This is a genomic window from Vibrio sp. S9_S30, from assembly GCF_014694455.1.
GTDB lineage: Bacteria > Pseudomonadota > Gammaproteobacteria > Enterobacterales > Vibrionaceae > Vibrio.
Genome location: NZ_JAAUWT010000006.1, coordinates 57,672 through 115,342, shown reverse-complemented (window position 1 = coordinate 115,342; position 57,671 = coordinate 57,672). Strand labels below are relative to the sequence as shown.

The 57,671-nt window shown below is 45.3% G+C and carries 53 protein-coding genes (2 of these 53 cut by a window edge); 23 read left to right on the top strand and 30 right to left on the bottom strand.

What is annotated here, in order from left to right; translation table 11 throughout:
- Positions 1-390: the 3' end of a DMT family transporter gene (locus HC752_RS09035; RefSeq protein WP_190334815.1), read on the top strand. The gene continues 480 nt to the left of window position 1, outside the view; 390 of the gene's 870 nt are visible here — the last part of the coding sequence; its start codon lies beyond the left edge, outside the window; it ends in the stop codon at positions 388-390.
- A gap of 164 nt (positions 391-554) precedes the next feature.
- Here the strand turns inward: HC752_RS09035 and ppnP are convergent, their stop codons facing one another.
- The 3 genes from ppnP to HC752_RS09020 all read right to left on the bottom strand — a co-directional run bounded on the left by ppnP (position 555) and on the right by HC752_RS09020 (position 2,538).
- Positions 555-836, bottom strand: coding sequence for a pyrimidine/purine nucleoside phosphorylase (ppnP, locus tag HC752_RS09030; protein ID WP_190334814.1), 282 nt, complete (start codon positions 834-836; stop codon positions 555-557).
- A gap of 65 nt (positions 837-901) precedes the next feature.
- The gene (locus HC752_RS09025; protein WP_190334813.1) at positions 902-1,750 is read right to left on the bottom strand and encodes an alpha/beta fold hydrolase; all 849 of its coding nucleotides are present in this window, start codon (positions 1,748-1,750) and stop codon (positions 902-904) included.
- Positions 1,751-1,950: 200 nt separating this feature from the next.
- A complete protein-coding gene (locus tag HC752_RS09020) occupies positions 1,951-2,538 on the bottom strand; it encodes a TetR/AcrR family transcriptional regulator (protein WP_190334812.1) in 588 nt (195 codons plus the stop codon).
- Positions 2,539-2,806: 268 nt separating this feature from the next.
- Here HC752_RS09020 and HC752_RS09015 point away from each other — a divergent pair, with 268 nt between their 5' ends.
- Complete coding sequence (locus HC752_RS09015) at positions 2,807-3,754, top strand: AEC family transporter (RefSeq protein WP_194717322.1); 948 nt, start codon at positions 2,807-2,809, stop codon at positions 3,752-3,754.
- A gap of 435 nt (positions 3,755-4,189) precedes the next feature.
- Here HC752_RS09015 and HC752_RS09010 read toward each other — a convergent pair whose 3' ends face one another.
- Both HC752_RS09010 and HC752_RS09005 read right to left on the bottom strand, forming a co-directional pair.
- Positions 4,190-5,197, bottom strand: coding sequence for an ABC transporter permease (locus HC752_RS09010; RefSeq protein WP_190334811.1), 1,008 nt, complete (start codon positions 5,195-5,197; stop codon positions 4,190-4,192).
- The gene (locus HC752_RS09005; RefSeq protein ID WP_190334810.1) at positions 5,190-6,089 is read right to left on the bottom strand and encodes an ABC transporter ATP-binding protein; all 900 of its coding nucleotides are present in this window, start codon (positions 6,087-6,089) and stop codon (positions 5,190-5,192) included. Before HC752_RS09005 ends, HC752_RS09010 begins: the two co-directional genes overlap by 8 nt.
- Before the next feature lie 686 nt (positions 6,090-6,775).
- Here HC752_RS09005 and HC752_RS09000 point away from each other — a divergent pair.
- Entirely contained in the window at positions 6,776-8,734 is a 1,959-nt protein-coding gene (locus HC752_RS09000) for a methyl-accepting chemotaxis protein (protein WP_190334809.1), read from the top strand.
- 194 nt (positions 8,735-8,928) lie between these two features.
- On the opposite strand, the gene glgB is transcribed toward HC752_RS09000, so the two are convergent.
- From glgB to HC752_RS08985, 3 genes are all read right to left on the bottom strand, one after another.
- The gene (gene glgB / locus HC752_RS08995) at positions 8,929-11,142 is read right to left on the bottom strand and encodes a 1,4-alpha-glucan branching protein GlgB (RefSeq protein WP_190334808.1); all 2,214 of its coding nucleotides are present in this window, start codon (positions 11,140-11,142) and stop codon (positions 8,929-8,931) included.
- A 224-nt stretch (positions 11,143-11,366) separates the two neighbouring features.
- Entirely contained in the window at positions 11,367-13,556 is a 2,190-nt protein-coding gene (gene malQ, locus HC752_RS08990) for a 4-alpha-glucanotransferase (protein WP_190334807.1), read from the bottom strand.
- Between the two features lie 143 nt (positions 13,557-13,699).
- A complete protein-coding gene (locus HC752_RS08985) occupies positions 13,700-16,177 on the bottom strand; it encodes a glycogen/starch/alpha-glucan phosphorylase (RefSeq protein WP_190334806.1) in 2,478 nt (825 codons plus the stop codon).
- Between the two features lie 786 nt (positions 16,178-16,963).
- Here HC752_RS08985 and malT point away from each other — a divergent pair.
- The 8 genes from malT to rsgA all read left to right on the top strand — a co-directional run bounded on the left by malT (position 16,964) and on the right by rsgA (position 25,567).
- Positions 16,964-19,675: an HTH-type transcriptional regulator MalT gene (gene malT / locus HC752_RS08980; protein ID WP_190334805.1), complete on the top strand. Its 2,712-nt coding sequence runs from the start codon at positions 16,964-16,966 to the stop codon at positions 19,673-19,675.
- A 223-nt stretch (positions 19,676-19,898) separates the two neighbouring features.
- Positions 19,899-20,498, top strand: a complete 600-nt coding sequence (locus HC752_RS08975; RefSeq protein ID WP_238930481.1) for a hypothetical protein — start codon at positions 19,899-19,901, stop codon at positions 20,496-20,498.
- Positions 20,499-21,274: 776 nt separating this feature from the next.
- The gene (locus HC752_RS08970; RefSeq protein ID WP_190334803.1) at positions 21,275-22,195 is read left to right on the top strand and encodes a DUF368 domain-containing protein; all 921 of its coding nucleotides are present in this window, start codon (positions 21,275-21,277) and stop codon (positions 22,193-22,195) included.
- A gap of 58 nt (positions 22,196-22,253) precedes the next feature.
- The gene (locus HC752_RS25420) at positions 22,254-22,391 is read left to right on the top strand and encodes a GEVED domain-containing protein (RefSeq protein WP_446751430.1); all 138 of its coding nucleotides are present in this window, start codon (positions 22,254-22,256) and stop codon (positions 22,389-22,391) included.
- Positions 22,392-22,674: 283 nt separating this feature from the next.
- Complete coding sequence (locus tag HC752_RS08965) at positions 22,675-23,115, top strand: hypothetical protein (RefSeq protein WP_190334802.1); 441 nt, start codon at positions 22,675-22,677, stop codon at positions 23,113-23,115.
- Positions 23,108-23,716 carry an SCO family protein gene (locus HC752_RS08960; protein WP_190334801.1) on the top strand — a complete coding sequence of 203 codons (609 nt, stop codon included), beginning with the start codon at positions 23,108-23,110 and terminating at the stop codon, positions 23,714-23,716. Before HC752_RS08965 ends, HC752_RS08960 begins: the two co-directional genes overlap by 8 nt.
- 4 nt (positions 23,717-23,720) lie before the next feature.
- Positions 23,721-24,179 (top strand): copper chaperone PCu(A)C, encoded by a 459-nt coding sequence (locus tag HC752_RS08955; RefSeq protein ID WP_190334800.1) that lies wholly within the window; start codon positions 23,721-23,723, stop codon positions 24,177-24,179.
- Between the two features lie 344 nt (positions 24,180-24,523).
- Positions 24,524-25,567: a ribosome small subunit-dependent GTPase A gene (gene rsgA / locus HC752_RS08950; RefSeq protein ID WP_190334799.1), complete on the top strand. Its 1,044-nt coding sequence runs from the start codon at positions 24,524-24,526 to the stop codon at positions 25,565-25,567.
- 140 nt (positions 25,568-25,707) lie between these two features.
- On the opposite strand, the gene map is transcribed toward rsgA, so the two are convergent.
- The 10 genes from map to HC752_RS08900 form a co-directional block, all read right to left on the bottom strand.
- A complete protein-coding gene (gene map, locus HC752_RS08945; RefSeq protein WP_190334798.1) occupies positions 25,708-26,493 on the bottom strand; it encodes a type I methionyl aminopeptidase in 786 nt (261 codons plus the stop codon).
- The gene (locus HC752_RS08940; protein ID WP_190334797.1) at positions 26,486-26,692 is read right to left on the bottom strand and encodes a ParD-like family protein; all 207 of its coding nucleotides are present in this window, start codon (positions 26,690-26,692) and stop codon (positions 26,486-26,488) included. Before HC752_RS08940 ends, map begins: the two co-directional genes overlap by 8 nt.
- Positions 26,693-26,832: 140 nt before the next feature.
- Complete coding sequence (locus tag HC752_RS08935; protein WP_190334796.1) at positions 26,833-27,273, bottom strand: bifunctional diaminohydroxyphosphoribosylaminopyrimidine deaminase/5-amino-6-(5-phosphoribosylamino)uracil reductase RibD; 441 nt, start codon at positions 27,271-27,273, stop codon at positions 26,833-26,835.
- On the bottom strand, positions 27,270-27,680 hold the full coding sequence (locus HC752_RS08930; protein ID WP_190334795.1) for a GNAT family N-acetyltransferase: 411 nt from the start codon (positions 27,678-27,680) through the stop codon (positions 27,270-27,272). Before HC752_RS08930 ends, HC752_RS08935 begins: the two co-directional genes overlap by 4 nt.
- Before the next feature lie 72 nt (positions 27,681-27,752).
- Entirely contained in the window at positions 27,753-28,631 is an 879-nt protein-coding gene (locus HC752_RS08925; protein WP_190334794.1) for a DMT family transporter, read from the bottom strand.
- On the bottom strand, positions 28,628-29,911 hold the full coding sequence (locus tag HC752_RS08920; protein WP_190334793.1) for an opine metallophore biosynthesis dehydrogenase: 1,284 nt from the start codon (positions 29,909-29,911) through the stop codon (positions 28,628-28,630). Before HC752_RS08920 ends, HC752_RS08925 begins: the two co-directional genes overlap by 4 nt.
- 3 nt (positions 29,912-29,914) lie before the next feature.
- Positions 29,915-30,700 carry a nicotianamine synthase family protein gene (locus HC752_RS08915; protein WP_190334792.1) on the bottom strand — a complete coding sequence of 262 codons (786 nt, stop codon included), beginning with the start codon at positions 30,698-30,700 and terminating at the stop codon, positions 29,915-29,917.
- Positions 30,701-30,731: 31 nt separating this feature from the next.
- Entirely contained in the window at positions 30,732-31,490 is a 759-nt protein-coding gene (locus HC752_RS08910) for an ABC transporter ATP-binding protein (RefSeq protein WP_190334791.1), read from the bottom strand.
- Positions 31,490-32,560 carry a FecCD family ABC transporter permease gene (locus HC752_RS08905; protein ID WP_190334790.1) on the bottom strand — a complete coding sequence of 357 codons (1,071 nt, stop codon included), beginning with the start codon at positions 32,558-32,560 and terminating at the stop codon, positions 31,490-31,492. Before HC752_RS08905 ends, HC752_RS08910 begins: the two co-directional genes overlap by 1 nt.
- Positions 32,561-32,564: 4 nt before the next feature.
- Positions 32,565-33,650 carry an ABC transporter substrate-binding protein gene (locus HC752_RS08900; RefSeq protein WP_190334959.1) on the bottom strand — a complete coding sequence of 362 codons (1,086 nt, stop codon included), beginning with the start codon at positions 33,648-33,650 and terminating at the stop codon, positions 32,565-32,567.
- A gap of 1,042 nt (positions 33,651-34,692) precedes the next feature.
- Between HC752_RS08900 and HC752_RS08895 the strand changes: the two genes are divergently transcribed.
- Positions 34,693-35,373: a Crp/Fnr family transcriptional regulator gene (locus HC752_RS08895; RefSeq protein ID WP_190334789.1), complete on the top strand. Its 681-nt coding sequence runs from the start codon at positions 34,693-34,695 to the stop codon at positions 35,371-35,373.
- A gap of 22 nt (positions 35,374-35,395) precedes the next feature.
- Here HC752_RS08895 and HC752_RS08890 read toward each other — a convergent pair whose 3' ends face one another.
- From HC752_RS08890 to HC752_RS08865, 6 genes are all read right to left on the bottom strand, one after another.
- A complete protein-coding gene (locus HC752_RS08890) occupies positions 35,396-36,019 on the bottom strand; it encodes a hypothetical protein (RefSeq protein WP_190334788.1) in 624 nt (207 codons plus the stop codon).
- Positions 36,020-36,195: 176 nt separating this feature from the next.
- Positions 36,196-36,969 (bottom strand): ferredoxin--NADP reductase, encoded by a 774-nt coding sequence (locus HC752_RS08885; RefSeq protein WP_190334787.1) that lies wholly within the window; start codon positions 36,967-36,969, stop codon positions 36,196-36,198.
- 199 nt (positions 36,970-37,168) lie between these two features.
- On the bottom strand, positions 37,169-37,633 hold the full coding sequence (locus HC752_RS08880; RefSeq protein ID WP_190334786.1) for a MarR family winged helix-turn-helix transcriptional regulator: 465 nt from the start codon (positions 37,631-37,633) through the stop codon (positions 37,169-37,171).
- 60 nt (positions 37,634-37,693) lie between these two features.
- The gene (locus tag HC752_RS08875) at positions 37,694-39,001 is read right to left on the bottom strand and encodes a TRAP transporter large permease (protein ID WP_190334785.1); all 1,308 of its coding nucleotides are present in this window, start codon (positions 38,999-39,001) and stop codon (positions 37,694-37,696) included.
- The gene (locus tag HC752_RS08870) at positions 38,998-39,516 is read right to left on the bottom strand and encodes a TRAP transporter small permease (protein ID WP_190334784.1); all 519 of its coding nucleotides are present in this window, start codon (positions 39,514-39,516) and stop codon (positions 38,998-39,000) included. Before HC752_RS08870 ends, HC752_RS08875 begins: the two co-directional genes overlap by 4 nt.
- The gene (locus HC752_RS08865; RefSeq protein ID WP_190334783.1) at positions 39,516-40,556 is read right to left on the bottom strand and encodes a TRAP transporter substrate-binding protein; all 1,041 of its coding nucleotides are present in this window, start codon (positions 40,554-40,556) and stop codon (positions 39,516-39,518) included. The genes HC752_RS08870 and HC752_RS08865 overlap by 1 nt, the downstream gene beginning before the upstream one ends.
- A gap of 270 nt (positions 40,557-40,826) precedes the next feature.
- On the opposite strand from HC752_RS08865, the gene HC752_RS08860 reads away from it, so the two are divergent.
- From HC752_RS08860 to HC752_RS08845, 4 genes are all read left to right on the top strand, one after another.
- Entirely contained in the window at positions 40,827-41,960 is a 1,134-nt protein-coding gene (locus HC752_RS08860) for a homogentisate 1,2-dioxygenase (RefSeq protein WP_190334782.1), read from the top strand.
- A 76-nt stretch (positions 41,961-42,036) separates the two neighbouring features.
- Complete coding sequence (locus tag HC752_RS08855) at positions 42,037-43,023, top strand: fumarylacetoacetate hydrolase family protein (RefSeq protein ID WP_190334781.1); 987 nt, start codon at positions 42,037-42,039, stop codon at positions 43,021-43,023.
- Between the two features lie 31 nt (positions 43,024-43,054).
- The gene (gene maiA, locus HC752_RS08850; RefSeq protein ID WP_190334780.1) at positions 43,055-43,669 is read left to right on the top strand and encodes a maleylacetoacetate isomerase; all 615 of its coding nucleotides are present in this window, start codon (positions 43,055-43,057) and stop codon (positions 43,667-43,669) included.
- Between the two features lie 235 nt (positions 43,670-43,904).
- Positions 43,905-44,192: a hypothetical protein gene (locus HC752_RS08845; protein ID WP_190334779.1), complete on the top strand. Its 288-nt coding sequence runs from the start codon at positions 43,905-43,907 to the stop codon at positions 44,190-44,192.
- Here the strand turns inward: HC752_RS08845 and HC752_RS08840 are convergent.
- Positions 44,150-45,319, bottom strand: a complete 1,170-nt coding sequence (locus HC752_RS08840) for an MFS transporter (protein WP_238930471.1) — start codon at positions 45,317-45,319, stop codon at positions 44,150-44,152. The two genes, HC752_RS08845 and HC752_RS08840, sit on opposite strands and share 43 nt — an antisense overlap.
- 266 nt (positions 45,320-45,585) lie before the next feature.
- Here HC752_RS08840 and HC752_RS08835 point away from each other — a divergent pair, with 266 nt between their 5' ends.
- Positions 45,586-46,467, top strand: a complete 882-nt coding sequence (locus HC752_RS08835) for a LysR family transcriptional regulator (protein WP_190334777.1) — start codon at positions 45,586-45,588, stop codon at positions 46,465-46,467.
- 21 nt (positions 46,468-46,488) lie between these two features.
- On the opposite strand, the gene HC752_RS08830 is transcribed toward HC752_RS08835, so the two are convergent.
- Entirely contained in the window at positions 46,489-47,640 is a 1,152-nt protein-coding gene (locus HC752_RS08830; RefSeq protein WP_190334776.1) for a winged helix-turn-helix domain-containing protein, read from the bottom strand.
- A gap of 223 nt (positions 47,641-47,863) precedes the next feature.
- Here HC752_RS08830 and HC752_RS08825 point away from each other — a divergent pair, with 223 nt between their 5' ends.
- The 4 genes from HC752_RS08825 to HC752_RS08810 all read left to right on the top strand — a co-directional run bounded on the left by HC752_RS08825 (position 47,864) and on the right by HC752_RS08810 (position 51,448).
- Entirely contained in the window at positions 47,864-49,075 is a 1,212-nt protein-coding gene (locus HC752_RS08825; RefSeq protein ID WP_190334775.1) for an acetyl-CoA C-acetyltransferase, read from the top strand.
- Positions 49,076-49,101: 26 nt separating this feature from the next.
- Positions 49,102-49,761 (top strand): CoA transferase subunit A, encoded by a 660-nt coding sequence (locus HC752_RS08820; protein WP_190334958.1) that lies wholly within the window; start codon positions 49,102-49,104, stop codon positions 49,759-49,761.
- Positions 49,758-50,429: a 3-oxoacid CoA-transferase subunit B gene (locus HC752_RS08815; protein WP_190334774.1), complete on the top strand. Its 672-nt coding sequence runs from the start codon at positions 49,758-49,760 to the stop codon at positions 50,427-50,429. The genes HC752_RS08820 and HC752_RS08815 overlap by 4 nt, the downstream gene beginning before the upstream one ends.
- Positions 50,430-51,082: 653 nt before the next feature.
- Positions 51,083-51,448: a nuclear transport factor 2 family protein gene (locus HC752_RS08810; protein ID WP_190334773.1), complete on the top strand. Its 366-nt coding sequence runs from the start codon at positions 51,083-51,085 to the stop codon at positions 51,446-51,448.
- Between the two features lie 43 nt (positions 51,449-51,491).
- On the opposite strand, the gene HC752_RS08805 is transcribed toward HC752_RS08810, so the two are convergent.
- Both HC752_RS08805 and HC752_RS08800 read right to left on the bottom strand, forming a co-directional pair.
- Complete coding sequence (locus HC752_RS08805; protein ID WP_190334772.1) at positions 51,492-52,013, bottom strand: YeeE/YedE family protein; 522 nt, start codon at positions 52,011-52,013, stop codon at positions 51,492-51,494.
- Positions 52,014-52,049: 36 nt separating this feature from the next.
- Entirely contained in the window at positions 52,050-52,472 is a 423-nt protein-coding gene (locus HC752_RS08800) for a YeeE/YedE family protein (protein WP_190334771.1), read from the bottom strand.
- Positions 52,473-52,636: 164 nt separating this feature from the next.
- On the opposite strand from HC752_RS08800, the gene HC752_RS08795 reads away from it, so the two are divergent.
- Both HC752_RS08795 and HC752_RS08790 read left to right on the top strand, forming a co-directional pair.
- Positions 52,637-52,831: a YgaP family membrane protein gene (locus HC752_RS08795; RefSeq protein WP_190334957.1), complete on the top strand. Its 195-nt coding sequence runs from the start codon at positions 52,637-52,639 to the stop codon at positions 52,829-52,831.
- A gap of 277 nt (positions 52,832-53,108) precedes the next feature.
- Positions 53,109-54,812: an FAD-dependent oxidoreductase gene (locus tag HC752_RS08790; RefSeq protein WP_190334770.1), complete on the top strand. Its 1,704-nt coding sequence runs from the start codon at positions 53,109-53,111 to the stop codon at positions 54,810-54,812.
- A 54-nt stretch (positions 54,813-54,866) separates the two neighbouring features.
- On the opposite strand, the gene HC752_RS08785 is transcribed toward HC752_RS08790, so the two are convergent.
- Both HC752_RS08785 and HC752_RS08780 read right to left on the bottom strand, forming a co-directional pair.
- Positions 54,867-55,259, bottom strand: a complete 393-nt coding sequence (locus HC752_RS08785) for a hypothetical protein (protein WP_190334769.1) — start codon at positions 55,257-55,259, stop codon at positions 54,867-54,869.
- A gap of 293 nt (positions 55,260-55,552) precedes the next feature.
- Positions 55,553-57,671, bottom strand: partial view of a glycoside hydrolase family 88 protein gene (locus tag HC752_RS08780; RefSeq protein WP_190334768.1) — the 3' portion only. The gene runs 206 nt beyond the window's last position; the window shows 2,119 of its 2,325 coding nt (coding positions 207-2,325); its start codon lies beyond the right edge, outside the window; the stop codon is at positions 55,553-55,555.

Below are 57,671 nucleotides of genomic sequence, written 5' to 3'. Positions count from 1 at the left end.
TGTACGAAGTACTTGGCGAAAACCGAGCCGCCTTTAGTGATCATTTTCTTGATGTGCTTAATTCAACTGCCAATAGGGTTCGCTTTGTCTTATCAAGATTGGCAATTACCAACAGGGATAGAATGGTTGTATTTGTTCGTCGTGGGGGTATGTGGATTAACCGCTCATTTCTGTATCGCTAGGGCCATGCTCCACGCCGATGCTGGTGTGGTGGTATCGCTCGATTTTTTCCGCTTGCCTATTATCGCTGTGGTCGGTATGTGGCTTTATAACGAAGCATTGGATTGGTGGGTACTGCTGGGTGGAATTTTGATGCTCATAGGCAACATCATTAATGTAAATGCACAAAGAAAATCTTCCCAACGCCCTACTATTACTGAAAGTGATTAAACCAATTACTGAAAAAGATTAAACCAGTAAAAAAACCTGATCCATTTCGCGATGGCGAACGTATCAGGTCTCGATCTTTTTTGTTTTTTGCCACGTGGACTCGTTTGTGTATCCCACCAGTCTATGTGGCATTTTTTATGCGATTAATTTCTTTAAGCGATTAACTATAAATATTCACACAAGTAAGCCGTCATTTGCTCCACTTTCACATCAAAATGTGAATGACCGGGAACGTTAAAAGACTCACCAGAGGCGTAAGTTTCCCAATTTTCCTCCCCTTTAAGCCTAATGGTTAAATCACCTTTTACCACTGTCATCTTCTCGGGGGCATTCGTACCAAATGTGTATTCGCCTACTGCCATCACGCCTACGCTCACTTGTTGTTCTGATTGAACGAATGCTAAAGACTTAACCCCACCTTCAAAATAGGTATTTTCGGTAATCATTTTTCTTCCTTGTGATTGAATTACCTTTTGTTTTTACTCCGTTCCGTAAAAATGTGCAAGCCCCATTACTGCGAGAGTTTATCGAACGCTCCCATGACCGAAGACGACTTCATTACCCGACCATGACCTTGTCCTTCAGTGGTAACCAGCTCGACGTTATCGCCCTCTTTACCCGCTTTTTCAGAAACCGAATAAGGCGTAAACTTGTCGTCCTTATCATGGACAATGATGCACTTTGACTGTCGTTCCATTAACCGGCGATAAGGATCAACCGATTTCAACGGGAAACCGTGTTGTCTTTCGACTTCCCCAACAACTTCTCTAAATAGTTTCATAGAGTACCCAGAACGACGAATACTCGAGAGCAAGTTTTCGATGTAATTCAGTACAGGTGCAATCAAGATGATTGGACAGTTTTCGGCTTTTTGATGTCGGCTTTCTAACACTGAAGCCGTCCCCATACTATGACCCACAATACCCGCCAAGTCGTCGATACTGTCTAAAACCGCATCTAAACCTTCCACAAATGCGGGCATATGCCCCACATCGCCATCGCTCTCTCCGTGAGCTGGGTGGTCATAAGCTAGAGCACGGTAGCCCTTAGAAGCAATATGCGCCATTAGCGGGTAAAACTGGTTTGAGCTACCCGACCAGCCGTGAGTCAGAACCCAAACCGGTCCTGACCCTAATGAGAAGGTAGAAAGAGCCCCATAACTTGTTTGCACAACGCCTTTCACCAAGCCCGCTGGTGCCGTATTTTTGGGTGTTAAACGGGCGGGTGTCAGCAGTATTCTTCTTGCCGTCTTCACAGCGTGTTTGGGGGCTAGAGTATGATGCAAGCGTGTAGTGCAATTCACAAAGCTGCGTTTCAAACTGAACTTATTCGATGCATTAAAATAAATCTTCTCACTCATGATTTTACCTCCCACAAATAGAACGATCGTGCTATTTAATTTTAAAAATTGAGCCGATAAGACGTACTCATCAGCTTTATAGTGTTATCTCGCGTTGGTCTCGGACCGCTATACGATGAATGACTTAACCCGCACAGTTTATCTTCAAGGCATTCTAGAAACTACGCTCACTACCCGTCTTCGGCTGCTTGACTTTATCGTTAACGCCAATGTTGGAAAAGAAAATCAATGCTCTTCCAAAACCTTTCTCGGCTTTCGTGTTCACCATCAATGGCGTAGAACAGTTGGCTACTGAGATAAACACCGTAAATCTGATACACCGCTTGCTTGGTATCTAAGTTCATCGAAAAAACCCCCGTATGCTTGGCTTTCTCTATCTGGATTTCCATATATCGAATCCAGTTATTGCTCCCTTTTATCAAGCTCTGTTGCACGGTATTGTTTTCATCGGTATCACTGCGCCACGCATCAAGAAACATACAACTGCCTTGAAATGAGTGGTTCCAGTTTAACCAATTTTCTAATAACAACCTGATTTTGGATTCCAGATCATGAGAAAATTGATCACGTGCTGGCTGCAATACTCGTTCAATGAATTTCAGATTGGCGTATTCAACAACCATAACTTGAAGGTTTTCCTTCGAGTTAAAATGGGCATAAAGTCCACTTTTCGATAAACCGCAATGTTTTGCTAACACCCCAAATGTCAGGCTTTCAAGCCCATTCTGGCTTGCCACATTAAAAGCCGTTTTCAAAATATTTTCTTTTGTTGCCTTGCCTTTGTTCATTAAACTCTCGGTGTAGCCAAAATTCTTTGACCGTTATTTAAGTTGAATCTTGTTCACTCTGCAACGTGCAATACATTAATAGCACAGTCGTTCTTTTTTGCAATGTCTGACGTTGTATTCTTAAGGAATGTCGCCTCAAGCAAGGAAGATGGTGAGATGAATGCGACTGTCTGATAGCAAAGGCAATTTGGTGTAAAGTTATTGATGCATTATAGATTTCCATGCCACCATGTTTGTACCATCCTCCACCAATGACATAGGTTTCTCCATGCTCGATCAGCTCGCGTTTTCCGTTAGTGTTACAGGACCTATCTGTTTGATGCTGGGGTTAGGTGTATTTTTAAAACGAATGCATATACTCAACGAAGGCTTTATTGATACTGGCTCAAAACTCGTGTTTAAAGTGACATTGCCAGCCTTGCTGTTTCTAAGCATCATTCAATCTGAGTATGATTTAGCAAACAACCTTCCATTTGTTATGTACGGGCTTGCTGCCAATTTCGCTTTCTTCATAATAACGGTGATTTCTACCAAAATATTTTTTCCATCTTCAAACGATCAAGGTGTCATTATTCAAGGTGGATTCCGCGCGAATACCTCGATCATAGGGCTAGCCTATGCCGCAAACCTATATGGGGAGCAAGGTGTCGCCAGTGCTGCCCTCTATGTCGCCGCCACTACGGTGCTTTATAACATTCTCGCCGTGATAGCATTAAGCCCAACGCAGCAATCGTCACAGTTAAAAGTCCTGACTATGATCGGTAAAACCATCACCAAAAACCCCTTAATTATTGCCATATCACTTGGGTTTATTTTCTATGGTCTATCCGTACCTATCCCCCAAATTGTTGCTCATGCTGGGAAATATTTCGCGGATATGACGCTACCGCTCGCCCTTTTATGTACCGGCGCTTCACTCAACCTACGCTCCTTACAACAGGAAAAAAACAGCGCTTGGTTTGCCACTACGTTAAAACTCGTTTTTTGCCCACTTGTGATTGTAGGAGGTGGTTTTTTAATGGGGTATCGAGGTTTAGAGCTTGGGTTATTGTTCACTATGACGGCCTCCCCCACAGCAGCTGCGAGTTATGTTATGGCTCGCTCCATGGGTGGAAACCCAACACTGGCAGCAAACGTTATTGCGCTCACTACCGTCGTGTCGCTGTTAACAGGTTCACTTGGTATTGCCTTTCTTTCTAGTTTTCACCTTATTTAACCCGTAACCATCGACCAAAAGTCTCTTAAAGCAGAGTAAAAACACTTCTTCTTACCCTGAAGAATTCATGATATGTCTCACCGTCACATACGGAAGAAAAAATAAACCACCGTCTTGAATTGGTATTCTTCGTGAGCCCAACATACCTTAAATCCTGCCAATAACGTCGCCAGCTTGGCGTGATATTTCCTACCAACGCCGTGTAATGGGTATCCGTTTTTAACAGAAAGTTACGTGGTGGAAAGAGGTGACGGCGAGACAAGATGCTTTGCTATCCATAACGAAGGTTGGAGAGTGGTATCCTTAGAATCGTTACCAGACAGCCTCAGGACGAAATGTGCGCCAATACAATGTACTGGCGCACAACGAAACGGGTATTCATGTATTCAGTGCAGGCTTTTGCGCTCACCAAGTTTTAAACAAGCTCCAAACACGCTATCGAGCTTCACCTTGCCACTTAAAGAAATAGGAACCCGCAAGTAAGAAAATAATGGTCATTAAAGCAAGCGTAACCAAGTGCCCCCAGATATCGGCTAGTCCAGCGCCATCCAGCATAACGGCCCGGGCAGACTCCAACATATGGGTTAATGGAAATACTTGGGTCAGTTGCTGAATAAATTCGGGGCTGCCTTCCAGCGAAAACCAAACTCCAGACAACATCATCATCGGCCAGGAAATCAGATTTAGCATACCGCCGATAAACTCTTCCGATTCAGATCGACACGCAATCAACAGCGCCAAAGAAATGATAGAAGATGTCCCAAGGAACGCCACCAGCAATAGGGTGAAATAATTACCCAACATATAAAAGTCAAACACAAAGTCGCAGGCTACAAAGATCCCAGAGCTAATGATCATGACAATCACCAAACGGGACAACACTTGAGCCGACAAAAACTCGATCGCCCTAAGTGGCGTGGCATTTAGCCTTTTTAAGACTGAGTTTTTACGATAGCGTACGATGACATAACCAACACCAAATAAGCAGGAAAACATCATGTTGACACCCAGTATCCCAGGAACAACCCAATCTAAATATCGAATAGCCTTTCCGTCAGTGGTAAATTTCACAAAGTCAGGCTGTTGCCCAAGAAGCAACTTTTCAACAATGTAACCGCTAGAAGACGATTGATTCACCCAGTAAGATTTCGCTGCAAAGTCGACTAGGATATCAATCTTATGTTGCTGCAATTTAAGCTTCGCAGTCTCCATGTCAGCGTATTCGACAAACTCAAGGTGGCGTAAATCCTGAAACGGTTGGCTCACCTCTTGGTCAGTGTTCATCACACCTACTTTATAAAGCACTTTATTGTCATCGGAAAAAACAACAGCAAACCCAATCACCATTAAAATAGGAAACACGAGATTCCAAGCCAATGCACTTCTGTCTCTCATGAACTCATAATTTCTTGCAACTAAAACGACCAAAAATCGACTATACATTTTGATTTTCCTCTTCTATCAAAGCATGCCCAGTCAATTTCAAAAACAGATCATCGAGATTGGCGGATTTAACCTGAAGCCCTTCCAAGGAAATATGAGATGCCATTAAGTTAGTCAATGTTTTTTCTACGTTTTCAGATTGAATAAAGCAACGTCCCTCAGAATAGTGGACGACTTCTCCATGGAGGTGAACATTATTTATTTGCGTTTCTGGTAAACTGATTAATGCGCCAGAAAAATGCTCATCCAATAGATGAGAAGGCGTATTCTGAGCAATAATATTGCCTTTATTCATGATCGCGATTTCATCGCATAAATATTCCGCTTCATCCATGTAATGTGTTGTTAATAAAATCGTTTTTCCATTGGCTTTAATAGTATTGACCAAATCCCAGAACAACCGACGACTGTGAGGATCAAGCCCTGTGGTTGGCTCATCAAGAAAAATGAGTTCAGGATCGTTTATTAACGCTAACGCCAATAATAAACGCTGTTTTTGACCACCAGACAATTTACGATGATCTTGGTCGAGAAAATCGCCAAGCTGGCATAACGTCACCAACTCCTCATAAGGCATCGGGTGGCTATAAAACGATTGAAACATCTTAAGCGTTTCTTTGGCGGTAAGAAAATCTTGTAAAGCCGTATTTTGAAACTGTATCCCTAGCCGATGATAAACTTCTTTCGTTATGGGTTGATCTTTATACAAGATATACCCACTTGTCGGTTCCATAATGCCTTCCAGCATCTCTAGTGTCGTGGTTTTTCCGGCTCCATTTGGTCCGAGTAATCCAAAACAGGTTCCTTGCTTGACCCCGAAACTCACCTCATCAACAGCAACAACGGATTTAAAGCGTTTATGCAGTGAAACCGCTTCTAATTGGAATTCCATATTTTCTATTTACCCTTATCATCCTATCCAATCAAACCATTATACCTAAGTCGGCTTAATATAAGGATTTAGAAATATGAGGAATCGGAGCTCTGTCTTCTGTTTCAGTACAAGAAAAACACACAGCGGAATGACCAACGTATTTCAGACATTTTTATAATCAAAGTGAAAAACACATAGAAGATCACACAGCAGTCTTAACTGGATCGAACCATTTTAAAGTAGGAATCGTTTTATTAGGTATCATTTATATTCCCCCTCTTTTTTATTGATTGTTTTATAAATTAATCGCGTGAAATTAAAGGCCCACATAAACATCAATCCTAGTGGTATCTACCATCATCATATGAATAAATCCACAGATAAACCCACGTTAATTGAATTATTTATGCATGCTATTTCTAACAAACACTCCTAATAAAAAGCCTCCATTCTGTTCATAATTTTACATATTATTAAATCTCGATTTTTTCCCATAAGTGAATCCGACAGCAGATTATTTAGTGATTTTTCAAAACAATGAAATTATGTGAATATAAACGATACGATAAGTCAATGATATGCGGGCGCTTATTCCATAAACAAATAATTATTTAACGTATTTCCTGTTTCCCCTTTCATTCTTTGCTACTTTAGTTAATATAAAAAATAAAAAATATGGCTTTACCTTTTATGGAGACAAGACAATGGGTTTGGACAATATTTCTATTTCTAAAAAATTATCTATATCGCCTGCCGTTCTGGTGGTCATCTTAATCTCTGTTGCAGTGGTGAGCTCGAATTTGCTAAACACATTAGCAAAAGATATGAATTCCATTTCTTTTGATTTGGCACCGGATACTGAGCTAGCAGCAGATGTTACCGATACTGTTTATGGACTGCGATTAACCGTTAAGAACTTTATTAAAACAGGTGATTCTGAGTACGTTGAAAAATTCAATCAGCAAGCTGCTCTTTGGACTAAATACATGACTCGCGCTTACAACGAAATCCAAAAGCCTGAACGAGTGAAAATTTTAAAATCTCTTGACGAGATGAAGTCTGTTTACCTATCCACATTTACTGGTGTGGTTGTAGCAAACATGAACAAACGAAACGATCTGGTAAACGGGACGTTAAATAAAAATGGTCCGCTCATTGAACGTAAGCTCACAGAAGTTATGAGTACGGCAAAACGTGATGGGGATGTGATTGCCGCATACCATGCCGGTAAGGCGATACGCGCACTTTTACTGTCACGCCTTTACGTTTCAAAGTTCTTGGTTGAAAACCAAAGGGATCAAGCCGATCGCTTTAATAAAGAGTTCGAAACGTCAGAAAAAGAAATGGACACACTGTTAGACACGTTAGAAAACCCAGAACGTCGCAAGTTAGCATCTGAAGCAAAACAATTGCTCGGTCAATATGAGATTGCCGCAAATAACGTCGTAACAGTGATCATTGATCGAAATGCTGCCATAGATAAACTGGATACGGTTGGTCCACAAATTGCTGAAGCGATTGCAAGTTTACGCTCTTCGATAAGCAACTCAATGCAAACTGCCGCCAATCATGCGCAAAACAATACCCATACGTCTACGAACATCTTATTCATAGTGGTAGGCATATCGATTCTCATCGGTATTCTTGTCTCTATCTTCGTAACAAAAGCCATCACCAGAAAAATTCAATCCACGAATGATGTCTTGAGAGACATTGCTCAGGGTGAAGGCGATTTAACCATTCGAATTCCTGTTACGGGGTCTGATGAACTCGCTGATCTGGCCACGAACTACAACACCTTTGCAGACAAGCTTCAAAAAACGGTTGGTCACTTAAACACGGCTTCATCGAGTATGTTGACTTCGGCTCAAGAACTCACGGTTAAAGCAAGTGGAACCCAGCAAGAAGTCCGTGAACAACAGTCTCAGGCTCAACTTGCCGCTTCCGCGATGACTGAAATGTCTGCCAGTGCTCAAGAAGTGAGTAACAGTGCACAACAAGCAGCAGAATTATCTCAATCAACAGCCAATGCTGCCACACAAGCTACTCAAGTTGTTGTTAGTGCTGCAACGGCAATGCAAAGCTTATCTCAGCAGATATCTGATGCGAGTGACACCGTCGAGCAAGTGCGCTCTGACAGTGAGCAAATCGGTACGGTATTGGATGTGATTCGTAGCATCGCAGAGCAAACAAACTTACTGGCGCTGAACGCCGCAATTGAGGCAGCACGTGCCGGTGAGCAAGGACGCGGATTTGCGGTCGTTGCAGATGAAGTTCGCTCATTGGCATCCAGAACTCAAGAATCAACAGAGGAAATTCAAAACATCATTGTTAGCTTGCAGCAACGCTCGGAAAGCGCTAGCCAAGCAATGACGAAGAGCCGCTCAAATGCTGAGGAAACCGCAGCGCAGGTACAGTCAGCTGAAGAAGCTTTAAAATCAATTGATGGATTCATTGCCCAAATCAATGATTCAATCGGCTTGATCTCCAGTGCAGCAGGTCAACAAGCTACCGCAGCGGATGAAGTGAGCTTCAATGTGAATACCATGTCCGATATCTCAGACAAGACAATGAGCCAATCTATAGAAACCACAGAATCTGCCGAAAGCTTGAATCAGGTCGGTAATGAAGTGAGCAAATTACTCAGTCAATTCCGAGTATAGAGGAAGTCATAAAGCATTCTCTCTTCAACATGACAAACAAGAGCGAGACCGTTTTCACGGCTCGCTCTCTTTTTTGTGTGCGATATTACCTTGTACTACGATATTACTTTGTAACTACGATATTACCTTGCACTACGATTTCACTTTGCAAGGTGCCGTAGCCAGCACCAGTCCGTGATTGAGCCAAACAACCCTTATTGAAGCTTGTAAAACACCGTAGAGAGCGGTGGAATGCTCAATAATAAAGACGTCTCTAAGCCTTCGCTCACAACGCTTTCTGTTTCTACCGACTCATAGACCTTAAATCCACTGCCACTATAGCCAACATCATCCGTATTCAGAAGCAAGGTGTATGTCCCGCTATTTGGAACACCTAAACGAAAATGCTCGTGAGGCACTGGCGTAAAGTTACTGATAATGAGTATGCGGTCGCCGTTTTCAGCAATACGCTCGTGTGCCAATACACTGGTCTCTTTAGCATCCTGCAAACGCCATTCAAAACCATTCGGGTGACTGTCCAGTTCGTGTAATGCTTTTTCATTGCGATACAGGAAATTCAAATCGCGTGTGAGATCTCGGACTCCTTGGTGGCGCTCAAAATCAAGTAAAAACCACTGCAATTGATCATCGTGATTCCACTCTGCGGTTTGACCAAACTCTGCCCCCATAAAATTCAACTTCTTACCCGGTTGAGCGTACATATACCCCATGTAAGCTCTCAGGTTTGCCGTTTGCTGCCATTCGTCCCCCGGCATCTTGTTATGGATGGACCCTTTGCCATAAACCACTTCGTCATGAGAAAGCGACAACACATAGTTTTCACTGTGCGCGTACACCAACGGAAACGTGATGGTATCGTGATGGTATTTTCGATGAATAGGATCTTCTTTTATGTAAGAAAGGCTGTCGTGCATCCAGCCCATATTCCATTTAAACCCAAAGCCAAGCCCTCCCATAAAGGTTGGCGCAGATACTCCTGGGAATGCTGTTGATTCTTCAGCAATGGTCATCGCATTGGGGAAATGGCGGTACACTTCTTCATTCATCCATTTAAGTGTAGCGATGGCTTCGTAGTTCTCGTTGCCTCCATCGATATTGGGAATCCACTGGTCATGGCTACGCGAGTAATCCAAATAAATCATGGAAGCAACCGCATCCACTCGAATGCCATCTATGTGGAACTGTTCAAACCAATACAACGCGTTCGAGACTAAAAAGCGACGCACATGCTCCTGTCCCATATCGTAGATAAACGAATTCCAATCCTGATGCCAACCTCGGCGAGGATCGGGATCGTGAAATAGAGGTGTACCATCAAAGTTCGCTAATCCATGGTCATCTGAAGGGAAATGTGCAGGCACCCAATCAAGTATCACCCCAATTTCCGCCTGATGGCATTGATCAACAAAGTACTTAAAGTCGTCCGGCGATCCAAATCGGCTCGTCGGGGCAAACAATCCAACCGGTTGATACCCCCAAGAACCGTAAAATGGGTGTTCCGAAATGGGCATTAACTCCACATGGGTATACCCCAAGTCTTTAAGATAAGGAATGAGTTGCTCGGCGAGTTCTCGATAATTGAGGAAATCACCGTTTTCATTGCGCTTCCATGAACCTGCATGCAGCTCGTAAAAAGAAAGGGCTTCTTTTCGCTTTTCCGTTACGGGTCGCTCTTGCCACGCGCTGTCTGCCCAATTATATCGCTGGTGATTGTAAGTCAATGAGGCAAACGATGGATGTTGCTCTGAATGAAACCCCCATGGATCCGCTTTGTGAGGTAAGCCTTCGCCGTCCGGTCCTTTCATTTCAAATTTGTATTGCGTACCTTCAGGGAGATCAGGAATAAACAAACCCCAAATCCCATAATCCAATTTTTGTAATGGGTTTCTACGCCCATCCCAATGGTTAAATGCACCAATAATACTGACTGCTGAAGCATGTGGGGCATACACCAAAAACCGAGTACCCCTCACTTTTTCATTGCCACGGTCCATGCTGACAAATTGCGCCCCCATGTGTTGGTACATGTGCTTGGGAGTATGCAAATCATCGTATTCAGCGTAAAGCCCATGGTACTGATACGGATCATCCAGAATCTGCTCTGTACCTGACCAATCGACCGCCAAACGGTAGTGAATGTGCCTTAAATCTAGATCACCTTTTAGAATGAAGCCGCTCGCTTCCTCTCTTTCGAGATCGAGGCGAGTATTGTCGTCTAATACCAACTGAACATTGTCTGCACCCGGAATCCAGATTCTTAACGCGATGCCCTTTTCTTGACTGTATGGGCCAAGAAACGAAAAGGGATCGGAAAATGCAGCTTGAGAAAGTTGGGCATAGGCGCGTTTGGGTTGTCTTTTTTTATTCAATGCCTTGTCCCCTAAGAACGTTGCGAACTGATTAATCATTATTGAAATGCAGTCTATTTGACCTGCGTATAGCAGAATCCAAATCCTGCATCCGTTCACCTTAAACGGATGCGGATTTTATGAGCGAGAGAATAATAAAAACCACAGACTGTTAGATTTAGCCAATATCTAACAAAGGGTTACCGTATAGAATCCTCTACTTTCGGATCAGTTTATCACCTCAACAGCAAAGTGAAAGCATTTGCATAAAAGGATAACACCACTTACGCTCTCTTTTTCCGAAGTGCGGTTATTCGCTCGGCGAGGTTATGAATATTGTCGTTCGAGAAAATGTTATCCAAATTAACGGAAAGCTTCCGGCGCCAGTTGGGGTATTCATCGACGGTACCTGGAATATTGACCGGATTATCCATCTCTAACCAATCTTCTAATTGCACGCTAAATAGCGCGCTGTTGCCAGCGGCCAAGTGTAACTGAAGCGCTTCACTCAGGTGCCTATCCATCGGAACCGTTGCCGCGTCCCGACCAACACCGTCTGGCAGATAACCATGCCAAGCCACACTGTTCAGGATTTCTTGCTTGCTTCTTAATCTGTCGTCAAACAGCTTATTTAACTGAGCCTCATCTGGGTACAATCCCAGTTCCTGCCCCAGTTTCAAATCATCACAGTGCCAAAGACCTTTCAAGGTTGGCATATCGTGCGTACAAAGTGTCGACATAGACTGTTGTGAGTAATGCTCTGGTGAGTAATACCCACCATCTTCAGCGACTTCAAAGAAAAACACTTTATAGGAATGAATGCCGGCATCGGTAAGCAGTTCAACAATTTCATCCGGTACCGTTCCCAAATCTTCACCAATTACCGAACATTTATGACGATGGCTTTCAAGCGCCAGCAAAGCAAGCAGCTCTTTTACCGGATAATAAATGTAGGCACCTTCAGACGCATTCTTACCCTTTGGTACCCACCAAAGGCGGAGTAAACCTAAAACATGATCGATTCGCAATGCCCCACAGTGATGCATATTCGCTCGAATCAAATTGATAAAAGGCTTGAATGATCTTGCTTGGAGCTCTTGAGGGTTGAGCGGAGGTAACCCCCAGTTTTGACCAAGTGGACCAAGAATATCTGGCGGTGCACCAATACTCACAGCCTGACAAAGCTCTCCTGTATCTGCCCACGCTTCCGCCCCCGCATCCGATACTCCAACAGCCAAATCTCTGTACAAGCCTATTTGCATGCCTTTTTCTTCCGCTAACAGTTGAGCCTCTTGGATTTGACCGTCGGCTATCCATTGCAAATACAAGTAGAGCTGAACGGAATCCTCCTCATCAACGATAAACTTGCGCACCGCTGGGCTGCAGTATTTTCGGTATTTCTCAGGAAAAACGGGCCATCCCCATATATCATCGTATTGCTCACACAAATTGGCATGCAGTGCATCGAATGTCGCTTGTTGCAACAAGCTTTGCCCGCCATTTTCAACAAACTGCATGAACTTAGCTGCCCTGTCGGTATTGTTGTCTAAATGACGATGCTTAAATTCTTGATAAAGCATCGGTAACACGCTCATTTTCAGGGCAGAGACTTCGCTGTAATTCACCCAATGGGATTCGCGAGCTTGATGCAAGCGTTGTTGAAACTCAGTACTGCCTACTCGGGCTTGCGCTTCGCTACTCAGTGCGAATTCAGGCACGGAGCTGACATCGATATACAGGATATTTAACCAGCGCCGAGAAGAGGGACTGTAAGGGCTTGCCCCTTCTGGATTGGCTGGGAAGAGAGAATGGATGGGGTTGATTCCTATAAAATCTGCTCCTCTTTCTGCCACTTCCCCGACAAGTTGCTTTAAATCACCAAAGTCGCCTATTCCCCAATTATGGGATGTGCGCAGTGTGTATAATTGAATGCTTGGTCCCCACATTTTTTCATCGCACAACAGTGATTCTTGTTTGTAACAGCTTTTAGGGGCGATCACTAATGTCATTTCATAAGGTGCTTTTCGGCGCTTACGCGTTAATGTGAGTGTGTGGTATCCCCAAGGAAGATTGTTCGGCAACGAAAAAGTAAGTGGTCCACCTACTTTTCGGCGGTCACTGACTATCTGTGATTGCAGGTAACCTTCAAGTACCTCACCTTCTTCAGTTTCTAATCGCCAACTGAATTCGCTTTCACGTGCACTCACTCCAAGGTACAAATTGACATGCACGTCTTCGTCATCCGTCAGTACCAAAATGGATTGTAGAACAGGCTTTTTATGTTTTTTCTCGGCTGAGGTCAGCAGCGCTTCATCATTCGACACATCGTAACCCAGCGACGACAGTAGATACTGGACAGTGGATGCGGAGACGTCTGTTTCTTCGCCCATTGCATTAATGTAGTGTTCCGAAATATTTGCCATCGACGCGACGCGCTTTACTGCTTCTGCTGTGGTCTTATTTACTTCTTTCATATCTCTCTCCGAAGGTGGACATGACCTACCCTCTTGTATTTCTGGCGCAAAGGCGGGGGATATGCCTTAACCCACGCGCCACCTTTTCACCGTCAGAACTAGCCAATTGAACCCTTGTTTTCAATCTGAGGGCATTTTACGAATTAATAACGCTTAACGGCTTTCAGCTTCCAAATGTTGTTCACATAATCGCGGATGCTTCGATCCGAGCTAAACTTGCCAACTAATGCGGTGTTAATAATGGCTTTTTTCGCCCAACCTTGTTGGTCCCGATACTGTGCGTCCATCTCTTCATGGGCTTTCACGTAAGACGCAAAATCAGCCAACACCAAATAGGGATCACCACCATCCAACAAGCTTTCATAGATCGCCGCTAAACGCCCTGGTTCTCCTGGGGTAAATTCTTCACCAAGAAGGAGGTCAAGCGACGCTTTCAATAGGTGATCGGCATGATAATAGTCATATGGGTTATAGCCTTGTTCACGTAAAGCCGTGACTTCATCCACTTCTAATCCGAAGATGTAAATGTTGTCATCTCCAACTTCTTCCCGTATCTCGACGTTTGCACCGTCCATGGTGCCGATGGTCAGTGCCCCATTGAGCGCCAGCTTCATGTTGCCTGTACCTGATGCTTCTTTCCCTGCGGTGGAAATTTGCTCAGAAACATCCGCCGCAGGGATGATGATTTCCGCCAAACTGACGCGATAGTCAGGTATGAACACCACTTTCAATTTGTGATTAACGCGATGATCACGATTGATCTTCTCGGCAACTTTGTTGATGGCGTAAATCATTTCCTTAGCTAAGTGATAACCTGGCGCAGCTTTAGCTGCAAAGAAAACAACACGAGGAACCATGTCAAATGAGGGCGCGTTAAGTAGCCTGTGGTACAGCGATAGAATGTGAAGTAAATTTAGGTGCTGACGCTTGTATTCATGCAATCGTTTGATCTGAACATCAAATATGGCATTGGTATCTAGCTCAATATCCATGTTGTCTCTGACCCATTTTGCCAAGCGTTGCTTATTCCCCTGCTTTACGCGCATAAAGTCGGCTTGGAAGTCAGTATCGGTAGCAAGCGGTTCGATTTTTCTCAGTTCATCCAGATCCGCTATCCAATCCTCGCCTATTTTGCTGGTGATGAGGTTTGCAAGACCAGGGTTACAAAACTTCAGCCAACGCCTAGGTGTTACACCGTTGGTGACGTTTTGTAATCGAGTCGGAAAGATTTCATGAAACTCAGGAAACAGATCTTTCTTAACCAAGGCAGAGTGAAGCGCCGCAACCCCATTAACCGCATAAGATCCGACAACACACAGGTTGGCCATTCGCACCATGCGGTGAGTCCCTTCTTGAATGATGGAAAGCTTGCGCATCTTATCGACATCACCAGGCCATTTCTTTTTCACTTCCAGAAGGAATAAGTGGTTAATTTGGTAAATGATCTCCATATGGCGTGGCAGCAAGCGCTGAAGTAACGCCTCGCTCCACGTTTCCAGAGCTTCAGGTAGCAAGGTATGATTGGTGTACGCAAAGGTACGTGAACATATCTGCCACGCAGCCTCCCATTCGTAATTGTGTTCATCGATCAGAATACGCATGAGCTCGGGGATGGCAACCGTAGGATGCGTGTCGTTTAGCTGAATCGTTTCGTATTCTGGCAGCTTCTCTAATGCATGACCGTTGGCTTTGTGACGACGTAAAATATCCGCCATTGAACAACGCACATGGAAATACTGCTGCATTAAACGCAGGGTTTTTCCTTTCTCGTGGTTATCGTTCGGGTACAACACTTTTGTTACGTTACCCGCATCAATCAACGCATGTTGCGCTTCGAAATAGTCGCCGTTGTTGAAACTCGCTAAACTGAACGGTGCAATGGCGCGGCACTCCCATAGCCTTAGCGGATAAACAGTCCGGCTTTGATACCCCACAATTGGCATGTCCCACGGCATACCTTGCACAAACATGCCCGGTTTCCAACGGCGTTTTTCTACACCAGCGTCATTTATGTACGTCTCTACATGCCCGTAGAATCCCGCTTGTTGGGCAAATTCTGGTCTCGCAATTTCCCATGGATAGCCTTCAACACCCGCCCACGCATCTGGGGCTTCTTTTTGGTGGCATTCTTCAAATGACTGGCGAAATAATCCATATTCGTAGTGAAGACCATAGCCAACGGTTGGGTACTGCTGAGCAGCACAAGAATCCATAAAGCATGCCGCCAAACGCCCTAACCCACCATTGCCTAGAGCGGGGTCGCGTTCTTCTTCCAGTATATCCGTCAGGTTCTGACCTAGCGCCTTTACAGCTTCATCGACAGACTCATACAACCCCATACTAATTAGGTTGTTGCCTGTTAATCGACCAATTAGGAATTCAAGAGAAAGGTAGTTGACGCTTTTAGCGTTTTTGATATTGGGATCATTTTCCGTTTCAAGTAAATCGAAGATGGTCAACTCTGCCAATGCACGACCTGTTGCTAAATACCACGCTCTTTTAGACGCCGTTTCAACGGTGGTTGCATACGTGGCTGACAAATGCTTTTTTACGGACTGTATGAATGCTTCTTTATTGAAATTCTCTTGTTTTTTTATATTAACTTGCTTTTTAGGCTTCATTTGGAATTCTCATTGTTGGTTTTCCATCCCCCTAAGCCACCTTCCACATTAGACTACGAGACACTGTTGACTCATATTCGGTCAGTCATTCACGGATATAAGAAAACCATTAACCGATATGAGGTAGTCATAAACGAATATGAGATAATCATTAGCGAACGAAAACTCAGCTCAGAAAGCATGCTTGGGACAATAGCCAAGCGGCGAATGTGCTCTCAGAAACAAACCGGTCATATTGATTCTGGCGTTAACATCTACAGCAAACATCGCATTGAGTGACACCGAATAAACAAGTGCAGCTCTAAATAAAAACCGCTTGGGTAGCATGACTATGTTCCACGTCATCTCGGGCTAATACATCATCCTGATTAGAGGTGGAGAAGGAGGAGGAAAGAGGGCGTAGAGTTGAAGCATACATACAACCAGTGAGCTAATTGTGAAATTATGTACAACACTCTCCCCTAGAGTGATCAGGCTCATGTTTTAGCTAAAAAAAAAGCAATAGACATAAAATTATAATGACGTAATTTAGGTTTCAACCATCAAGAACACCATTATTACCCTGTCAGAACGCGTGATATTTTATTTCAGTTTGCTTGAAGTTCGTGCTCCTCGACTCGAATGTTTATTTTGATTTAAGCATCAATGAGATATGAATCACACTTTTAGGGCGTAGACGTCCCCATTATTATCTTCAGACGCAAATTTAAGAGGTCGGTCAATGTCGGTGAGAACGGCTCCTCGTAGTATCCAAGGTAGAAATCACCACTCACTAAAAATACAGCCATGTGGATCCCCTCGAAACTGACTCGTCCTAAGCGCCTACATAATGCCATTCTCCGCCCGAGAGTATTAGAGCTACTCAAACAAGCGCCCTTTTATAAACTGATCTTGTTTCGTTCACCAGCAGGGTATGGCAAAACGACCATGGCTGCGCAATGGCTAACCGAACAGGCTAACGTTGGGTGGTTTAGCATTGATGAGACAGATAACGAAACTTTCCGGTTTGTGAATTACTTTTTGCGAGCACTCAACAACGCGACAAGCGATGGCTGCAAGAGGTCATTAGCGCTGGCTGAAAAAAGGCAGTTTTCTTCGCTTAAGTCTCTGTTCAGTGAACTTTTTTCTGAAATCAGCCAACTCACCGATACCTGTTATTTGGTGCTGGACGATTATCACTGCATCACCAATGAAGAGATTCACGACGGGCTACGCTTTTTCTTAAAACACTTACCGGAAAACATCACCTTAGTCGTCACTAGCCGTGCCGTTCCCCCCTTAGGCGTCGCCAACTTACGAGTACGCGATTTATTGATTGAAGTCGATAACGCGTCGCTGGCATTTGATAAAGACGAAACCACACGGTTCTTTAACCTAAGAGTCACCGACGGCATTGATGATTCTACCGCAGACATGCTTTGCCAATACGTCGAAGGTTGGCCTTCCGCCCTTCAGCTATTTGCTTTACAAGCGCAGTATCAAAAAAAGACATTAGTCCAATCTGCGGCAACCGTATCAGATTTCAACCCTAGCCATCTTTGGGATTACCTCGTTGAAGAAGTGTTCGATCTGTTAGATTCAGAAACTAGGCACTTTTTAATGCAATGTTCGGTATTCGATATATTTAACGACGCACTTGCAGCTCAAGTAACGGGCAGAGATGACGCGTTAAGTATGATAGAGAACCTCAACCGATTTGGTTTATTTATTTATCCGTTAGAAGGTGAGCAAAACTGGTATCGATTCCACAATTTATTTGGTGAATTTCTGGCGCACGAAAGACAAACTCACATGCCCAATCAAGATGCCCCACTTCATCAGGCAGCCGCAACCGCTTGGTTGCATCTTAAAAACCCAGACCAAGCACTTAATCATGCCTTAAAGTCGGAAGACGGCGATCTTGTGGTTCACGTGCTAGACCAACACGGGTGGGCAATGTTCAACCGAGGAGAGCTCACTTTGTTGGAACATGCGCTTGAGTTTTTACCCGTCGAACAACGATTCAGTCAGCCTAGTTTGGCACTTTTACGGGCTTGGATAGCTCAAAGTCAGCACCAATATGACAGAGTGGGAGCATTGCTGGATGAAGCAGGTAAACAACTCGCCCTCAAAGAATGCGTGCTGACGAATAACGACCAAGGGCAGGTTAACGCATTATTGGCACAGGTCGCTATTAATCAAAATGAGCCAGAGCGTGCGCAAGAACTGGCAGAGCTCGCACTTAGCCAACTGAACCCAACAACCTACCGAAGCCGCATAGTCGCGACGTCTGTCATGGGGGAGGTCAACCATGTTTTGGGGCACTTAGACCGTGCTCTGCCTTTGATGCAACAAACAGAGAAACTGGCACGCCAATACCAAATTGTTCCTCAAGCGCTGTGGGCACTGTTGCAACAAAGTGAGATTCTGATTGCGCAAGGGCTTGTGCAATCAGCCTATGAGGTTCAAGACAAAGCCTTCCGGTTGGTGCAAGAGCAGCATTTAAACCAACTTCCTCTCTATGAATTTCTATTGCGTATTCGCGCTCAACTGCTTTGGAGCTGGAACAAGCTTGACGATGCAGAGGACTGTACATGCCGCGGCTTGGATGTACTTGGAAAACACAATCAAAGCAACCACTTATTTGGCTACTCTATGTTAGCGCGTATTGCCATTGGTCGTGGCGAGTTGGATAAAGCGGCTCGCTATGTTGAGCAGATCCAACACTTAATACAACATTCCGACTATCACATCGATTGGAGCGCTAACGCATCGCTTTCCCTGCTGCTGTATTGGCAAGCTAAAGGCATGTTGCCAGAGATCGAGCATTGGTTAGGCACGGTGCAGCGCCCTACTGCTGCGCGTAATCATTTCAGCCAACTCCAATGGCGAAACATTAGCCGAGCGTATCTAAGCTTGAACATGGTTGAGCAGGCCAAAGCAACCATGGCATTTTTACAAAATGAAGCCATTAGCGCTGGTTTGGTCAGCGATCAAAATCGAAACCTCGTATTGGAAGCCAATATACATATTTTGATGGATGAACAGGAAAAAGCAGAAGAATCGCTAGAAAAGGCGATGAAACTGACCTTACAAACCGGCTTTGTCGGTTATTACTTGGTTGATGGGGAGCGGCTGCTTACGCCCTTGAAAAGCTTGTCTGCGAAAACCCGCGTAGGGGATATTGAAAAGCACCGAATTCAACAGTTGATCAAAGAGATAAGTAACAAGCATCGACATCGGTCAGCCCATTTTGATGAACAACTGATCGAGAAATTAGTTGACCACCCAGATGTGCCAGAACTGGTCAAAACCAGCCCACTCACACAAAGAGAATGGCAAGTTCTTGGGTTGATCTATGCTGGGTTAAGTAACGAACAGATATCTCAAGAACTGGATGTAGCAGGGACAACCATCAAGACTCATATCCGTAACTTGTACCAAAAGTTGGCGATTGCAAATCGAAAGGAAGCCGTGAAAACGGCCGAAAACCTTCTTCATCTAATGGGCTACGTTTAGCATCAGTCGCCCTTCCTGAATTTAGGTATAATCACGGAATCCACAAAGCGATTGCACACGGAATAGACAAGGTGCGAACGGTATGGGTTTATACACTATTGGCTTATACAGTATGGGTTTATAAGAAAGACACGGAGGTCTGATGTTGATTGAATGGCACCCCAATCGCCTTTGGTACTGGGATTCAACAATTTGTCAGTACGGTATAACAAACATACATAGGATGTTTGTTGTGAAAAGAAATGATGGGATATTAATAGTGATAAACCCAGTCGAGTTAACCACTCAGCTGCAACTGTCGCTTTCTGAGATAGGTGTAGTGGGTCAGGTGATTACATCGTCACCAAGCTATCATTACGCTCTATCAGAATGGTGGTTAGCGTATTCAGAAGCCTATTTTCTCGCCACTCCTACGGTCATTCAAACACGTTCTGATCTTACTTTCGATGACGCACTGTCCTCTTCAACGCACCCTTTTCTTAAAGGAGAAATCTTTCAAACTTCGATACGAGGTTCTAATCAGCCTAGGAAAGTGCTTTTCTGTGATCCAATCAGTCGTACCCTATTATTACCGGACTTACTGGTTATGTCTCAGCCCCATCTACCCTTAAGCCAACGGCTCTATGCGGCTATCAATGGCGCATCTTACGCAATGAGTTTGCCAATATGGAATAGGGTACAGATCAACAAAACATCGTTATTGAGAGCCTCCGTGCAAGAGGTGTTAACTTGGCCAGTGGAACACATATTATCCAGTACTGGTTTAATACAGAGAGGAGAGGCGAAAGAAGCCATTTACCATGCGTATCGCTGGGCATTTTAGTGTTGCTCATTCTCTATAATCCATTCGTTTTTACAACTTTCAGATAAACCCTTTCCGAAGTATAAATTTGTGACCAAAATCTAATTGTCTTATAAGGCTCTTTTGAGCCATAAAACGTGGTTTTCGCTGATTTTTCGCATTTTGCAATTCCCATTCTGCAAATCAATGCAAAAATGTAAAACAAAACGCATATTATATAGGTTGAATTATTAGGCATCGCACTCGTTTGATAGGTCCTCCCCACTGACAAACAGTGTTGGACACCAAAAAACAAAGCAGAGATAAATAATCTTTATTTACAATAGGTTAGGTTTGATTTCCTGAATAGAACGTAAAAAAATAGCCAACCGCAATTGGCGATTGGCTTATATTTTTTGTGAACAAATCGGGTTCACTAACAACGTCAGTTGGCTAGGTGACCCTCGGCTTTAATAAGGGTCACGTTAAATAGTGCAATGGGTGTGCCAACTTTAAATATTATTTTCAAATACGCTCAAATTGTGTAAAAAACGCAGATCAGAATTGACCGTATTTTCTCCCACATTCTAGGGTTTATTGAACTTTCAAGAGAATTTCGCGGTGAGTTGTAAGTTCTTTATAAAAGGCAGAACATATACGATGTCGTCGCCTTATATAAACGACTGATAACGCAATGTAAGGGATCACAAATGCTGCCCCAAAAGACCACTAAGGCATGGAATAAGTTGTCACTTTCATTCAAAAGCATTCTATATCATAATCGCCCCACCCCTTATCGGAGAAAATGAACGACTTTAATGAATCTTTTGAAAACCTTTTTTAAAGGTATAGCCATGGGCGCGGCGGATGTTGTACCAGGTGTGTCTGGCGGTACGATTGCCTTTATCACAGGAATCTACGATACGCTTTTAGAAAGCATTCGTCGTGTTAACCCTTCCATTATCGGCATTTGGAAAAGAGAAGGTTTTAAAGCCGCCTTCGACCACATCAATGGTTTGTTCCTTATCACTCTTTTTGGCGGCATCATTCTTAGTATTCTAACGCTTGCCAAACTTATCTCGTGGCTATTGGTTGAGCACCCTATTCCACTTTGGTCATTCTTCTTCGGTCTGATCTTGATTTCAGTCGTGCATGTTATGAAACAGGTAGAGAAAAAGAACGCCGTTACTGCCTTGTTTTTATTGTTAGGCGTGGGCTTTGCCTACTCCATCACGGTAGTCAGCCCGTATCAAATGGCAGACACAAACTTGAATATCTTTCTTGCCGGTATGATTGCGATCTGCGCGATGATCCTTCCTGGTATTTCGGGCAGCTTCATTCTTTTACTACTGGGCATGTATGGTCCAATTCTAGCCGCAGCTAAAGGGCTACAGATCGATATTCTGATGCTGTTTATGTTGGGCTGTGTAGTGGGTATTCTGAGTTTCTCTCATGTTCTTTCATGGCTATTGAAAAAGTTCAGAGACCACACGCTAACATTTTTGACGGGGCTTATGTTGGGCACCCTCCCGAAAATCTGGCCTTGGAAAGAAACGATCTCTTGGCGCACCAACTCCAAAGGGGAACAGGTTCCACTGGTTCAACACAACCTGTCCCCGTTTGAATTCGAATCCGTTATTCAACAACCATCTCAACTTACGCTTGCCATCGTAATGATGTTGGTAGGTATTGGGTTGGTTTGGGGGCTTGAGAAAGTCGGTTCAAGAACCGAATCATAATTTCGACGTCCCAAGACCCTAAGCAATGCCAGTCATTTAGTCTGGCTGGCATTTTCTTTTGGGGAATGAACGGCGTGCTCCCTTCCAGCTCAACACCTCCAATATGCGTGTTGTTATGAGCTACAACTCAATTAGTAGTGCTTGTGGGACATTCAAAGACGGCGAAGCTGAAGATTATACAGTGGATATTCAATAAGAAACCACGTGTAATGACTGTTCAGCTCAGCTTTAAATAATTCACTGAACACACCTATAGGTTGTTGTCAAAGGCTCTAAGCACTTGCATTTAGAGCCTTTTCCTTTTTGGTTAACTCGCTCCTATTCTCGATCAGGTAAGCGCAATCGTTTTGCTTATTTCCTTCGCCGATTTATTATCCGAATGAATACACGATAGTCACATTCTGACGTAAAGGTCGTTACGCACACTACGCTATGTGCTAGCATTCCCTTGTTTATAAATTAGTGATTTATCATAGAAAATGTTGCGAAAATTATTGCCTGTCACAATCATATTTTTGGCGCTTCTAGCGGGCTACTATACCCCAAGTGTGTTAGACGCGATGCAATCAGACACTCAGCCTGTCAATCTAGAGGACTATTGCCTGCTTTCAACCACGCCTTGTGAAAGCGATGGCACGACGATGGTCATGGAGCAGGATTCCACACAACCTTTGGAACCCACTCGAATATTCGTCGTTTGGCCAGATAGCCAAGCTGAATCTTTAACGTTAAAGATGGAAGGCTTGGAAATGGATATGGGTGTGGTGCAATTTCGCCTAAAAGGTCAAGGAAACGGTCAATATGAAGGCGAGTTGATGTTGCCTGTTTGCACCATAGACACGATGACTTGGTACGGACAACTGAGCGATGGACAGAAAGACGTTCAAACTGCCGTAAAAATGAGGACGGTACATGAATAGAAATTGGGCTCTCGCGCTCATTGTAGCGTTCGCTCTTGGCATTTCGGTCAAAATGTATTTCGAACAACAAAGTGCCTTACCTGTTGCCAGTCATAATAGCGGCGCCCCTGTAACGTTATTCGGGGCTGACAACACACCTGTCAACTTAAATGATCTCACCGACACCAGAATCCGAATTGTCTATTTCGGTTTTACGCGTTGTCCCGATGTATGCCCAACCTCTCTCGCCATGATGGCGGGAGCACTCAATCAACTCGATGACGAGCAACGAATGCAGTTCCGCCCAATATTCATATCGCTTGACCCCGAACGGGATGAACCTCAAAAAGCTAGTGAATATGCCGCCTATTTTCATAAAGATATCGAGGGGCTGTCTGCTCCGCTCGATACAACCAAGCCCTTGGCAAGTAAGTACGGTGTCATTTTCAGGAAAACGGAACTTGCGGACTCTGCCTTGCAATACACCTTGGATCACAGCTCTTACTTTTACTTTTTGAAGCCTGATGGAACCTTAATGACTAAAGTCCCGCATGCGCTTTCACCAGCACCGGTTTTAGCCGCGATGAACGATATTCTTAAAACCCAAAATCCCCAAGGATAACGACATGAAACGTAAAGCTCTCCTGCTTGCCGCTCTTACTTTAGCACCTCTGGTTAGTGCTGCTGAATCAGATAGTCTAATGATTCACGAGCCTTATGTGCGTGCCACTCCACCAAATGCCCCAACCAGTGCGGCATTCATGCATATCATGAACCGTTCCGATAAAGATCGTGTTATTGTTTCTGCCACAACCTCTGCCGCAGGTCGTGTAGAACTTCACATCAACATAAAGGACAACGATGTGATGAAAATGCGTCAAGTCGAGACGATAGCAATCCCAGCCAATAGCAATGTGTCGTTAAAGCCAGGGGGATTGCATATTATGCTTTTCGACCTTAAGCAGGCTCTAAAAGAAGGCGAATCGGTTGAAATCAACCTCACGTTCGCAAACGGCGATACAAAAACCGTAAAGGCACCAATCCAAAAAGTCCTATCAGGAATGGAGAACAAGCATAACCACTAAGTTGCTCATACTATATTATGAAGTATAATATCGGCGGAGAGTCGGACTGCTTCAATCGAACGTCTTTAATGGGCTTCGTGCAGGTGAGCTCTCCACTAAGTCAAACGATGACTACCCATCAAACAATTCACCCATAAGGAGTCAACATGATTGTATTTAAAACCCACCCGGCAAAAGAAATCGTTACTCGCTAGCAACCCAATTTTCTTACCAGCGAATCCCTTTCTATTGCCCGGTGTTTCTAAACCGGGGTCTCGCGTCTAACCCGACGCACATCTGCATTATTCTGACCCCAATACTTTTGTATATGGCGCCTTTCTGTGCGCGTTGTCTGGGGAAGACACATGAATTCTCGTTTCACTTTGCCACAACTGGGTTGGCAACCTTACTTTCAACAACAACTGACATTAGAAGATTACGAACACCTTCATATTGCTCGTGTCTCTGCTCATCATCGCTCTCAATATGAACTTTGGAGCGAGCAAGGCAAAATGACCCTTCCTATTACCTCCAAACTGCCAGAGTTAACCGTAGGAGATTGGGTTGTGCTGGATAAAAACGGATGTTTTACGCGACATTTAGAACGTTCTACACTCATTTCACGTAAGGCGGCGGGTAGTCAGCTACAAGAGCAGCATATCGCTGCGAACTTGGATACGTTGCTTATCGTCAGCTCATTGAACGACGACTTTAACCTCAGCCGAGTTGAGCGCTATCTAACCCTAGCAAAAGAGAGCAACATTCAGCCCGTTATTGTCTTAACAAAATCAGACTTATGCCAAAACACCGATGATTTTATTGAGCAGGTGCAAGCGATAGACCCGCTTCTACCTGTGATTAGCATCAATGGATTGAATACCGACAGTGTCGCCCAGATCACACCGTGGTGCAGATCGGGAACAACAACGGGTGTGATTGGCTCTTCTGGTGTGGGTAAGTCCACCCTTATCAATACGTTGACTCAAAGCGAGTTACAAAAAACTGGAGGGATAAGAGAAGATGACGCTAAAGGACGACACACAACCACGTCTCGCTCAATGCACCTAATTCCTCATGGTGGGTTAATTTTAGACACACCCGGAATGCGCGAACTGCAACTCCCTAATTGTTCACAAGGGGTAAGCAGTACATTCTCCGACATCGAAACGCTGGCACTCGAATGTCGGTTTGGAGACTGCCAGCACGAGACTGAACCAGGTTGTGCTGTTCAAAAAGCCATAAGTGAAGGCCACTTAGAAGAGCGACGTTTGAAAAACTATTTCAAGCTTTTACGTGAACAAGCCCGTAACGGGGCAAGCCTCACTAAGCAAAAGCAGAAATACAAATCTCTGACTAAAATGTACCGAAATGTTCAAAGCCATCGAAGACACATTAAGTCATCTGAATGACCGATCAGCCGTCATCTAACTGACGCAAAAAAAGAGTGAACCGCATAGAGATGGTTTCAAATGTCTTCATTGAAGATCGAACCTAGGGTTCGTATTTGAAACTTCTCTTTTTATTCGTTTGGCTCGTAGGGACAGTAAGATCACCCCGAAGCACTGCGATTTTCATCTGGGCGAAGGGTGAGCACCTCAAACCCTGTCTTTGTCACCAATACGGTATGCTCCCACTGAGCGGACAGTTTTTTATCTTTGGTCACCACCGTCCAACCATCCGATTGAAGCAGCGTTCTGTGTGTCCCTTGATTCACCATGGGCTCTATCGTAAACGTCATACCCGCTTCGAGCTTGACTCCAGCCCCTTGTCGCCCGTAATGGAGCACATGCGGTTCTTCGTGCATTTCTTTCCCAATACCATGACCACAGTACTCACGCACGATACTGTACCCATGGGATTCCGCATATTTTTGTATGGCATAGCCCACATCGCCCAGCGTTGCTCCGGGCTTAACGGTATGAATCCCTTGCCACATAGCATCGTAGGTGGCTTGCACCAAATGTCGAGCTTGTGATGACGCTTCTGGCATGACGTACATTTTACTGGAATCGGCAATGTAGCCATTTTTTTCTAACGTGATATCAATGTTGACGATATCGCTGTTTTTGAGAATATCTCGCTCGTCCGGAATGCCGTGGCACACCACATGATTGATCGAGCTGTTCAGCGCGTATTGATAGTCATACTGACCAATGCTCGCTGGGCGGGCTTGCAGTTCTTCAAAAATATACTCTTCCACCCACTCGTTAATATCGAATGTATTCACCCCAGGCTCTATCTTGGTATTCAAGTAGGTGAAGACTTGAGCCAATAACCGACCGGATTCCCTCATCCATTCGATCTCTTGCGCCGATTTGATTGGCACTCTATTCATTGGCTACCCCTTTCTGAGCCAAAGACACACTGTGCATCTGCTCCAAAATCAGCTCTTGAAAAGTTTTGGTGGGATTTAGCTCGGCCAACCGCCCCATTTTTATCCAAAACTCTGCCTGAGCATTGATAGAACGATTCATAACACCGCTGAATTGACGTATCTCTTCATGCAGCTCATCTCCAATCTTCACAATTCCCATAAACATACCATTCGAATACATATAATAGTTAAAACATATACGATATATATATTATGTAAACCTATATAGACCCCAATACAAAGTGATAGGACACAAAAAAGCCCACAGATTCTGCTGCGGGCTCATAAATAAAAACATGATCAGTTTCGAATGAGATAGGGAGCCAGAAAGGCAGATACCTCCTCCCCAAGCAAGCCCACTTCAACCTCAATACCCGCATCCTCAAGGATTTTTATTCCCGCACCACTGTTACGAGTATCGGGATCGAGAATCGCGACATAGACTTTTTCTGGTCGAACCTTCACTAAGGCTTTCGCACAAGAAGGCGTTCTGCCATGGAATGAACAAGGCTCTAGCGTCACATACGCAACCAGACCTTCGTAGCTACCAGTGTAAGCGGCGATGGCTGCGGCTTCAGCATGATGATTGCCCGGTGGTTGAGAAAAGCCCGAACTGACAACCTCACCCTCTTTAACAAACACACACCCAACCGGTGGATTGGGACGGCAACTCGGCAACGCATTTTTTGATAGCTCAAGCGCTTGGCGCATGAAGCTTTCATTCTGTGACTTGTCCATCATAAATGTCGTCCCATCCTGTAATACTCTACTCCAGACTTGTAAAACGCCTCGCCTTCCGCATTCATATCGAATTTGTGGTAAAAGTCCATCGCAGACTGCCGAGCATCGCACCAGAAATACGTGGCTCCGAGTTCTGGTAACCGTTCAAGAATATGTTTAACCAAGGATGAACCATACCCCAAATGACGATGTTCAAGCACGGTCGCGAACTTACGTAACCTCGCTGATTTCGCTTCTATATCAATAAACACCGACGCCACGCAAACGACTTCCCCCTCGACTTCAACCCCATAGTGACGAGCGTCCTCATCACCAGGTACATGGCAAAAACTCTCAGGCATATCGGGCCACAACACCTCGTGCCTAACAGGAATAGTTTGCGTCCAATCTAATTCAACTATTTTCATTGCCATCTCTGTTTCTAAATTTTGTAAAACAAAGATAAACGATGTTTAGAGGGTTTAACAGCCAGAACACCATTAAGAATTCGTTGGCTTCGGGCTCGGATCGGCATTCGCCTTTTTAGGTGTGCTTTTCCAAGATAACGCGATACAAGCAATAACGATGGTCGCCCCACCTAATGCGGTCATCCAATCTGGAATTTCTTGCCAGAAAATCACCCCCCAAAGCACATTAAACACCAACCCAATGTATCGAGTCACCGCAACAACAGCGGCATTTTCGTGAGTAAAGGCTTTGGTTAAGAAAATTTGCCCAATAAGAGAAACGACACCGATCGCTATCAAATATACCCACGCTATTCCTTGAGGAATCACAAATTCATCTTTCATCAAATAAGCCGAAACCAGCATGGCGGTAAATAGGAAATAAAAGACGATTTCGTACGTATGATGCTTCTTGCTTAAGTGACGAATGGTAATCGATGCGCCCGCAGCAAACACGGCGCTGGCCACGCCAGCAAGCGCATAGACATTAAAAGAGTCAAAATGAAACGGGTTCACAACCAACGCCACACCAACCAAAACGGTGGGGAGTAAAATAGCGGCTTTTTTCGGTAATTTCTCGCCCAGTACGACACTCGATAGAAGGATCACAAAGAAGGGAGACAAATACGCCAGTATTGCGGCGTCCGCCAATGGAATATGGGCAATGGTGTACACAAAAGCCAACAAGTAAAATGCCCCGAATAACCCCCGTAGAACCAGTAAAGGGACACCCGTCTTAGAAAACCTGACGTTTGCCTGCCACATTAACCCGAGGATCAAAACCGTACCGATAGCGCTTCGGAAGAAAACAATTTCGGCACTTGGAATGGTTAAGCTTGCTGCTTTAATCAGCGCATTCATTACGCTGAAGATGAATGCTGAAAATATGGCGAGCGCCACACCTTTGTTCATAATGATGTATTTCCTTTAATAACCCAACGCAAGTTTTCCTGCGCCTGACATTCAAGTTGATCCACGACGGCCGATGGCAGTTTGTTATCCTTTAGCCATGATTCAAAAACACCTAAGATCCGCTCTACGGTAGGTAAGCGCAGTTCAGAGTACGTCGCTAATGCTTGAATCCAATAGAGAGTTTGCAGGTCTTCCAACGGAACCCGTGGCAATACCAATTCCCCATTCCTAACCTCACCTTTTGCATAAGGCACCGCAGAAAAATCAAAATATCGACCTTGTTGATCCGGAGTTGAAAACGGATCGATCAAAATCGCCGTATAGCGAATGTAAATTAAGTATTCCTGCTCAATCGGCGAGAGCTCGTTGAACCCATTAATTTGTTCTCGGGAAATGGTTTCTTCGTGGACGGGGTAATTGTCGTCGTTAAGAAATTGGAGCAAATTAATCGGTGTACCCGAGTAATGTGAGATCAAAGTGGATATATCGCGCCAAAGATCGACCAGCGTTTTAATGGCGGTTTGAGTAACGGGCCCTTCAGGAAACAATTTGTACATGAACTTTTTGTCGCCATTTTTGCTGAGAATATGATTCAGCGAAAAAGGGGTAATGAAAAAAGCGGGATGGACGTAAGTGGTGATGTTTCGTCCTTCCACACTGAACGCATTATCTAACTCAACAACGTCAACCCCAACGTTGCCAAGGACACGAGAAAAGGTCGCCGTCGCCTCGCCACCCTTTTGTGTTTCATGCACATACACTCGCTTTTTCGCCGCTTTAGTGATGACTTTTACCCCATCTGTCTGACTGCAAGCAGAGAATTTCGTCGCGGCATAATAATTGGAAAAAACGGTTATGTTCGGTGACAAGCCGTTTGAGTGAAAAAAGCCCTTCACTAATTGGTGCCCACCAAACATGGAAGAAATCAACACCACCTGCGTGACACATTTAAGGGTACGTTCTGGCAATGCCAACAAGGCTTCTTTGTAGGCGTGGGAGGGCGTGGCTAGAATCAGCGTATCCCAATGTTCGGTAACTGCCGGTAAACTTGGAAACACATGATCAAATTTCACTTGCCCTGACAGAGGCTCAAGAGACGGCTTTGCTGCTTCACAAGTCGCCACACCACTTAACTCAAGCAAAGCATAACGTTCATCCCAACGTGCAGACTGCCGGCTCGCGAGTCCCATCGCTTTGCAATATGAGGCGATCAAATTCGCCGTTTGAAACGCAGCCGGCCCCGCTCCGATAATTAATGCTCGCCCTAATTCATATGACATGAGCTATTCCCTTCCCATTAAAACGGTGTCGTAAACCGCCGCTTTATTTTGAATGAGCTCGGTTTGCCATCCGTCCATTAAATATGGGTTAAATGGGTAATTAAAGGCTGACTTCAATCCATTTCCAAATCGCACCATCACTTTATGTGTGCTATTTAAGTACGGCTTTAATTGGCTTAACAGTTCCCATTTATGTTCCACCAATGACGCCACGACAATATGCGTCGGGCGAAAATTCTCAAACTCGGTAACCAAATCTTGGCAGCCAAACGTCGTACTTAAATGAGACGCTTTCAATCGATTTGCCATCTCAACTGCCTGCTCATCAATGTCGACTCCGTGCACCATTGCCCCTGTTAGCTGGGAAATGGTAAAAGCCGAAAGCGGATAAGAACCCGAGCCAACAAAAAGCACCCTTGAGTCGTTCTCTATGCCCGCATTTCTGAGCTCAATATGGGTATTTTCAGACAACTGGCTCAAATAATCGCTCACGCTTAAGCTGTGATTCTGAGCACACATAGATTGATGCTTCTCTAGCATACATAAGGCTTTCACCGCCGTTTCTCGCAGCTTTTTTAGCTGCCTGTCGTATTCCGGGTTGAACCCCAACTCATTGCTGATGGCTTGTTGTTCTTCCTGCAATATCCAGGCACAAAGCTCATCCAATTTTACTTGAAGTAACGTAAAACAGTCGCAGCTTTCCACGCTGTATTGAGTCAACGTATGTATTTGAGATTCGAACGTAGATATGGTCACTAATAATTGATAGTGCCTGCTAGTCATCGTCATAATAACATCCTTTGAAAGTGTCCTAGTCCACTCAAAGCGGTCGGACGGGAGTAACGTGGGTGTGACCATGAATGCAACAGCCAACATCAACATGAACTTGATAGATTTGGCTGAGTTTTTGGGGTTCTAAAACGCAGTCGGGAGAACCGCTGTGCTGAACTTCCCCATCATTGAGCAATATCAAATGGTCACAATAACGCGCAGCAAGAGATAAATCATGAAGCACGGCTATGGTAATCGTGTTGTTTGCCAGCGTGTACTGGCGTGCGAGATCCAATACCTGAACTTGGTGTTTAAGATCCAATGCACTTGTGGGTTCATCGAGCAAAAGAACCTCAGGCTGTGAGACCAGCGCTTGCGCCAGTGACACCAACTGTTGCTGGCCGCCACTAAGCTGAGAGAACGGACGCGTTGCCAATTCAATCAATCCAAGCTCTCGCAGCATAATTTCCGCTTTTTGTTCCTGCTCTTCTGAAATACGCCAACTCAGTTGGTGCACCAAGCCAAGCAGCACCACTTCTATCACCGTCAACTGGCTCGAGGATTTATTGAGCTGGCATAGGTAAGAAAATGACGTCGATGAGAGAGCCTTGCCATTTTCATTGGTCGTCCGCACCTCCCCTGTGTAAGGGAGTATGCCCATGACGGCCTTCAGTAGCGTAGTTTTACCAGCACCGTTAGGGCCTAGAATCGCAGAGAACTCCCCTCCTTTAAACTGAGCATTGACTCGCTTCAGCACTGGCTTGCGACCAACGTGAAGCGCGAGGTCCTGAATCAATAATTGTTTCATCAACTAAACCTCTTGCTAACCAGCAAATACAATAGGAAAGGAACCCCCACCAGCGACGTCACAATGCCAATAGGAATAATGGTGCCGGGTACGATGAGTTTCGCGACCAAAGAAGAGGTGCACAGCAGTAACGCCCCCATGCAGGTAGCTAGAGGAAGATAGAAACGTTGATCCTCCCCAACCAACATTCGAGCGAGATGTGGGGCAACCAAGCCGATAAACCCAATGGTGCCAACAAACGAAACCGCACCTGCAGTCAGCAAAGAACAAAGCAGAAACATTTGCAATCGCAATTGGCGAGTATTAATCCCCAATGCTTGTGCACGCTCTTCCCCTGAAGACAGTGCCGTTAACGCCCACACTTTTGGTAAGGCCATCACTAAGCCCACCAGCAATATTGCACCAGACACGAAGAATGACAGCCAGCTTGCTTTCAGTAAGCTACCAAACAGCCAGAACACGATTTGCTGTAGCACTTCAGGTGAGGCCAAATACTGAACTAAGGATTGCAATGCTTGGAAGAAAAACAGAACCACGATACCAGCAAGAATCAGCACTTTAGCGTCCATGTTTCGGCTGCGACCAATCGTATAGATTGCCATACTGGCTAAACCAGATGAAACAAATGCGGCAACGGGCACACCGAGCCAATGAAGACCGAAGACAGAAAAACCAGACAACAGTGCCAACGCAGCACCGAATCCGGCGGCGGCTGAGATCCCTAATGTGTAAGGGCTCGCCAAGGGATTGGCGAGTAACGTTTGCATTAGCCCCCCAGCCAAACCGAGAGAGGCACCCACCACAATGCACGTCAGCGTAACGGGCAAGCGAAGCTGCCACACGATCGTTGTTGATAAACTGTCGCCCGACGGTCCACCAACAAGCGCTTCGATCACTTGATCAACGCCCAGCCAAGAAGAGCCAGTACCAATATCAAAAAGAACCGAAATACTCATCGCTATTACCGTTACAAACAGTACTTTCAAACGGCGTTTTTGCAATTGATGATAAATACCTGAGCGTTGCCTAGACACTCCTGAAGGCAATGACGCTTTGATGGCTTCGCTCATGACACTAGCCTTCTACTTTGATCATAAACGTGCCATCCAGTTTCTGCGGCATGTAATTGTCAAAGAAAGATTGGTGAGACTTGACTGGGTCGATGTCTTTAAACGCTTCTGGATAAATAGACTTCGCCAAATACTGCAAGAAAACATGATCGTAAATCGTGCGAGTGCCAGAATGATACATTCCGTATACGTCGCCGTTTTTTACCGCCGTTAATTGTTTCCAACCCGCTCTGTCTAGATAGGGTCGGTAGCGTGATTGAGCCTCTTTCTCTGTCGTTCCAAAGCCAAGCAATGCACTGTCACTGTATTTCGCCCAGTGCGCCCCTGAAACAAAGATAACTTCTGGGTCTTTGCTTAGTACGTATTCTGGCGTTAAGTGAGCCGACCCATTGAATTTGCCGTTTGCAATGTTGTCGGCACCCGCCATGTTCAGGATATTCCCCCACATCGTGTTCGAGTAGGATTTGCCATACTCGTTTGGTCCACCCGTGCCAATTTCAACATACACACGGCGGGGCGAGTTGTTCTCCAAGTATTTTGCCACGCGATTTTGCACGTCTTTAACGGTATTTTCATACTCAGTCGCAATGGCGTCGGCGCGATCTTCTGTTCCCATGACTTTGCCAATCACACGTGCACTGGTCACATGCTTTTCCAGTGTTTGTGCATTGAAGTCGATCACCACAACTTTGATGCCGCTCTTTTCCAGAATGTCTACTTTGTCGCCCAGAGATTGAAACTGCCAAGCAGCGATTAAAGCAACATCGGGTTTGGTGGCGAGCAGCTTTTCAAAATCAAACGTTCCAGTATAAATGGACCCTGAATCGGTGATGGTTTCGAGCTCTGGGATGATCTTGCTGTACGTTTCCCATTGAGAAAGGCGATAGTCCTTCCATGAATGACGAGGAAAAATGGAGACTTTCTTGTAGGCATCCGACCCCGCAATCGCCAAGTAGTCTTCAAAATAAAACCCAAGGAATAGGCTGTCGGCTGGCTTTTCAAGGTGGACATCACGACCCATTACATCTTTAAAGTGAATGTCAGCCACAGCGGCGCTTACGCTACCCATCGCAACCAATAGGACACCCATCGCCTTTGACAGTCTTTTTTTTAACGTACTCTTTTTTAACACGCTAGCCTCTTAATAAACGTCTTTTCATTATTATTCTCTAAAGCGTTGATATCGATTTCGCTTTTACCAATTAAGCTTTCAATGATTAAGCTTTTACTGATCTAATTGTTACCTTATAACATCACAGGCGGGTGGGGAAAATAATAGAATTGAAAACAATTATCAATAGTTAAAGGCAGGTGATTTCACTGTCATTTGTACGATCTATCTCATTTGAATAAGTCACGTAGAGGACACGAGCATGAGGTATTTAGAATGTCAGGCACTTTTATCTACCTGATTGTTAATATTACGTTTTTTACCAAATTTCCCTTCATAAAATGGATTCGATTTTCCCAAAACGACAATCGATTCCGGTGAATTTCTCCGTGGTAGACAACCACAACATGAGGTGTTGCCATGCATCAACCAAAATTCATCCCTGCGAGCAAAGTCTATAATTTACAAAAAGCTGACATTGTCATCCGCTATCGACACACAAAGATAATCTCAGCGTTGAAGAGACTGTGAGCTCGAAAAACGGACAGTAAGTGACTAAAAACACGAGACAGCCTCAGGTGAAAACGAAAGTGGCAAGCTTTTTACCTTGAAACCGAACTTTATGGCGGGCTGTGACTCCAACTTAATCTGAACTTAGGATAAGTCTACACTCTGAATAAGAAACTCAGATGCCACGTGAAACACATACAGAGGCTGAAACACCTATTAACGCGAGTGATATTTTGCGAATAAGTGTGTCTGAAAGGCTCACAACCCTAAGCAAAAACTATGGTCGTAATGAGCATAAAGCATAAGGTTACGCTGGCAATCCACTGAAATGCTGGGCTTAGTTGATCCATAATGACTTCTCCTCGTAGAGTTCATGGTTACCTATTAACAAGCAGTTTCTCAGGCGCGTAGTTTCTCTGATTGTTACTCAAATGGATAATAATTCTTATTTACATATTAGAGTTACTAAGGAGTTACAGCGCTTGACCATTATCAAGTTGGGGACGTATTGATGAAGGAATCCATTATCTCTTTTCTTAGTAAAGAAGAAAGAGAGCAGCTTCTATCTTGTCGAGTGGAAAAAAAATACCCTTCTGGGAAAAACCTGTTTCATCGAGGTGAAGCCGCTACACACATGTATCGTGTAGAAAAAGGGAAAGTGTCGCTGTTTCGGTTGATGCCTAATGGCGACGAAAAGCTGTTCAAAGTCTTTATGTCAGGAGGGTGGATTGCGGAAATGGCCATATTCATGGAGCCAAGAACTTACCCAATGAGCGCTCGTTTAGATCAGGATTCAACCCTATCCCAATTTCACTACTCCGACGTTTCCCGAATCTTTACCAGTACACCGGAAATTTCCATTCGAACCATGCAATTCATGGGAAACCGGATACACCAACTCATGAATACGGTGGATATTCTGACCCAAGTCAGGGCACCTCAACGATTAGTCATGAAATTGGCAGAAGTCTATTGTCAAGAAGCCGAAAAACACGATGGAAAAATCCCACTTCCAGCCTCTAAAAAGCTGATGGCAACTCAATTGGGGATGACACCAGAAACGTTATCTAGAACATTAACCAAACTCAAAGAAAGTGGGTTAATTAAAGAAACGGGTCACTGGATTGAAATTAATAGCATTCCAGATCTGTGCAGAGAGGTTGATTTATCGCCGGATATTTTCGAGCTCTAGATCCATCACTCGTCGTTGGTATCTAGTCGGTAGACATCGTCATCATTAAAAAACCACAAAACGCCGCGTTGTTAGGGGAAAGATCTGGGCTAACGTGTTTGCGCATTTCTAAAATCTGCGTGCGATACTCTTGGTAAAACGCCCATGTAGGTGCCGGTTTGTATTCAAGGTTCTTCAGTTCAAAAAACGCAATCACCCCTTTGGCGGTTGTCGGTTTAACGAAAACCTCGTCCAGCGGCGCATAATAATTCGGGAGAATGGTCACAAGAGACCACTTAGCCAATTTAGCGGGTCTCAACAAATCCAACATGGTGTTGAATCCGTACTCTTGGTCGCCGTGCAGCATATCTTTTAAAGAGTAGGCTAACCCTTCCCTTTCTTGATGCGTCATACTTCTTACGTAATCACGAAACTTAGGCTTCTCAAACATCGACACCATGGATGACCGACTGACCAGTTTCGTCATCATTTCTGCCGTACCTTGTGCATCAGTGAATTTTTCCTCACTGAACACCTCTTGTGCTTGAGCGATCATTTGCGCCATCTTATGCTTTTTGCCGAGCTCCATCATTTCAGGGCTATTAAATCCGCCCGGAAATCGAATTAAGAAATCTTCTTCAGCCGCTTTCAACCTATGAATGTTCATACATCATCTTTGCTTAACTTCTTCCACGTTGGTTTGCTGATCATTTTTGACCGTCAATGACCCATAGAACTCAATGACTAATAGCACTTAATAACTGATAGCACTCAATAACTGATAGAGCTCAATAACTGATAGAGCTCAATAACTGATAGAGCTCAATGACTAATAGAACTCAATTACCAATAGTTTTCAAAACTAAAATGCCCAGGCTTACGGCGCAGGTGCTTATCAAAACCCAGTTGTTTCAGGGTTTCTTGCGTATCTTTAACCATCGCTGGGTTACCACACAGATAGAAGAAGCTCTTGCTAGAGTCCAAATTCAACCCCGTTATTTCCAGCAGCTCACCATTGAAAAGTAATTCAGGAATGCGGCCTTTGAGGGCATTTGGATTCTCTTCTCGCGACACCACAGGCACATATTGGAATTTGGATTGGTATCTTTCTTGATACGAGGTGATTTTTTCTTGATAGATGAGTTCTTGTGATGTTCGTACTGCATGCACCAGCACGACTTTCTCGAATTTTTCGAACGATTCATGCTCCTCCAGCATGGCTAAAAATGGCCCTACCGCTGTTCCTGTAGAAAGAAACCATAGCTCCTTAGCGTAATCGGGAATTTCATCCAAAACCATAAATCCAGAGGGCTGTGTACCAACGTAAACAAAATCACCCACTTGCAGTTGGTGCAGTTTAGGAGAAAGTTGACCATCAGAATCTGAAATGATCAGAAACTCCAAAAAGTCTGGGCCCAGTGGTTGATTCGGGGAGTTGACCATTGAATACGCTCTACGCACCCAATCATCCTCATTGACCTTTAAACCCAGCTTGGTAAATTGACCTGCGGTATACGGCGCAATTTTCGCGTTCACTTGAATGGTAAACACGTTCTCCGTCCAATCGATGCGTTGAGTGACCTCACCTTCGGTTAACCCGTGCGGAACATCTTGCATTCACACCTCCCAATATGGTGTTTATTTATACATTAGATTTACCTTTACCTCCTGTAAAACGCAAGTCAGTTTTTTATTTCACTTCTGTCAAGATCTCTATATTAACTAATGATAGTCAATATTATGGCGATCGTGATACGTAGAAGGTCTATATTGTTGATCCTCATACTTTGAATATTGAGTGAGTTTTATGCCCTTGTTACCCTCCAGAGTGCTTCTGGTAAACCGCATCGGTAGACTGCTTCAATGCATCCAATGCACGAAAGAGATCCCGGTATTGAGAGCCCGTTAATCCATCCAGAATTTCCGATTCCCATTGCAGGACTCTTGGGATGATCTTTTCGTACAACTGACGCCCCTCCTCGGTCAATTGGATGTGCGTTGCCCTTTGATCACTCTCGGTTTTCTCTCTCTGAATCAACCCTCTTTCTTCCAATTTAGAAAGCGTTCGCGATACCTTTACTTTGTCTAAATTGGTGACATCAGATAAATCACGGGCAATCACGTCTTTACGTGCACCAAGGTTGGCAATAATCCGCCATTCTGGGCGGGTGATACCAAACTCCCTTTGGTACAACTCAGCCAAACTGTCTGCGACCTGCTCGGCCGTTCTAACCAGCTTGTATGGAAGAAAATCTTCCAGTGAAAACGTAAATTGCTCCATGTTCTTTGTTACCTTTACCTGCTTTAAATTGTGCTCACTTGGATCGGATGTTCTACACCACTATCCACCACCATACAACCAATTGGGCAGCGCGAGAGACAAAGCGGGAATCAGCGCGATAAGCACTAACCTCAGCATGTCTGCCGTCCAAAACGGTACAATACCGCGAAAGATGGTTTTGGTCTTAATGTCCTTCATCACGCCAGATAATACAAACACATTCATTCCTACAGGAGGGGTGATCAAGCTGATTTCTGTGACCACCACCACCAGAATGCCAAACCACACTAAATCAAAGCCTAAACTTTGTACTAATGGGAAGAAAATGGGCACCGTCAGTAAGAGCATCGACATGCTTTCAAAAATGCAGCCCAGCAGAATGTAGATCAGTAAAATCACGGTCATCACCATAAATGGCGTCATATCCATACTGGTGACAAAAGACAACAGCGCGTCCGTAAATCCGGCACGATTGATGAAGTTAGAAAATATCAACGCAGAGATCACCACACTGAACAGAACCGCCGTGGTTTTCGCCGAATCCAACAACACTTCATGCAGTACGTTAACCGTGAGCTGCTTCTTCAAACCCGCAATGGCTAATGCACCTGCGGCACCAATCCCAGCCGCTTCGGTTGGCGTAAAAATACCTGCGTAAATCCCCCCCATCACCAGCACAAACAATGCGATGGTCGAAACGACGCCCTTCAAGGCTTTCCATCGCTCTTTCCACGGCATTTTTTCCATAGGAGGCGCAGAGTTCGGATTGCGGAAAACCGCCCATCTCACAGCAGCAAGATACAGCACAACCCCCAGTAACCCCGGAATCAGACCGGCAGCAAACAGCTCTCGGATACTGGTTTCGGTCAGAAGCCCATACACTACCAGCATCACGCTTGGCGGGATAAGGATGCCAAGGGTACCGCCAGCCGCAATAGAGGCTGCCGCTAGGCTGTCTTGGTAGCCATATTTACGCATCGGAGGCATCGCCACTTTCGACATCGTGGCAGCCGTCGCAAGGCTTGAACCACAAATGGCAGAAAACCCGCCACACGCTAAAATGGTCGCCATCGACAGACCGCCTTTGCGGTGCCCGACAAACGCATTGCTGGCCGCATACAATTCCTGTGATAGACCCGCACGGTTGACCAAATTACCCATTAAGACAAACAGCGGGATCACCGACAAGCTATAGTCTTGCCCCGTATCAATGATTCTTCGCGCTGCCATGGATAGCGTGGCAACCCAGTTGTAGTCGACAAGGGCGCCAAACCCGATGAATCCGACGATGCCCATGGCATACGCCAGCGGTATTCTAAGCAGCACGAGCACAAGCAACGCCGCAAAACCAATCAAAGTCACCGTCATGATTGCTCTGCCTCCGCTTTACTGCTGGACATGGGCCCCTTTTTGGCAAGATACAAAACCGCTAATAACAGCATCATCACCATGGAAAGCCAGCCCGTCGCCGAGATGAAGTACATCACGTAGCCTAGAGGGATCGCCAAAATATCGGTTTCTTCTTCATAGGATAACGATCGCGTTCCGAGCCCCCACACTTTCCAAGCAACCAACCCAAGTGCAAACGCGCAACCTAAACTGATCACAAATTGACGCAAGTTCACCATGGCTTTTGGAAACCAATCATCCAGCAGGTCGACACAAATATGTTCTTCATTCCATGTAATCAAAGGAAACGCGGCAAACACCACCATGGCAAGCGTGATCTCCACCAGCTCGACACCACCGGGTAACGGGGCATTAAGGAAGTAACGCCCAACCACATCAACCACCGTGATCACCAACATCAGCAGCAACGCCACCGATGCCAGTACCTCCAAACACCGACGCATACCGCCCGCGACATTGAAGATCGGGTTCATTACTCTGCCCCTAACGCTTTCACTTGATCGCGATAGAAAGCCAGTGCACCTTCAGGATCGGCGATTCGGCGTTCTTTGGCTTTCTGCAACCACGATTTTTCCAACCCTTGAGCATAAACTTTTGCTTGTTCGACCATCGCTGGGGAGGCGTCTTGTATGTTGCCATTTTTTGCCAGTGTTTCCTCTACACCTGCCTTATCGGCTTGATCCATCATTTGACCAAACAAGCGGGATAACTTCTCACCCGATACCGACAAAACGGCTCGACGATCTTCATCCGACAATCCGTCCAACGTGTCGGGATTCATTAGAATGCTAAAACTGCCTCGATACAGCCCTCCAGGAAAGGTCATAACATTGGGTGCCACTTCATTGAGGCGAAAGCTCTTCAACGTTTCAAGGGTAAAAAAGGCACCATCCACCACCCCCTGCGATAAGGCTTCATACACCTTGTTTGGCGGCAGCGCCACAGGGGCAACCCCCATGTTTTTGCCAATCGTCGACATCACATCGCCGGCAATGCGCATTTTTTTGCCTTTTAAATCCTCAAACGAGTCCACTTTTTTGCGAGTAATGATCGCACCTGGGCCATGCACCCCAACGCCAAGTACCACCAACCCTTTATGTTCTTTCCCTTTCTTTAGGTATTTGTCGAAGACTCGCCAGTAAGCGATTGACGCGTTTTCAGAGGACAAAGTGTTATCAAAGGTCGGAATTTCAGGCAATTTGGTCAGTTCAAATCGACCCGGTTTAAATCCGTGGAAAAACCACGTTACATCACCGATGCCATCTGCAACGAGATCGGCTTGCGCAGGTGGTGGCCCCATGTTGTATTCCACTTTGACTTTGACCCGTCCATTCGTTGCTTCGTTCACCCACTGGCCCCAAATCGGCCAAACGACCTGATTGATGCCATGATTTGGGGATGCCCACGAACTAATAATAAGTGTTTTTTCGGCAGCCACTTTTTTAGCAGCCATTAAAGGAGCACTCACACATAACATTGCCAGTGCGCCGGTAACCCAGTTTAACTTCCTCATGTCGAACTCCATTTGGTTTCTTTTGTAATTGTATTTTTGCGCTGGTCATTCCTTTACTTACGAAGAAAACCATTCGGTTAAATCGTAGCCAGCTATGGAAATAAATCACACAGAAGTATCAAATGCAACAAAAAAGTAGCAAATATGAGAATCAATTGTTGCATTGAAAGCGAATTAATGGCTAACATATCTTCAATTTAGTTTCATTTGTAACTACATTGAATTATAAAACTCACTATAATCTTATTGAGATAAGCCAAGGAGATGGTTATGCGTAAATGGTTTTCTTTTCCGCTGAAAGAAGGAGAAACCTCCGCTCAGGCACACTGCGACCTACCAAGCAACGCATTTGAACGAGAAGTAGGGAAAGAGGGCTTTTTTGGTCCTGCAACGCATATGTATCATGAACATGCCCCAACAGGCTGGAGTGAATGGGAAGGCGACTTGCGCCCCCACGCCTTTGACACCAACAAAGTGGAAGCCGACGAAACTTGCCCGCTTGCGGCACCTTGCTTGCTAAAAAACGGCAACGTTCAGGTGAGAATTTGGCGGACCAGTGCCAATATGCAGCATCTGGTTCGAAACGGGGATGGGGATGAATGCCTTTTCATTCATCAGGGATCAGGCTCATTATTTTGTGATTATGGGCACATGACCTTCAGCGAAGGCGACTATTTGGTTATCCCCCGCTCCACGTCTTGGCGCATAGAAACCAACGAACCAATCGTGATGTTGATGATAGAAGCCACCAACAGTTCCTACATGAGCGCAGAACGCGGAATACTCGGTGAGCACGCCATTTTTGACCCTGCCGTATTGGTTCACCCTAAAATCGACGACGCATTCAACCAGCAAAAAAGCACCAGTGAACATTGGAAAGTGCGCATCAAAAGCCGCAATCGCCTGAATAACGTGACTTACCCTTTCAACCCGTTGGATGCCATCGGTTGGAAAGGCAACCTCACAGTCTTTCGGTTAAATTGGCGAGATATTCGCCCACTCATGAGCCATCGCTATCACTTGCCGCCATCCGCTCATATTACGTTTGTGGCTGATGGGTTTGTTATTTGCACGTTCGTACCGCGGCCAATCGAATCCGATCCAGGCGCACTCAAAGTGCCGTTTTACCACAACAACGACGATTACGATGAAGTGCTGTTTTACCACAAAGGCAATTTTTTCAGCCGAGACAATATCGATGCGGGCATGATCACGCTTCATCCCTGTGGCTTTCCACACGGACCGCACCCGAAAGCACTGGCGACCAGCCAAGCAAACCCGAAAAAAGAAACCGATGAAGTCGCCGTCATGATCGACACTCGCGCCCCTTTAGACATTACTGAAACCGCAGCGTCTGTCGAAAACCCAGATTATGTGTACTCATGGCGCACACCTGCAAAGTAAGGTGTATCAACAACATAGCTCACATTGGACTGTAAGAATTCAAAAATACTCATAATAAATTAGAGGAGAACACTGGATGAAACTCGCATCACTCAAGCACGGAAGAGACGGTAACCTTATTCTCGTTTCACGCGATTTATCCCAAGCAACGTTAGCCACAGACATCGCTCCAACTCTCCAGCACGCGTTGGATAATTGGGCAGATACGTCCGAACAACTCGAACTGCGCTACCAAGCGTTAAACGCTGGAAACGTGAATACCACCTTCCCATTCAACCCTGAAGATTGCGCTTCGCCTCTTCCTCGCGCTTTTCAGTGGGCAGACGGCAGCGCCTACGTCAATCACGTTGAACTGGTTCGAAAAGCACGGGGAGCAACCATGCCCGAGAGTTTCTGGACTGACCCTTTAATGTACCAAGGCATGTCCGACGGCTTCCTAGGACCAAGAGACGATATCGAATTAGCCGACGACAAATGGGGCTGTGACTTTGAAGGTGAGATTGCAGTGATTACGGGTGACGTGCCCATGAGTACACCGCCTGAAAACGCAGAACAACACATCAAACTGCTGATGCTGGTCAACGACGTTTCGTTACGTAACCTTATTCCAGGCGAATTAGCCAAAGGGTTTGGTTTCTTCCAATCAAAGCCGGCTTCTGCTTTTTCTCCCGTGGCGATCACGCCCGATGAACTGGGCGCAGCTTGGAGTGAAGGAAAAGTGCATCTTCCGCTTCATGTTCATCTCAACGGCGAAAAGTTTGGATCGCCAGAGGCAGGCGTCGACATGACGTTTAACTTTCACCAATTGGTCGCGCACGTAGCAAAAAGTCGCCACCTTGCGGCGGGCACCATTATTGGTTCCGGTACCGTTTCCAACATCGATCGCAGTAAAGGTTCATGCTGCTTGGCCGAAAAGCGCATGCTTGAAATCATCGATTCTGGTGAACCTTTAACGCCGTTTATGACGTACGGTGATAGAGTCGAGATTGAAATGTTGGATAAAGAGGGTAACTCACTGTTTGGCAAGATTGACCAAACGGTTGCTCAATATCAATTGGATTAAGTTTGGGTTAAGTAGCTTACAGGAAGTGCTAATGAAATTGTACGATTACGTCCGGTCTACCGCGGCTTATCGAGTAAGAATTGCATTAAACTTGAAAGGGGTAGACTACGAGCCTGTCCCTGTTTCACTGCTGGATGGCGACCAAAACAGCGCAGAATACCTTGAAGTGAATGCCGCTGGCTTGGTGCCTTCTTTGGAAACGCAAGGAGACATCATTACTCAGTCGCTCGCGATCATCGAATACCTCGATGAACTCTACCCAGAGCTGCCCTTGTTGCCAGAACACCCCATCAAGCGCGCACAGTGTCGTGCCCTTGCCTACGACGTCGCGTGCGACATGCATCCACTTAACAATCTTCGAGTGTTAAAGCATTTAACCGGCGAATTGGCGCAAAGTGAGGAAGAAAAGCTTGCTTGGTATCACCACTGGTTGCGGCAAGGTTTTGAAGGATTAGAGAAGAAGCTATCTAAGTCGGATACCGCATTTTGTTGTGGCGACAACCCTACCTTAGCCGATATTTGTTTGGTCCCTCAGCTATTCAACGCTCGCCGCTTCGAGTTCGACCTCACGCCATACCCAAGGCTGGTCGAGATTGAAAGCCATTGCCTAGCGTTATCTGCTTTTTCGGATGCAAGCCCAAAGTAAATTCTTGCTCCGAAGAACAGCTTAACTTGATCGCAAAACAGCACGACCAGTGACAAGCCGTGCTGTTTTTGCATTAGAGTGACATTCACCGTAGGCTTAGTTTTGAAACGCCATGAAAATCAGTCACATATCATCCCTTTTTATTCTAGCGGCAAGTTTTACCTCTTCAACGGTTAATGCATCTCAGGTCAGCTGAGCGCTGCTAAACGATGGCTATTTAGAAAACGAAGGAAAGATGATTATCGCCAAACCCGTGTCTCTCACGCCAAATGATCAAGGAGCGAAAGTAACCCTATTCTCTGATCCGGCGATTGAAATACAGTTAGCAAGTGCACTTATCGTTAAACATTCCGTCTCCAAACCTTTTGTTAGCGCATTTGACACTATCATAGTCAAGGAAGAAGAAACGACTCGAATCCGAAGCTCCATTAGAGATAGTGCAGCAGATTCAATGGGATCTCACCTCACCCTGCAAAAAGATCAAAAGTCACTATTGGTGACATGTGACTCTATTTCTGATTGACGCTTGTGCTGATTCGAATCGCCTCTGAACAGCCATATCGATATAAACAGTAGGAAACCCACAAAAAGGGCAACAGAGGCATAAAAACTGGCTACAACATTTGGAAATAGAGTGGCGATCAGATAAGCAATAAGGCTACCCATCCCCATATAATATTGGAATGTACCGAGAGCCGTGGCAATCATACCTTCTCGGTATTTCATTTTTACCTCGGTTCGAATGACCGAAAATGCCAAGTTATAGCCTATACCCAAGGCAACGGGTGCGATAAAAACCAGATAAGGGAAAAATGATGACGTATAAGCAATGATCATCAAGAAACACGCTAGCACCATTAGCCTGGTTTTATTCATCATGTTTTCGAGCTTGTAACTGAGTATTCCTCCCACAAAACCGCCAAGCCCTATCATAAAAAACACCGTATTTGACTCAGTGACCCCCGACAAACTTAATGCATAAGAATTAAAATAAGTCAGCACTATCACGTAGGAAAGCTGAAGGGGAAGGATGGAAAAAAACAATTTATTTAACGGTAACTTACCCGATGTATCATCCGATTTTCTTGGCGTGTAGTTGAAATCTTGTCTAAATAAAAATGACGATAACACGAGTAGAGTATAAGCAGTGCCACACGACAAAATAAGAACGTTAAAATCAAAGTAATGCAACAAGCTGTTTGCAATCAGTGGCGTCCCAATGTACATCAAACCATTCATGGCGGTTTGAAGACCCTGAATTTTGGCTAACTTGTTGTCGTCTGTGGCAAGAGACACCGCGGAAGAGGTGGATATGTTAATTATCTGGCTCAAAATAGAGCAAGCAAAGGCAAATATATAGAAAACCGATAGACCACCGTCAAAATAAACCGCGATAGATGCCGTCAGTAACGTAGCCAATGAGGTAATTAAAACAAGGAATGACGGTGTCTTATCAATGACTCTTCCAATTATTTTGGACAAGACCAACCCAGGAACCAGCATAAGGAGATACAGAAAGCTGTACCCTGAGATACCCTTGAACTCATAAATTTCGATACCAATAGAGAAAACCAAAATACCAGTAACAAAAAAGACACATTGAACCCAAACGATAAGTTGGAAAGGTCGAGTGAAGCTAGAATGGGGCATTTTCTCGTTTGTCATTACTTGCTGGGAAGCTCTCTATCTGCGTAGGGAAGGAAGAAAAGTTCATAATAATACCTTTATTTTACAATCAATTAGATTCTCACTAATGCTTGATAAGTACTGCGAGATAGTAGTGTTTATTGAATTGGTTATTCAACGACCAATTATGAACGTTGCGGCATACCTTCTAGCTTTACAAAATAAAGAATCTTGTAACAATTAACCACCTCTTTTAGCATGTAGACAAATACACCCACCAAAGAATTAACATGCTCGACAAAATGGCGTTTTTTGTTTCGGTGATTCGAACCGGATCTATTTCCGCAGCAGCAAGGGAGTTTGAACTTTCTGTTTCAGCGGGGAGCCGTTGGTTGCAAGAGTTGGAGCAACATTTTGGGATGACGCTTTGCCACCGTTCTAATCGGCTTCTTACTCCTACGCCTGCGGGACAAACCTTGTTTGATGAGTTTGCTCCTATTGTGGACAGCAGCGACCAAATACGCCGAAAGTTAGAAGGCTTTCAAAACGAGCATAATGGGCACATTAACATCGCTTGTACCCCCGCCTACGCCAATCATTTTTTGATGGACAAGATTTCTGATTACATGAAAACGCACCCTAAAGTCACATTCAATCTTACGGTGACACCATGGGCGCTCGACCATTCCGACAGAGCCGATTTGATCATCAGCGCCAACGCTCATTACCAAGGTTATCGAGACCGAGACGTCCACCTCGTTCGCCGAGAGCTGATTTCGGAACCCTTTGTCGCTGTTGCGTCGCCAGAATATCTAGCGCAAAACGGTAAACCAAAAACCCCTACCGACATCACCTTGCACCAATGCCTATTCGCGACCACTTTAACTGGCAGTAACGATTGGATATTCAAGAAGGACGACGAAACACTAATTGTGAAAGTGCCAAAATCACTGGAAGTGAACGACAGTGACCTGCTTCTCCAAGGGGCATTAAAAGGGGCAGGCATTGCCTACCTACCCGAATTCATTGTGAAAAACGCTCTTGAAAACCAACAGCTCATCCAGCTGTTAAGCGAATACGATACAAGCTTGTGGAGCCTCAACCTGTTTTATCAGCCACAAAATAAGGCGTCTCCTGCGGCGAAGCAGTTTAAGACCTTTTTGCTGGAATAATGTCCATAAAGCGAGCAACAATCAACGTTCAGAGATCTTAAGAATTTCATACTGTTCACACTGATTGAACACACTGAAATCCAGGAGTTCTTGTTCTAATGCCTCTAAGAATTCCGATTTCTTTTTCAGTGAAGCCTCTATAAATAAATGGATCACATTCAACGTAGAGGTGCCTTTATCCACTTTACAATCCGCTCTCGCGACCAATTCACCATTCCATAAAATGGGCAAACAAAAGTAGCCAAATTGGCGTTTTGCTTCAGGCACATAACATTCGATTAAGTAATCAAAATTGAAGAATGCACTGGCTCGCTTTCTTTGAATAAGAAGGTTATCAAACGGTGAAAGAATTTTTGCTCGTTTACGATTCAGGCGTGTATCCAATAAAGGTAAAGATTCTGAAAGCGCCCAATAGCCATTCCCTTGAACTTCGACTTCAACAATTGTGCCTTCATCGCATAAATCACGGAGTGCTTGAGTCACATTGGCTTTCACATCCTTGAGTAAATAGATCATTTCAGAAAGCGTTCCGAGCCCATGTGCTTTCAAATAACAAAGAACTAAAAAATGCGCATGCTCTTGCGACGTCGGCACAGAGATATCGATTTCCGGCGTCAGTACACGTTCAGTTAAGTCGTACACTTTCTGGAAACCGCGACGCTGCGGGATCATTAAGTCTCCCTGCATAAACAGGTATTCCAATGCACGTTTGGCTGGCTTTGCTCCCCAACCATTAATTTTGGTGCCTTTTGAATCAAAATCTTTGGCGAGCAGTGGCCCTTCTTCCTCAATACGTTTGATCACGTGATTCATTAGCTTGGTATCTTTCTTATACCAGTGCCCTTGCTGGCCAGATTTAATGGCCATTTTACGAGGCAAGGTGTAACGAAAGTTCTTCATTGGCAGAAAAGAGGCAGCGTGCGACCAGTACTCCAGCACTTTATTGTCAGCGACAAGATTTTCAAGATGATCTGGTTGGTAATTGGGGTTGCGACTCCACAACACATGGTGATGCGCCCGCTGAACCACTGAAATGGTATCTATCTGAATGTAACCAAGCTGTTCAATCACCTTTAACGTATGTGAAGTGGAGTGAGACTTAGGAGATTTGGGCGGTAACCCTTGAGAAAGTAGCGCTAGTTTTTGGGCTTGAGATTGGGATAAGGACATCATAAAGCACACGCTCTATTCTTGATTTTCCTGTACTCAGCCTTTGTTCGAATCCCTTTCAATGCCTTACTCCTTAAATGTATTAACCTCTATTCTGCCGCGTAAAAACCTCCTTTGATACTTCACTTTGCAAATATGCAAAGTGGCTTTGAATTTCTGCTTATAACACCTCCAGTCCGTTCTTTCGTACACTGAGATTGACGTATTCAGGAAGAAGAGTAAGCAGATGGAAGCCATTTACATCGTTGCGGCAAAACGCACACCTATTGGAAATTTCAATGGTGGCCTGTCGCCACTCAGCGCGGTGGAACTTGGTGCTCATGCGATTAAAGCCGCTATCACGCAATCCAATATCGCTCCCGAGAATATCGATGAGGTGATCGTCGGCAACGTGCTTTCCGCCGGAAGTGGCATGGGGCCGGGCAGGCAGGCTTCCATTAAGGCAGGCATACCTTCGTCTGTACCCGCTTACACGCTCAACATGATATGTGGCAGTGGAATGAAAGCCCTGACCGATGCCGCCAGTCATATCCGAGCAGGCGACGCACAAGTCGTCATGACTTGCGGAATGGAAAGCATGTCTAACGCGGGGTTTGTGGTTTCTGGTGATAACCGCCGAGGGCACAGAATAGGCAATCAAACCATGGTGGACACCATCATGCATGACGGGCTAACGGATGCATTCCACCAATACCCGATGGGCATCACCGCGGAAAACATTGTCGAGAAACTGAATCTTACTCGGGAAGAACAAGACCACTACGCACTCCAAAGCCAACTTAAAGCCGTTCGCGCCCAAGATGAAGGCAGGTTTGAACAAGAAATCTCGCCTGTTACGGTCACCACTCGAAAGAAAGAAATCATCATTTCGCAAGACGAATTCCCCAAGCGCGACTGCACATTGGAACAACTGCAAGCGCTGCGCCCTGCCTTTAGCTCATCCGGCTCCGTCACTGCGGGTAACGCATCTGGCATCAACGACGGCGCATCCGCAATATTACTGGCGAGTGAAACGGCCGTTAAGCAATGGGGGCTCACTCCTTTAGCCGAGCTCGTTGAATACGGTCAAGCAGGCATTGAGCCGGACATCATGGGGCTAGGTCCAGTCAATGCCATCGCCAATACCCTTAAAAAAGCGCGCATGACCCTAAACCAAATTGACTGCTTTGAACTGAACGAAGCGTTTGCCGCGCAATCTCTGGGCGTCATCAAGCAACTTAGTGAGCAACATAATGTTTCCCAAGATTGGATTCTTGAACGCAGCAATCCTAACGGTGGGGCTATCGCTCTAGGGCACCCAATTGGCGCTTCTGGCAACCGCGTGGTGACCACGTTGGTGTACGAGCTCAATCGCTCCAAAGCAAATATAGGCTTGGCGTCTTTGTGTATTGGCGGTGGCATGGGAACCGCGGTCATCTTAAAACGTATAAAGGCATAGCCATCATGCAAAAAAGCGAAAAAATCATGAAGAAAGGCATTAGCAAAGCCGATATAAGCGCTCTTCTTAAAGATGGCATGACCATTATGATCGGTGGGTTTATGTCGACGGGCGCACCAGAGGGTTTGATTGATTTATTGATTGAAAATGACATTAAAGACATCACATTAATCAGCACCGACACCGCCTACCCCGAACACGGTGTGAGCCGATTAATTGCCGAGAAGCGGGTAAAAAAACTTTACGCTTCACACATAGGGCTCAACCCCGAAACGGGCGCTCAAATGAATGCAGGGGAATTGGATGTGGAGCTAGTCCCGCAAGGTACATTGGCTGAACGCATACGTGCAGGTGGCGCGGGCTTAGGTGGCGTGCTGACCCCTACGGGTTTGGGCACCATAGTGGCGGAAGGAAAACAAACCGTGGTGATTGATGATGTCCCTTTTCTGCTGGAAACGCCGCTAAAAGCCGATCTGGCTCTAATACGGGGCTCGAAAGTCGATAAAAGGGGGAATGTGTTTTACAACAAAACCACTCAGAACTTTAATCCCATCATGGCAACCGCGGCCGAGACCGTCATTGTTGAAGCGATAGAGATCGTCGATGTCGGCGAACTCCAACCAGAAGCCATTCACACTCCAAGCTTATATGTCGACCACATCTACCAGCAAGGATCTTTATCATGACCCATTTGACCAAAGCCGAAATACGACAACGCATCGCCAAGCGCGTCGCACAAGAATTTGCCGATGGTGATGTGGTTAACCTAGGCATTGGGCTTCCCACATTAGTGGCAAACGAAGTCAGTGATGACATAGAGATTTTGTTTCAAGCAGAAAACGGGCTGCTTGGTATAGGGGAAATGGCTAACGACACCAACTTTGATCCTGATTTGGTCAATGCGGGTGCTCAGTCAATCACCGCGATCAATGGCGCGTGCTATTTCAATAGTGCCGATTCCTTCGCGATTATTCGTGGCGGTCACGTCGATGCGACCGTTTTGGGTGCACTCGAAGTTGACCAGCAAGGCAACCTTGCTAACTGGATAGTACCAGGGAAAATGGTACCGGGAATGGGAGGGGCGATGGATCTGGTGGTCGGAGCGAAAAAGGTCATCATTGCCATGGAACATACTGCCAAAGGCAAACCCAAAATACTCAAAAGCTGCACCTTACCGCTCACTGCTGTCAATCAGGTAAACTTGATTGTGACCGAGCTAGGCGTTTTTGAAATAACCCCTGAAGGTATTGTCCTCACCGAAATAGCCAGTGACGTGGATATCGACACGATCCAAGCGCTCACAGAAGCACCTTTATTAATTAGCCCGTCATTAAAGCCAATGAACGCGGCGTAATTTTGTTATTTGGCGCTGGGTTCTGTTTGCGAGCCGCTGCGAATCCGGTTAATCTCATCACCTTCAATGCCGAGTGACAGCGTCACCCACACTAAACCCTGCGGCTTCCTTAACCTGTACCCACCGCTCCGTCAACCTAACCTACCCTTTCAATCGCTCATGGTGCTTATTTTGAATACGGATCTTATAGTCGGGTCAAGCATCAAAATATTTGAAACAAAATAGACCAACAACTCACCGTCGTTTTCAGTACTATCACTTTGATAAGGGTTCATAATATTTCAAGGAGATAGCGGCAAGTGGAGATAAGCATACGGGCAGCCCGCCTAGAAGATGTTCCAAGCATCGCTGAAATACACGTCACCTCGTGGCAAGCAACTTATCGTGGGCTCATACCCGAAGAATACACTGCTTGCTGAATGTGAAGATCGGCTTATTCAGTTAAATGTAAGCAAGGCCACTTTATGGGTGTTAGATAGCAATGAACAAGCACTTAACTTTTACCAAAACCATCCATTCGTACACCAAAAACACCCATTCGTACAAACAGGAAAGCAGGGAAAGAACCGAATCAACGGCCTACGGCTTAACGATTTACAGTGAGAGAAATCGTTATAAATACTCTATTTAAACAGTGGAATGAAGGACAACACATGTACACAGAAACGGAACAGTTAACGATAGCCATCGTAGACAAACAACTCGACGCCTACAACGCGCGCGACATTGATGCTTTCGCAGCCACTTATCACGAAAATGTCGAGATTCACTCTTTCTCTAAAGGGCTTCAATATATAGGGAGAGACACGTTGATTGAGCGTTATGGGAAGAAGTTTGCGAGTTTAACGTATTTAAACGCGACGTCGCTAAAGCGCATCGTTCACGACCGTTTTTTGGTTGATCATGAATTGGCAGAATCGTCGAGTTTGGCGTCTGGAGACATTGAAAATAGCCTAACCGTTATTGCTGCATATGAAGTTGAAGATGGCTTAATAAGACGCGTCACTTTCATGGGCTAAGTCTAGGTTAGTGAGCATGCTGGGGATCACCCAGCATGACTGACTATGGCGCTTCTTGAATTTGCGCATTCCGTGTTTGTGCGCAAAAGGAAAGGTCATCACGTTTATGGTATCCAAGAAGAGGCAGAGAGAATTGACCATCCAAGTACTTATTCGCTAACGCCATTCCAAGCAGCATAGTAAAAGTAAATGTCATCACAACATGGCTTCCTGCACCAACACTCGCAATAACTGGCCCTGGGCAGATACCAGCCAAACCCCAACCAACACCAAAAATCGTGGCCCCAGTGACTAAAGTGCCATCAACGTTTGTGTCCGACGCCCGCTTAAATGCATCGCCGCTAATGGATGTCTTTCTCGGCTTGATCAACAAGTGATAGAAAGGAATAAAGACAAATAACGCACCAGCCATAACAAACGCTAGGGAAGAATCCCAATGCCCTGTTACATCAAGAAAGGCGATCACGAGATCGGGGTTAACCATACCGGAAATGTGCATACCCGCACCAAATAAGAGCCCAGCGACAAGCGCTGCAAGGTTACGAATATTCTTTGAACTACACATTGATATACCACCTAACATTTATATACCACCTAACATTTACATACCACCTAACATTTTTCGAATGAAAACCACACCAATCGCGACGGTCATAAAAGTCCCCGTGGCAACAATCGAACGGCGGGAAAAACGCCCCATCCCCACAATTCCATGGCCACTAGTGCAGCCGTTACCTAACCGAGTTCCAAAGCCAACAAGCCCCCCAGCAAGCGCAATCAAATAGATATTTCTATTGCTCAATTCTGGTAATTCAAAACCCAGAGGGGATACCACGAACCCACTAACGATCATTCCAACTAAGAATGCCATACGCCAGCTTGTTTCGTGTTTTTTAGGTTTCAACACCCCCCCTATAACCCCACTTATTCCAGCGACTTTCCCGCTGAATATCATCAGAACCCCTGCCGAGAGACCAAGTAAGGCTCCACCGAAAAATGCGTTCCATGGAAGAGTAAGTTCCATTCATCACCACCTTAATATTTTATAAAACAAACTCCATATTCGTCCGTATTATCATCTTTTAAATTAAATTAAGTCAACCCTAATTTAGAATTAAAAACATTAGACATTACTAAAATATGTAACTATAGTTATTAGACATAACTGACGGAGATACCACTATGACTATGACCCTAGAGAATGGAATTCGAGTTTTGGCTGGAAGCATGATTATTGCCTCCGTCGTTTTAACACAGTTTGTCCACCCTTATTTTGTGGGTCTCACTGTCTTTATTGGGCTTAATCTTATTCAAAGTGCCTTTACGACGTTCTGTCCCGCTACTTTCTTTTTGAAAAAAATGGGGCTAAAACACCATCCCTAAAGGGGCTCACACACAAAGTGGAGTGATGGATAGACTAAGCGGAGTGATGAATAAACCAAGCGGAGTGATGGATAGACTAAGCGGCTCATTTTTCATATGTTCAAGCTACCGACTTGAAGGTGAGCGCTCTATTTAGGGCAATGTTGTGCATAAAATCGCATAAGTGGATATCGCAAGGTCAGTTTGCCTCGGGTTACTCCGGCAACGTTCTCTTTTGAATATCCTTATTTCTTCCTTTTTGAATGCCTTTATTTCTGTAAATCCTGGAGTTATACCAATGACAAAAATCGTGATTGTAGGTGGTGTTGCCGGTGGTGCTTCCGCCGCTGCGCGTGCACGTCGTCTGAGTGAAGACGCTGACATCATCATGTTTGAACGAGGAGCATTTGTCTCTTTTGCTAATTGTGGATTGCCTTACCATATCGGTGGTGACATTCAGGACAGAAATCAGCTTTTACTGCAAACACCAGAGAGCTTCTTAGCCCGCTTCAATGTCGATGTTCGAGTCATGAACGAAGTCGTGTCCATAGACCGTAATAACAAGTCAGTTACAGTAAAAAACCTTATTGATGGCAGTGAATACCGCGAGAGTTATGACTTTTTGCTGCTTAGCCCAGGAGCAGCCCCTGTGGTGCCCCCAATTCGAGGAATCGATAACCCACTGACTCATTCATTGCGCAACATTCCAGATATGGATCGCATCATTCAAACGATTCAAATAAACAAACCTGAACATGCCACGGTTGTCGGCGGAGGCTTTATTGGGTTAGAGATGATGGAAGCATTCCACCAGCTAGGGATTAAAACCACATTGATTGAGATGGCGGATCAAGTTATGACTCCCGTTGATCGCGAAATGGCCGGTTTTGCGCATGCCGAAATTCGTGAAAAAGGCATCGATCTCAAACTCGGTGTGGCACTTGAAGCCGTTGAATATGTGCCAACCGATCACATCGTTAACGTCGGTTCCGATAAGAACGAAAAACGACAGCCTGTCGAAGGTCATCTCAGTTTAACGTTGAATAACGGAGAATCCCTAACCACCGATATTTTGATCATGGCTATTGGTGTGCGTCCAGAAACTCAGTTGGCTCAAGAAGCCGGTTTACAAATTGGTGAACTGGGCGGCATCCAAACCAACGAGATGATGCAAACGAGCGATCCGAGTATCTATGCGGTGGGTGATGCTGTCGAAGAGAAAGACTTCGTCACAGGCTCACAAACACTGGTTCCGCTAGCGGGCCCTGCCAACCGACAAGGTCGTATGGCCGCCGATAACATGCTCGGTCGCCAAGAACGCTATCAAGGTACACAAGGCACAGCCATTTGTAAGATCTTTGATCTGGCTGTTGCGTCTACAGGTAAAAACGAAAAGCAACTTCAGCGCGAAGGTATCGAATATGAAAAAGTCTATGTTCATACCGCAAGCCACGCGAGCTATTACCCTGGCGCAGAGACAGTGTCGTTCAAGCTGCTCTTTGACCCGAAAAACGGCAAGATTTTCGGCGCTCAAGCCGTGGGGAAAGATGGCGTCGATAAACGGATTGATATCATGGCTGTTGCCCAACGAGCTGGGATGACCGTAGAACAACTTCAACACCTTGAACTCACCTATGCTCCACCTTACGGAAGCGCTAAGGACGTGATCAACCAAGCGGCATTTGTCGCCAACAACATCATAAAAGGTGACGCGACGCCAATTCACTTTCATGAGATTGATGCACGGACTGAAGACCAGCTATTGCTTGATGTGCGTAACCCAAGCGAGCTTGAAAGCACAGGTTGTCTTGATGGGGCAATGAATATACCCGTCGATCAATTGCGCTCACGCATGAGCGAGCTCCCTAAAGACAAAGAAATTCTTGTTTACTGCCAAGTTGGGCTTCGCGGACATGTCGCTTACCGTCAACTGGTCAACAACGGTTATCGAGCTAGAAATCTGTTAGGAGGATACAGGACATACGTATTTGCGACACAATAGCGAACGAACAGGGATAAGGTAGACGTGAAGCATAAGGCATGCACACGTCTACACTCAATGCGCCGTCATTTCATTGTACGCTTTGATGGCATGGAATTTTTCGATCACCAAGATGTAGTCTTCTCTGGAGACCGTTTTATGCAATCCTGTATCCAAATCTTGTATTTCAGGGTTTCCAGATTTAACGATCGCACGTAATTCATATATGGGAGATTTGGCATACGCGACCCCATACACCAACAAAAAGACAGGTAAACCCGCGTACAGCGGGTGGACAAGCAAAGCAACAAAACCAAACACGAATGCGATTAATGCCGCCCTTTTTACTTTGTCTATGGTGGTGTAATCCTTCACATACAGTTCTTCAATTCTGTCTAATGAAATTACAGAGTCACCGACTTTTAACCCTGCAGACGTCATCCTCGGAACATCCACTTTTTTAAACATCAAAACATCCTATTTCAACGCAAACTGCTTGTTCAGACCGGATAGGGCTTGTTTAAAAAGCTCACAACCCAGTGGAGATAAAATCTAACACATAACCTATTGAGCTGGTGTGCCCAAGATTACAAAACCATCAAGAAGCTGGCGAAATTCTGCGGTCTATCGCAATAATTAGACTTAATTCGATACAAACAATGGGGTTTTCAACGCAGTTACAAGAGCAAATAAGCGCTTTGATGCTTTAATCGTCGTGCCCAAAAAAGACAAAACGCCCTGCTATTGCAGGGCGTTGAATGCTACTCGTAAAACGAAAGCTCAGTCAAACTAGTCCATGGAATGATCCCTGGTGGGAATTCCGTAACAGTGAGACGTACTTGGGATGTGTATACAGAATCGGGAAGAATATGCCGAGCACCTGGCTCAGATGCATTGCTGTCTCGCTCATCAATAATGACATACTCACCATTTGAGTTTAACGCCTCCAATTTGTAACCATACTTTCGGTCTTGAAGAGTGCTTAAGCTATAAGCCCGAATGGATTTTTCTTTACCCAGTTCAACGTCTACGACACCATAACCGTCCGTCGACCATCTGTCCCCAGACGACAAGCTGCCATCGAACAAGTTTTCGCATCCGTATTGAGCTTGCGGCTCGCTATTGCACGTAAACGATGTAGGCATAATGATGACTGGAGAATACTCCCGTCCATACAGATCCCATTCTCTTATGCTCACCCAGTTAGACGAATTGTTGGCAATACCGGTGACGGTTAATTTTGCGTATCGGGCGACAACGGGTGACAACACTTGATATTGCCCAGAGCCATCTCCCCCCACGCTCTCACTCACCAACTGGTAGTCGGCAGCTTCCGTCGCTTTTACCTCAATCTTAAAATTGTAGTTGCGATTATAAAGAGCACTTAAAGCAAAACCATTCAGCGTATGCAATGCACCTAAATCCACTTCAACATGTTGTGGGAACGTCATCGCCGACCAACGATCTCCTGAACTATCACTTCCATCAACAACTTGGCTGCAATTGTACTGGGGTTGTGGTTCATCACTGCAACTCACGGGTTTGTTTAATGCAATACTCTCTACAGTCGATGGTTTACCGAACACCTCCAACTCCCGGACACTTACCCAGCTTCCACTGTAGGTTGCCGCACCTTCGAAAGTCACACGGACATATCGCGCAAAGGTATTATCAGGTAAGCCTATTAAGCTGGCGCGGCCATCCGTGTTATGCAGTTGATCGAGTACCGTCTCGTATTGGCTATCCGAGTCGACTTTTACCTCGACTTTATATTGGTAATCACGATCGAAATAAAAACTGCCTCTGAAGGCTGAGAGTTTACTGATTTCTCCTAGATCAATTTCAATCCATGCAGGAAACTCATTGACAGACCAGCGTTTGTGCCCAGCGAAATTTCCATCAACCGCTTGGCTACAAGGTGCCAAAGATGGCTGTGGCTCCGCTGAACAGGTTACTGATTTATTTTCGGCAATATTGTTGTCTGATAGGAGGTGGTAAATTTCACTAGACGCCGCCAAGTAGGAACCTACCGTGTAAGGCTGGCTAGTACCTGCTCTTGCATATGACATATAGGGTTCATGTGCCACACCTTGCGTCCAGCCTAATCGACCAGAATCCTGCAATGCAGTATTCGCTAAGGCTAACCATCCTTTTTCGATAACTGGCATGTAAGTTTCCGCATCTAAAATCCCTAAGCGAACCCCAATCGCCATCCCATAAATAAAGAATGTGGTTCCACTCGACTCAGGTGCATCGATGTGGTGAGGCTCAATAAGATCTGCCCCCCAGAAGCCATCCGCTAATTGAGCATTTTTAAGTGCTGCCGACATTTTGACAAAGGTGGTTACGTACGTATCGTAGTGAGGCGCATCTTTAGGTAACCGATCTAATAATCGGGCAATCCCCCCATACGCCCAACCATTACCGCGTGACCAAAACATTGGGTTGCCGTCTGGACTCGGTTTCTTAGGGTAAACATACCGAGAATCTCTAGCCCACAGAGAGTACTCTTCATTCCAAAGTGCGTTGTAGGTCGACTGGAATTGAGTATATAGCGACTCATAAACCGCTTGTTTCTCTGATTCACTGGTCAACGTATCTGCCATTAAGGGCCAAACAGCGGGAGCCATATAGAGCGCATCCGCCCAAGACCAATAGCTCGAATTGGAAGAATTCACCACTCCCATCACGCTTTCTTTCAAGCAATCGAGGGTGGCGTCCTGTTCATTGGCTAAAGGAGCCAGTTCAAAGAATACCTGCCCAGCGGCCTGGTGATCGGCATGAGTTGTGCTGCATGAATTGTGAGGTTCATAGGAAAATGCTCTTGCCCAATTAAGGGTGTTATCCCATGCTTTCCCATTCCCCGTCAGCTTGAAATAT

Excerpts from the sequence above, each read along its gene's own strand:
- HC752_RS08985 (WP_190334806.1), bottom strand. The coding sequence starts at position 16,177 with ATGAAGCCTAAAAAGCAAGTTAATATAAAAAAACAAGAGAATTTCAAT.
- HC752_RS08815 (WP_190334774.1), top strand. The coding sequence starts at position 49,758 with ATGACCCATTTGACCAAAGCCGAAATACGACAACGCATCGCCAAGCGC.
- HC752_RS08785 (WP_190334769.1), bottom strand. The coding sequence starts at position 55,259 with ATGTTTAAAAAAGTGGATGTTCCGAGGATGACGTCTGCAGGGTTAAAA.
- HC752_RS08860 (WP_190334782.1), top strand. The coding sequence starts at position 40,827 with ATGCGTAAATGGTTTTCTTTTCCGCTGAAAGAAGGAGAAACCTCCGCT.
- HC752_RS08920 (WP_190334793.1), bottom strand. The coding sequence starts at position 29,911 with ATGTCATATGAATTAGGGCGAGCATTAATTATCGGAGCGGGGCCGGCT.
- HC752_RS09020 (WP_190334812.1), bottom strand. The coding sequence starts at position 2,538 with ATGAACAAAGGCAAGGCAACAAAAGAAAATATTTTGAAAACGGCTTTT.
- HC752_RS08940 (WP_190334797.1), bottom strand. The coding sequence starts at position 26,692 with ATGGGAATTGTGAAGATTGGAGATGAGCTGCATGAAGAGATACGTCAA.
- HC752_RS09010 (WP_190334811.1), bottom strand. The coding sequence starts at position 5,197 with ATGTATAGTCGATTTTTGGTCGTTTTAGTTGCAAGAAATTATGAGTTC.
- HC752_RS08795 (WP_190334957.1), top strand. The coding sequence starts at position 52,637 with ATGACCCTAGAGAATGGAATTCGAGTTTTGGCTGGAAGCATGATTATT.
- HC752_RS08885 (WP_190334787.1), bottom strand. The coding sequence starts at position 36,969 with ATGCAAGATGTTCCGCACGGGTTAACCGAAGGTGAGGTCACTCAACGC.
- HC752_RS08870 (WP_190334784.1), bottom strand. The coding sequence starts at position 39,516 with ATGAACCCGATCTTCAATGTCGCGGGCGGTATGCGTCGGTGTTTGGAG.
- HC752_RS08820 (WP_190334958.1), top strand. The coding sequence starts at position 49,102 with ATGAAGAAAGGCATTAGCAAAGCCGATATAAGCGCTCTTCTTAAAGAT.
- HC752_RS08810 (WP_190334773.1), top strand. The coding sequence starts at position 51,083 with ATGTACACAGAAACGGAACAGTTAACGATAGCCATCGTAGACAAACAA.
- malQ (WP_190334807.1), bottom strand. The coding sequence starts at position 13,556 with ATGAAAGAAGTAAATAAGACCACAGCAGAAGCAGTAAAGCGCGTCGCG.
- HC752_RS08965 (WP_190334802.1), top strand. The coding sequence starts at position 22,675 with ATGTTGCGAAAATTATTGCCTGTCACAATCATATTTTTGGCGCTTCTA.
- HC752_RS08835 (WP_190334777.1), top strand. The coding sequence starts at position 45,586 with ATGCTCGACAAAATGGCGTTTTTTGTTTCGGTGATTCGAACCGGATCT.
- HC752_RS09000 (WP_190334809.1), top strand. The coding sequence starts at position 6,776 with ATGGGTTTGGACAATATTTCTATTTCTAAAAAATTATCTATATCGCCT.
- HC752_RS08960 (WP_190334801.1), top strand. The coding sequence starts at position 23,108 with ATGAATAGAAATTGGGCTCTCGCGCTCATTGTAGCGTTCGCTCTTGGC.
- map (WP_190334798.1), bottom strand. The coding sequence starts at position 26,493 with ATGAATAGAGTGCCAATCAAATCGGCGCAAGAGATCGAATGGATGAGG.
- rsgA (WP_190334799.1), top strand. The coding sequence starts at position 24,524 with ATGAATTCTCGTTTCACTTTGCCACAACTGGGTTGGCAACCTTACTTT.
- HC752_RS08935 (WP_190334796.1), bottom strand. The coding sequence starts at position 27,273 with ATGATGGACAAGTCACAGAATGAAAGCTTCATGCGCCAAGCGCTTGAG.
- HC752_RS08955 (WP_190334800.1), top strand. The coding sequence starts at position 23,721 with ATGAAACGTAAAGCTCTCCTGCTTGCCGCTCTTACTTTAGCACCTCTG.
- HC752_RS08890 (WP_190334788.1), bottom strand. The coding sequence starts at position 36,019 with ATGAACATTCATAGGTTGAAAGCGGCTGAAGAAGATTTCTTAATTCGA.
- HC752_RS08825 (WP_190334775.1), top strand. The coding sequence starts at position 47,864 with ATGGAAGCCATTTACATCGTTGCGGCAAAACGCACACCTATTGGAAAT.
- HC752_RS08830 (WP_190334776.1), bottom strand. The coding sequence starts at position 47,640 with ATGATGTCCTTATCCCAATCTCAAGCCCAAAAACTAGCGCTACTTTCT.
- HC752_RS08805 (WP_190334772.1), bottom strand. The coding sequence starts at position 52,013 with ATGTGTAGTTCAAAGAATATTCGTAACCTTGCAGCGCTTGTCGCTGGG.
- HC752_RS08790 (WP_190334770.1), top strand. The coding sequence starts at position 53,109 with ATGACAAAAATCGTGATTGTAGGTGGTGTTGCCGGTGGTGCTTCCGCC.
- HC752_RS08910 (WP_190334791.1), bottom strand. The coding sequence starts at position 31,490 with ATGAAACAATTATTGATTCAGGACCTCGCGCTTCACGTTGGTCGCAAG.
- HC752_RS09015 (WP_194717322.1), top strand. The coding sequence starts at position 2,807 with ATGCTCGATCAGCTCGCGTTTTCCGTTAGTGTTACAGGACCTATCTGT.
- HC752_RS08840 (WP_238930471.1), bottom strand. The coding sequence starts at position 45,319 with ATGCCCCATTCTAGCTTCACTCGACCTTTCCAACTTATCGTTTGGGTT.
- HC752_RS08865 (WP_190334783.1), bottom strand. The coding sequence starts at position 40,556 with ATGAGGAAGTTAAACTGGGTTACCGGCGCACTGGCAATGTTATGTGTG.
- HC752_RS08975 (WP_238930481.1), top strand. The coding sequence starts at position 19,899 with ATGTTTGTTGTGAAAAGAAATGATGGGATATTAATAGTGATAAACCCA.
- malT (WP_190334805.1), top strand. The coding sequence starts at position 16,964 with ATGTGGATCCCCTCGAAACTGACTCGTCCTAAGCGCCTACATAATGCC.
- glgB (WP_190334808.1), bottom strand. The coding sequence starts at position 11,142 with ATGATTAATCAGTTCGCAACGTTCTTAGGGGACAAGGCATTGAATAAA.
- HC752_RS08930 (WP_190334795.1), bottom strand. The coding sequence starts at position 27,680 with ATGAAAATAGTTGAATTAGATTGGACGCAAACTATTCCTGTTAGGCAC.
- HC752_RS08970 (WP_190334803.1), top strand. The coding sequence starts at position 21,275 with ATGAATCTTTTGAAAACCTTTTTTAAAGGTATAGCCATGGGCGCGGCG.
- HC752_RS08905 (WP_190334790.1), bottom strand. The coding sequence starts at position 32,560 with ATGAGCGAAGCCATCAAAGCGTCATTGCCTTCAGGAGTGTCTAGGCAA.
- HC752_RS08845 (WP_190334779.1), top strand. The coding sequence starts at position 43,905 with ATGATTATCGCCAAACCCGTGTCTCTCACGCCAAATGATCAAGGAGCG.
- HC752_RS08875 (WP_190334785.1), bottom strand. The coding sequence starts at position 39,001 with ATGACGGTGACTTTGATTGGTTTTGCGGCGTTGCTTGTGCTCGTGCTG.
- HC752_RS09005 (WP_190334810.1), bottom strand. The coding sequence starts at position 6,089 with ATGGAATTCCAATTAGAAGCGGTTTCACTGCATAAACGCTTTAAATCC.
- ppnP (WP_190334814.1), bottom strand. The coding sequence starts at position 836 with ATGATTACCGAAAATACCTATTTTGAAGGTGGGGTTAAGTCTTTAGCA.
- HC752_RS08900 (WP_190334959.1), bottom strand. The coding sequence starts at position 33,650 with ATGGGTGTCCTATTGGTTGCGATGGGTAGCGTAAGCGCCGCTGTGGCT.
- HC752_RS08880 (WP_190334786.1), bottom strand. The coding sequence starts at position 37,633 with ATGGAGCAATTTACGTTTTCACTGGAAGATTTTCTTCCATACAAGCTG.
- HC752_RS08855 (WP_190334781.1), top strand. The coding sequence starts at position 42,037 with ATGAAACTCGCATCACTCAAGCACGGAAGAGACGGTAACCTTATTCTC.
- HC752_RS08895 (WP_190334789.1), top strand. The coding sequence starts at position 34,693 with ATGAAGGAATCCATTATCTCTTTTCTTAGTAAAGAAGAAAGAGAGCAG.
- HC752_RS08800 (WP_190334771.1), bottom strand. The coding sequence starts at position 52,472 with ATGGAACTTACTCTTCCATGGAACGCATTTTTCGGTGGAGCCTTACTT.
- HC752_RS09025 (WP_190334813.1), bottom strand. The coding sequence starts at position 1,750 with ATGAGTGAGAAGATTTATTTTAATGCATCGAATAAGTTCAGTTTGAAA.
- maiA (WP_190334780.1), top strand. The coding sequence starts at position 43,055 with ATGAAATTGTACGATTACGTCCGGTCTACCGCGGCTTATCGAGTAAGA.
- HC752_RS08925 (WP_190334794.1), bottom strand. The coding sequence starts at position 28,631 with ATGAACAAAGGTGTGGCGCTCGCCATATTTTCAGCATTCATCTTCAGC.
- HC752_RS08915 (WP_190334792.1), bottom strand. The coding sequence starts at position 30,700 with ATGACGATGACTAGCAGGCACTATCAATTATTAGTGACCATATCTACG.